34 protein-coding genes and 2 pseudogenes are annotated in these 48,454 nt (G+C 69.0%); 21 read left to right on the forward strand and 15 right to left on the reverse strand.

Going from position 1 to position 48,454, the window contains the following annotated elements:
* Positions 1–245 precede the first annotated feature (245 nt).
* From ACWCP2_RS16590 to ACWCP2_RS16635, 10 genes are all read left to right on the forward strand, one after another.
* Positions 246–515, forward strand: a complete 270-nt coding sequence (locus ACWCP2_RS16590; protein WP_450909290.1) for an acyl carrier protein — start codon at positions 246–248, stop codon at positions 513–515.
* Between the two features lie 11 nt (positions 516–526).
* Positions 527–1,327, forward strand: a complete 801-nt coding sequence (gene fabG / locus ACWCP2_RS16595) for a 3-oxoacyl-ACP reductase FabG (RefSeq protein ID WP_450909291.1) — start codon at positions 527–529, stop codon at positions 1,325–1,327.
* Between the two features lie 69 nt (positions 1,328–1,396).
* On the forward strand, positions 1,397–2,335 hold the full coding sequence (locus tag ACWCP2_RS16600) for an aromatase/cyclase (RefSeq protein WP_450909292.1): 939 nt from the start codon (positions 1,397–1,399) through the stop codon (positions 2,333–2,335).
* Between the two features lie 2 nt (positions 2,336–2,337).
* Positions 2,338–3,579, forward strand: a complete 1,242-nt coding sequence (locus tag ACWCP2_RS16605; protein WP_450909293.1) for an FAD-dependent monooxygenase — start codon at positions 2,338–2,340, stop codon at positions 3,577–3,579.
* On the forward strand, positions 3,576–4,343 hold the full coding sequence (locus ACWCP2_RS16610) for an SDR family NAD(P)-dependent oxidoreductase (RefSeq protein WP_450909294.1): 768 nt from the start codon (positions 3,576–3,578) through the stop codon (positions 4,341–4,343). The genes ACWCP2_RS16605 and ACWCP2_RS16610 overlap by 4 nt, the downstream gene beginning before the upstream one ends.
* Positions 4,340–5,401: an LLM class flavin-dependent oxidoreductase gene (locus ACWCP2_RS16615; RefSeq protein WP_450909295.1), complete on the forward strand. Its 1,062-nt coding sequence runs from the start codon at positions 4,340–4,342 to the stop codon at positions 5,399–5,401. The genes ACWCP2_RS16610 and ACWCP2_RS16615 overlap by 4 nt, the downstream gene beginning before the upstream one ends.
* The gene (locus ACWCP2_RS16620) at positions 5,398–6,639 is read left to right on the forward strand and encodes an MFS transporter (protein WP_450909296.1); all 1,242 of its coding nucleotides are present in this window, start codon (positions 5,398–5,400) and stop codon (positions 6,637–6,639) included. The genes ACWCP2_RS16615 and ACWCP2_RS16620 overlap by 4 nt, the downstream gene beginning before the upstream one ends.
* The gene (locus ACWCP2_RS16625; protein WP_450909297.1) at positions 6,636–7,262 is read left to right on the forward strand and encodes an NADPH-dependent FMN reductase; all 627 of its coding nucleotides are present in this window, start codon (positions 6,636–6,638) and stop codon (positions 7,260–7,262) included. The genes ACWCP2_RS16620 and ACWCP2_RS16625 overlap by 4 nt, the downstream gene beginning before the upstream one ends.
* Positions 7,252–7,980 (forward strand): antibiotic biosynthesis monooxygenase family protein, encoded by a 729-nt coding sequence (locus tag ACWCP2_RS16630; protein ID WP_450909298.1) that lies wholly within the window; start codon positions 7,252–7,254, stop codon positions 7,978–7,980. Before ACWCP2_RS16625 ends, ACWCP2_RS16630 begins: the two co-directional genes overlap by 11 nt.
* Positions 7,977–8,813: an SDR family oxidoreductase gene (locus ACWCP2_RS16635; RefSeq protein WP_450909299.1), complete on the forward strand. Its 837-nt coding sequence runs from the start codon at positions 7,977–7,979 to the stop codon at positions 8,811–8,813. The genes ACWCP2_RS16630 and ACWCP2_RS16635 overlap by 4 nt, the downstream gene beginning before the upstream one ends.
* Before the next feature lie 98 nt (positions 8,814–8,911).
* On the opposite strand, the gene ACWCP2_RS16640 is transcribed toward ACWCP2_RS16635, so the two are convergent.
* From ACWCP2_RS16640 to ACWCP2_RS16650, 3 genes are all read right to left on the reverse strand, one after another.
* Positions 8,912–10,147 (reverse strand): cytochrome P450, encoded by a 1,236-nt coding sequence (locus ACWCP2_RS16640; protein WP_450909300.1) that lies wholly within the window; start codon positions 10,145–10,147, stop codon positions 8,912–8,914.
* A gap of 127 nt (positions 10,148–10,274) precedes the next feature.
* Positions 10,275–11,015, reverse strand: coding sequence for a response regulator transcription factor (locus ACWCP2_RS16645; protein WP_450909301.1), 741 nt, complete (start codon positions 11,013–11,015; stop codon positions 10,275–10,277).
* A gap of 54 nt (positions 11,016–11,069) precedes the next feature.
* Complete coding sequence (locus tag ACWCP2_RS16650; protein WP_450909302.1) at positions 11,070–11,771, reverse strand: TetR/AcrR family transcriptional regulator; 702 nt, start codon at positions 11,769–11,771, stop codon at positions 11,070–11,072.
* Positions 11,772–11,907: 136 nt separating this feature from the next.
* Here ACWCP2_RS16650 and ACWCP2_RS16655 point away from each other — a divergent pair, with 136 nt between their 5' ends.
* From ACWCP2_RS16655 to ACWCP2_RS16665, 3 genes are all read left to right on the forward strand, one after another.
* Positions 11,908–13,380: a DHA2 family efflux MFS transporter permease subunit gene (locus ACWCP2_RS16655; RefSeq protein ID WP_450909303.1), complete on the forward strand. Its 1,473-nt coding sequence runs from the start codon at positions 11,908–11,910 to the stop codon at positions 13,378–13,380.
* Positions 13,377–14,207, forward strand: coding sequence for an SDR family NAD(P)-dependent oxidoreductase (locus ACWCP2_RS16660; protein ID WP_450909304.1), 831 nt, complete (start codon positions 13,377–13,379; stop codon positions 14,205–14,207). The genes ACWCP2_RS16655 and ACWCP2_RS16660 overlap by 4 nt, the downstream gene beginning before the upstream one ends.
* Positions 14,208–14,342: 135 nt before the next feature.
* The gene (locus ACWCP2_RS16665) at positions 14,343–15,029 is read left to right on the forward strand and encodes a hypothetical protein (protein WP_450909305.1); all 687 of its coding nucleotides are present in this window, start codon (positions 14,343–14,345) and stop codon (positions 15,027–15,029) included.
* Between the two features lie 528 nt (positions 15,030–15,557).
* Here ACWCP2_RS16665 and ACWCP2_RS16670 read toward each other — a convergent pair.
* Together ACWCP2_RS16670 and ACWCP2_RS16675 are read right to left on the reverse strand one after the other, a co-directional pair.
* Positions 15,558–16,646 carry a tyrosine-type recombinase/integrase gene (locus ACWCP2_RS16670; RefSeq protein ID WP_450909306.1) on the reverse strand — a complete coding sequence of 363 codons (1,089 nt, stop codon included), beginning with the start codon at positions 16,644–16,646 and terminating at the stop codon, positions 15,558–15,560.
* A 63-nt stretch (positions 16,647–16,709) separates the two neighbouring features.
* Entirely contained in the window at positions 16,710–17,051 is a 342-nt protein-coding gene (locus tag ACWCP2_RS16675) for a helix-turn-helix domain-containing protein (RefSeq protein ID WP_450909307.1), read from the reverse strand.
* Between the two features lie 645 nt (positions 17,052–17,696).
* On the opposite strand from ACWCP2_RS16675, the gene ACWCP2_RS16680 reads away from it, so the two are divergent.
* From ACWCP2_RS16680 to ACWCP2_RS16700, 5 genes are all read left to right on the forward strand, one after another.
* Positions 17,697–18,653, forward strand: a complete 957-nt coding sequence (locus ACWCP2_RS16680) for a serine/threonine protein kinase (RefSeq protein WP_450909308.1) — start codon at positions 17,697–17,699, stop codon at positions 18,651–18,653.
* Between the two features lie 268 nt (positions 18,654–18,921).
* Complete coding sequence (locus ACWCP2_RS16685) at positions 18,922–20,490, forward strand: TIGR02677 family protein (protein ID WP_450909309.1); 1,569 nt, start codon at positions 18,922–18,924, stop codon at positions 20,488–20,490.
* Positions 20,490–21,911, forward strand: coding sequence for a DUF2398 family protein (locus ACWCP2_RS16690; protein WP_450909310.1), 1,422 nt, complete (start codon positions 20,490–20,492; stop codon positions 21,909–21,911). Before ACWCP2_RS16685 ends, ACWCP2_RS16690 begins: the two co-directional genes overlap by 1 nt.
* Positions 21,908–26,227, forward strand: a complete 4,320-nt coding sequence (locus ACWCP2_RS16695; protein ID WP_450909311.1) for a TIGR02680 family protein — start codon at positions 21,908–21,910, stop codon at positions 26,225–26,227. The genes ACWCP2_RS16690 and ACWCP2_RS16695 overlap by 4 nt, the downstream gene beginning before the upstream one ends.
* Positions 26,224–27,495, forward strand: coding sequence for a TIGR02679 family protein (locus ACWCP2_RS16700; protein WP_450909312.1), 1,272 nt, complete (start codon positions 26,224–26,226; stop codon positions 27,493–27,495). The genes ACWCP2_RS16695 and ACWCP2_RS16700 overlap by 4 nt, the downstream gene beginning before the upstream one ends.
* A 53-nt stretch (positions 27,496–27,548) precedes the next feature.
* Here ACWCP2_RS16700 and ACWCP2_RS16705 read toward each other — a convergent pair whose 3' ends face one another.
* From ACWCP2_RS16705 to ACWCP2_RS16745, 9 genes are all read right to left on the reverse strand, one after another.
* Entirely contained in the window at positions 27,549–28,283 is a 735-nt protein-coding gene (locus tag ACWCP2_RS16705; protein WP_450909313.1) for a hypothetical protein, read from the reverse strand.
* Between the two features lie 158 nt (positions 28,284–28,441).
* Entirely contained in the window at positions 28,442–28,984 is a 543-nt protein-coding gene (locus ACWCP2_RS16710) for a hypothetical protein (protein ID WP_384127604.1), read from the reverse strand.
* A complete protein-coding gene (locus ACWCP2_RS16715; protein ID WP_450909314.1) occupies positions 28,981–30,087 on the reverse strand; it encodes a helix-turn-helix domain-containing protein in 1,107 nt (368 codons plus the stop codon). Before ACWCP2_RS16715 ends, ACWCP2_RS16710 begins: the two co-directional genes overlap by 4 nt.
* A gap of 211 nt (positions 30,088–30,298) precedes the next feature.
* Positions 30,299–31,039, reverse strand: a complete 741-nt coding sequence (gene drmC, locus ACWCP2_RS16720) for a DISARM system phospholipase D-like protein DrmC (RefSeq protein WP_450909315.1) — start codon at positions 31,037–31,039, stop codon at positions 30,299–30,301.
* Complete coding sequence (drmB, locus tag ACWCP2_RS16725; protein WP_450909316.1) at positions 31,032–33,059, reverse strand: DrmB family protein; 2,028 nt, start codon at positions 33,057–33,059, stop codon at positions 31,032–31,034. The genes drmC and drmB overlap by 8 nt, the downstream gene beginning before the upstream one ends.
* Positions 33,056–36,817: a DISARM system helicase DrmA gene (gene drmA, locus ACWCP2_RS16730; RefSeq protein ID WP_450909317.1), complete on the reverse strand. Its 3,762-nt coding sequence runs from the start codon at positions 36,815–36,817 to the stop codon at positions 33,056–33,058. Before drmA ends, drmB begins: the two co-directional genes overlap by 4 nt.
* Positions 36,814–40,857, reverse strand: a complete 4,044-nt coding sequence (locus tag ACWCP2_RS16735; RefSeq protein WP_450909318.1) for an Eco57I restriction-modification methylase domain-containing protein — start codon at positions 40,855–40,857, stop codon at positions 36,814–36,816. Before ACWCP2_RS16735 ends, drmA begins: the two co-directional genes overlap by 4 nt.
* Positions 40,854–44,057, reverse strand: a complete 3,204-nt coding sequence (drmD, locus tag ACWCP2_RS16740; protein WP_450909319.1) for a DISARM system SNF2-like helicase DrmD — start codon at positions 44,055–44,057, stop codon at positions 40,854–40,856. Before drmD ends, ACWCP2_RS16735 begins: the two co-directional genes overlap by 4 nt.
* A gap of 246 nt (positions 44,058–44,303) precedes the next feature.
* A complete protein-coding gene (locus tag ACWCP2_RS16745) occupies positions 44,304–45,107 on the reverse strand; it encodes a class I SAM-dependent methyltransferase (RefSeq protein WP_450909320.1) in 804 nt (267 codons plus the stop codon).
* Between the two features lie 371 nt (positions 45,108–45,478).
* On the opposite strand from ACWCP2_RS16745, the gene ACWCP2_RS16750 reads away from it, so the two are divergent.
* From ACWCP2_RS16750 to ACWCP2_RS16760, 3 genes and pseudogenes are all read left to right on the forward strand, one after another.
* Complete coding sequence (locus ACWCP2_RS16750; protein WP_450909321.1) at positions 45,479–46,219, forward strand: hypothetical protein; 741 nt, start codon at positions 45,479–45,481, stop codon at positions 46,217–46,219.
* 55 nt (positions 46,220–46,274) lie between these two features.
* A complete protein-coding gene (locus ACWCP2_RS16755; protein WP_450909322.1) occupies positions 46,275–47,204 on the forward strand; it encodes a restriction endonuclease in 930 nt (309 codons plus the stop codon).
* 195 nt (positions 47,205–47,399) lie between these two features.
* Positions 47,400–47,852 (forward strand): annotated as a pseudogene (locus ACWCP2_RS16760) (NUDIX hydrolase); the annotation flags it as partial.
* 118 nt (positions 47,853–47,970) lie between these two features.
* Here the strand turns inward: ACWCP2_RS16760 and ACWCP2_RS16765 are convergent.
* Positions 47,971–48,454 (reverse strand): annotated as a pseudogene (locus ACWCP2_RS16765) (tyrosine--tRNA ligase); the annotation flags it as partial.

Here is a 48,454-nt window from a genome sequence, read left to right on the forward strand (position 1 = left end):
CGCAATGCCCTGCACAAGGTCCCGCGCAACGCCCCGCACAAGGTCCCGCGCAACGCCCCACGCAATGCCCTGCACAAGGTCCCGCGCAACGCCCCGCACAAGGTCCCGCGCAACGCCCCACGCAATGCCCTGCACAAGGTCCCGCGCAACGCCCCACGCAATGCCCTGCACAAGGTCCCGCGCAACGCCCTGCGCAACACCCCACGCACCGCGCCCCACTCACCGTCCCACGAGAGGCAACCACCATGTCCACGAACCCCTTCACCCTCGACGACCTGCGCCGCGTGCTGCGCGAGGCGGCCGGCGCCGACGAGGGCGTCGACCTCGACGGCGACATCCGCGACGCCGAGTTCGACGCCCTCGGCTACGAGTCCCTGGCCCTCCTGGAGACCGCCGGGCGGATCGAACGCGAGTGGGGCATCACCCTCGACGACGACACCCTCGGCGAGGCCCGCACCCCGGGCGCGCTCGTCGACGCGGTCAACGCCCACCTGTCCGCCGCCCGCGCCGCCTGAGGGAGCCCGAGATGACCCAGCAGACCCCCACCCCCCGCGCGCCCCGCGTCGCCCTCGTCACCGGCGCCACCAGCGGCATCGGCCTCGCCGTTGCCCGGCTGCTCGCCGCCCAGGGCCACCGCGTCTTCATCGGCGCGCGCAACGCCGAGAACGTCACGGCCACCGTCAAGGAGCTGCGCTCCGAGGGCCTCGACGTCGACGGCGCCGTCCTCGACGTGCGCTCGGCCGACGAGGTCCGGGAGTTCGTGAGCGCCGCCGTGACCCGTTTCGGCCCCGTGGACGTCCTCGTCAACAACGCGGGCCGCAGCGGCGGCGGCGTCACCGCCGACCTCGCCGACGAGCTGTGGGACGACGTCATCGACACCAACCTCACGAGCGTCTTCCGCGTCACCCGCGAGGTCCTCAACGCCGGCGGTCTGCGCGCCAAGGACCGCGGCCGCATCATCAACATCGCCTCCACCGCAGGCAAGCAGGGCGTTGTCCTCGGCGCCCCCTACTCCGCCTCCAAGCACGGGGTCGTCGGCTTCACCAAGTCGCTCGGCAACGAACTCGCGCCGACCGGCATCACCGTCAACGCCGTCTGCCCCGGCTACGTGGAGACGCCGATGGCCCAGCGGGTCCGCCAGGGGTACGCCGCCGCCTACGACACCAGCGAGGACGCGATCCTCGAAAAGTTCCAGGCCAAGATCCCGCTCGGCCGCTACTCCACCCCCGAGGAGGTCGCCGGCCTCGTCGGCTACCTCGCCTCGGACACCGCCGCCTCGATCACCGCGCAAGCCCTCAACGTCTGCGGCGGCCTCGGCAACTTCTGACCCGCCCCCGTCGCCCCCGTCCCACCTCCGAGATCCCCTCTCCGATCACCAAACTCCCGGGAGTTCACCATGACCGTTCGTGAGGTCGAACACGAGATCACCGTGCGCGCCGCGGCCACCGAGGTGTACCGGCTGCTGGCCGAGGTGGAGAACTGGCCGCGCCTGTTCCCGCCGTCCGTCTACGTCGACCGCCTCGAGCAGAGCGGCGACGAGGAACGGATACGCATCTGGGCCACCGCCAACGGCGAGGCCAAGAACTGGACCTCCCGCCGGGTCCTCGACCCCGAGGCCCTGCGCATCCGCTTCTGGCAGGAGGTCTCTTCGCCGCCGATCGCCGAGATGACCGGCACCTGGATCCTGGAGCCGGCCGCCGACGGCGGGACACGGGTGCGGCTGCTGCACACCTACCGCGCCATCGACGACGACCCGGACTCGCTGACCTGGATCGACGAGGCCGTCGACCGCAACAGCCGGGCCGAACTGCCCGCCCTCAAGGAGAACCTGGAGCGGGCCTCGGGCGCGGACGAGCTGACCCTGTCCTTCGAGGACAGCGTCCGCGTCGAGGGCGCGGCCAAGGACGTCTTCGACTTCCTCAACGAGGCCGACCGGTGGACCGAGCGGCTCCCGCACGTCGCCTCCGTCGCGTTCACGGAGACCACGCCCGGTCTGCAGACCCTGCGGATGGAGACCCGTACCAAGGACGGCTCCACCCACACCACCGAATCGGTCCGGGTCGCCTTTCCCCACCACAAGATCGCCTACAAGCAGACCACGCTGCCCGCCCTGCTGGCACTGCACACCGGCTACTGGCAGCTCACCGAGGAGGCCGACGGCACCGCCACGGCCACCTCCCAGCACACCGTGATCCTCAACGCCGACGCCATCCCCGGGGTCCTGGGCCCCGGCGCCGGCGTCGCCGAGGCCCGCGTCTTCATCCGCGAGGCGCTCGGCGGGAACAGCCGCGCCACCCTCGGCCTGGCCAAGCGGTACGCGGAAGAGCGGCGCTGACCATGGCCTCCCTCCCCCGCTCCGCCGGGCCGTACCCGGGCCCGCCCGAACGGACCGACGTGATCGTGGTCGGTGCCGGGCCGGTGGGCCTGCTGCTCGCCGGCGACCTGCGCCGGGCCGGCGTACGCGTCACCGTCCTCGAGCAGCTCGCCGCGCCGTCCACCGAGTCCCGGGCCTCCACGCTGCACACCCGCACGATGGAACTCCTCTCCGAGCGGGGGCTGCTGGCCCGGCTCGGCCCGCTGCCGCCCGGCGGCCCCGGCCACTTCGGCGGTCTCCCGCTCGACCTGCGGGCCGCCGCGCCCGGGCATCCGTACGCCGGGCAGTTCAAGTGCCCGCAGCCGCGGCTGGAGGCGGCCCTGGGCGCCTGGGCGACGGGGCTCGGCGCCCAGGTGCGGCGCGGGCACGCGGTCACCGGGCTGCGCCAGTACGTGGACCGGGTCGTCGTCAGCGGCATCGAACTCGACTCCGGGCCGCGGCGGTTCGCCGCCTCGTACGTCGTCGGCTGCGACGGCGAGCGCAGCACCGTGCGCCAGCTGGCCGGCTTCGACTTCCCCGGTGACGATCCGACGCTGGAGATGCTCCGCGCGGACGTGGCGGGCATCGGGGTGCCCAACCGGCGCTTCGAGCGTCGGCCGGGCGGGCTGGCCACCGCCCACCGCTGGCCCGACGGCACCACCCGGATCATGGTGCACGTCCACGGCTCCGTCCCCGCGCCCCGGACCGGGCCGCCCTCGTTCGACGAGGTCGCCGACGCCTGGGCCAAGGTCACGGGCGAGTCCATCGGCCACGGCACCCCGCTCTGGCTGGACGCCTTCGACGACACCAGCCGGCAGGCCGCCCGTTACGTCAAGGGCCGGGTGGTCCTCGCGGGCGACGCGGCCCATGTGCAGATGCCCGTCGGCGGGCAGGCCCTCAACCTCGGCCTCCAGGACGCGGCGGCCCTCGGCCACCGGCTCGCCGCCCACCTCACCGCCCGCACGCCCGGCACGGGCCTGGAGGACTACGAACGGCTGCGCCACCGCATCGGCGCCCGCACCCTCACCGGCATCCGGGCCCAGTCCCGGCTGCTCCTGGGCGGGCCGGAGGTGGAGGGGCTGCGGAGCGTCATGGCCGAGCTGCTCCACCTCGACTCGGCGGCCGGCTACCTCGCCCGCATCATCAGCGGCGTCGACCACGAGCCCGACGCCGCCCCCACCACCCCTACCCCGACCACCGCCACCAGCAGAGGAGTTGCCGCATGACCCGGCTCACCGGCAAGACCGCGCTCGTCACCGGCTCCAGTCGCGGCATCGGCCGTGCCATCGCCGTCCGCCTGGCCCGCGAGGGCGCCCTCGTCGCCGTCCACTACGCGGGGAACGAGGCCGCCGCGGAGGAGACCCTGCGGCTCATCGAGAAGGACGGCGGACGCGGCTTCACCGTCCGGGCCGAGCTCGGCGTCCCCGGCGACGTCCACGCGCTCTTCCTCGGCCTGGAGGAGGCGCTGAAGGAACGCACCGGTACGACGGCGCTGGACATCGTCGTCAACAACGCCGGCGAGACCAGCCAGAGCGGCGTCGCCTTCGAGGACCTCACCCCGGAGCAGTTCGACCGCTTCTTCGCCGTCAACGCCCGCGCCCCGTACTTCCTCCTCCAGCGGGCGCTGCCGCAGATCCCCGAGGGCGGGCGCGTCATCAACATCTCGTCCGGGCTCACCCGGGTCGCCAACCCCGACCAGGTCGCGTACGCGATGACGAAGGGCGCGATCGAGCAGCTGACCCTGCACCTGGCCCGGCAGCTCGCCCCGCGCGGCATCACGATCAACAGCGTCGCGCCGGGCATCACCGACAACGGCAGCGCCGTCTTCGACATCCCCGAGGCGGTCGAGCAGATGGCGGCGCTCTCCGCCTTCCACCGGGTCGGCGAGGCCGGCGACGTCGCCGACGTCGTCACCTTCCTCGCCACCGACGAGGCCCGCTGGATCACCGGGTCCTTCGTCGACGCCAGCGGCGGGACCCTCCTCGGATGACGCCGCCGACCCCGCCCGCACCGGAGGAACAGCACACCGTGGACGTCGGACTCCTCTTCGACCTGCGCAACCCCGACGCGTGGCACCGCCCCTGGGCCGACCACTACGCGCAGACCCTGGAGCTGTGCGAGGAGGCCGACCGGCGCGGTGCCGGCGGGCTCTGGTTCACCGAGCACCACCTCTTCGAGGACGGCTACCTCCCGCAGCCCCTGACCTTCGCCGCCGCGGTCGCGGCCCGGACCCGCCGGGCCAGGATCGGCACCTCCGTCGTGCTGCCGGCGCTGCACCACCCGGTGGACCTCGCCGAACAGGCCGCCCTGGTCGACCTGATCAGCGGCGGACGCCTCGAACTCGGCCTCGGGGCCGGCTACCGGCGGCCCGAATACGCGCTGTACGACGCCGAGTTCGGGCGCCGCTTCCAGCACACCGAGCGGAACATCGCCGAGATCCTGCGGCTGTGGCGGGAGCGGGAGATCACCCCGGCCCCGATCCAGGACCCGCCGCCGGTCTGGGGCGGCTTCTACGGGCCGCGCGGCGCCCGCATCGCCGGACGGCTCGGCCTCGGCCTGCTCCACATCAACCCCACCGTCCACGAGCACTACCTGAAGGGGCTGGAGGAGGGCGGGCACCCGCCGGAGACGGCCCGCGTCTCCGATCTGCTGCCGATCATCCTCTCCAGCGACCCGGAGGCGGCCTGGGAGCGGGTCGGCCCGCACCTGCTGCACCAGGTCAACTCCTATCGGCAGGGCGCCCTCCAGGGCACCGGCCTCGACGGCCCGCCGCCACTGACCCTGAAGGACCTGCGCGACCCGGACGCCACGGACACCCGGGGCATCCTCGACATCCTCACCCCCGAGGACGCCGCCGCCCGGATCGGGGAGCTCACGGCGGGGCTGCCGGTACGCCACCTCATCTTCTGGGCGAGCATCGCGGGCATGCCCGACGACCTGGTCGCCGAGAACATCGAGCTGATCACGGAAAAGCTGCCCCCGCTGCTCGCCGCCGCCCCGGCCACCGGCAGCGTCACCGGCAGCGCCCCTTCCCCCGGCTCCCGGTGAGCGGCGGCGCCACGGCGAAGGCCACCGGGACTCCCCCGGCGCGGGACGGCTGGGACGTCCGGCACCGGGCGATCCTCCTGGTGCTGTCCGCCAACATGATCCTCGACGCCATCGAGGTCTCGGTCGTCCTGGTGGCCCTTCCCGACATCCGGGCGGACCTCGGTCTGTCGGCGCTGGGCGTGCAGTGGCTGATGAGCGGCTTCGCGCTGGGGTTCGCCGCCGCCCTGCTCACCGGCGCGCGACTGGTGGCGCGGCTCGGCACGCGCAGGGTGTACCTGGCGGCGATGCTCGGCTTCGCCGTGGCGTCCGTGGCGGGCGGCCTGCTCGACGATCCGGCCCTGCTCGTCGCCACCCGGGTCGTGAAGGGGGTGTGCGCGGCGCTGACCGCCCCGGCGGGGCTCGCCATCATCGCCACCGCGTTCCCGGAGGGCCCCGTCAGGCAGCGCGCGGTGTCCGTGTACTCCCTGTGCGGGGCGGCCGGGTTCACGGCGGGGCTGCTGCTGTCGGGGGCCCTGCTGGCGGCCGACTGGCACTGGACCCTGGCGTTCCCGGCGCCGCTGGCGCTGCTCGTACTGGTGCCGGCGCTGCGGGTGCTGCCGCGCGACGGGGGTCCCGGCGCGCCCGTCCGGCCCTCCCCGTCGGCGCTGCGGCTGCTGCGCGACGGCACCCTGCTGCGTACGGCGTTGGGGGCGGCGACGCTCAACGGCACCTATCAGAGCGTGCTCCTCCTCGTGACCCTGCACGGCCAGGAGCGGCTGGGCTGGTCCCCGTGGCTCAACGCGCTGGCGCTGCTGCCCGCCTGCGTACCGCTCGCGGTGACGGTGCCGTTCGCCGCGCGCACGACGGCCCGCTGGGACCCCGGGCGGCTGATCGCGCTCGGCGCCACCGCGCCGCTCGCCGGGTACGCCCTGCTCCTGGTCCGGCCCGGTCTCTCCCCGTACGCCACCGGGGTCCTCCCGGCGCTCCTGCTCGTGGGCGCGGGCTTCGTCCTGTCCTTCGCCGCCCTCAACATGCGGGCCACGTCGGCCGGCCCGGCCTCGGACCGGCCGGCGGTCGTCCGCGCCTACCAGGCCGCCGTGCAGCTCGGCGCCGTGGTGCTGCTGCCCGCGACCGGCGCGCTCGTCGCCACCGGGCACGGCGGGCGGCCCGCCTTCGCCCTGCTGACCGCCGCCGCCGCCGTCGGCCTGGCGGCGGCCCTGCCCCCGCTCCTCCCCTCCTCCCGAAAGGCCCGCCCGTGACCACCCCGCACACCCCCGGCTCCCCCGACGCCCCCGGCTCCCCGCTCACCGTGGCCGTCATCACGGCCAGCGTCCGCGACGGGCGGCTCGGACCCGCCGTCGCCGACTGGTTCACCACCCGGGCCCGGGCCCGGCCCGGCCTGACCGTCGAGACCGTCGACCTGCGGGACGTACCGCTGCCGCTGACACTGCCCGCGCCGGGCCAGGAGCCGCCGGCCGACACGGCCGCCGTCCGCGACGCGCTGCGCTCCGTACTGGAACGGGCGGACGCCTTCGTGGTGGTGACGCCCGAGTACAACCACAGCTTTCCGGCCTCGCTGAAGAACGTCCTCGACTGGTTCCTCACCGAATGGGCGGCCAGGCCCGTCGGCTTCGTCTCCTACGGGGGCCTGGCGGGCGGGCTGCGCGCCGTGGAGCAGCTGCGGCAGGTCTTCGCCGAACTCCACGCCGTGACGGTGCGCGAGACGGTCAGCTTCCACACGGCGTGGGAGCGGCTCGACGCCGACGGGCGGATCCTCGACGACAAGGCGGCGGACGCGGCGGCGGTCACCCTGCTCGACCAGCTCGCCTGGTGGGGGCGCGCGCTGCGGACGGCCCGGACGGAGCACCCCTATGGGACGTGACGCGCCGCCCACCCCCGCCGGCCCCGGCCCCGGCCCCCGTCACGAGGTGGCGCCGGACCTGAATCCCGATCTGGACCGCCCGGACGCGCACGCGGTGTTCGTCACGCAGTGGTACGTGGCGGGGCGCGCGGAGGGCACCCGGCTGCTCGACGAGATCGCCGGGCAGTGGCGTACCGCCGCCCCGCCGGAGGGTCTGATCGCCTTCCACGCCTACCTGAGCACCGACGACGACACGGTCCTCACCTATGTGCAGGCACGGGACCCGGACGCGTACCGGCCCTTCGTCCGGGCGCTGCGCGGGGCCGCCCGCGCGGAGCCGGTCGAGTACCGGCTGCGCCGCGGCGTCACCCTCGCGGACTCGGCGGGGCCGCCGGGGTGCGCGGTGGTGGCGAGCTTCGACGTGGACGGCGCCGAGCGGCAGGACCGGATCATCGAGTCCATCGTGGGCGCGCTCGACGACGCCCCCGCCGAGCAGCTCCGGGGCATGCTCAGCGCCCACTTCCACACCAGCGCCGACGGCAGCCGCGTCCTCAACTACGCACGGTGGACGAGCGACGAGGCCCACGAGGCGTTCCTGGCGGGCGCCGCCCGCCGGGCCACCCTGCGGGCGACCGGGGCCACCCCCGGCGTCCGGCCCATCGGCTTCAAGCGGTACCACCCGCACCACGCCATCGACCTCGGCCGGTCCCGTACCGGCCATGACGGGAGCACCCCATGACCTTTCTGGTGACCGGAGTACGCGGGCGGGTGGGCGCAGCCGTGCTGCGCCGGCTGCGCGCGGCCGACGTGAAGGCGCGGGCCGCGAGCGCCGACCCGCAGGCGGCGGGAGCGGTGCCCGGGGAGCCGCCGGTCCGCCTGGACCTGGGCGATCCGGAGAGCTTCGCCCCCGCGCTCGACGGGATACGGAAGGTCTTCCTGTACGCGCGTCCCGACACCGCGGAGCGGTTCGCGCGGGAGGCCGCCGCCGCAGGCGTCGAGCACGTCGTCCTCTTCTCGTCGCTGGCGATCGACGAGGACGGCGCCGAGCACAGCCCCGTCGCCGAGCTGCACCGGGGCGTGGAGGACGCGCTGCGGGCCTCGGGGCTCGACTGGACGTTCCTGCGGGCGGGGGCGCTGGCGTCCAACGCGCTCCAGTGGGCCGGTCCGATCCGCGCGGGGCGGGGTCTGCGGGTCGCCTACCCGGAGACGTACAGCGAGCCCGTCCACGAGGACGATGTCGCCGAGGTCGGTGTCCGGGCGCTGCTCGACGATGCGCATCGCGGGCAGGTGCTGCGGATCACCGGGCCCGAGTCCCTGTCGGCGCGGCAGCAGGCGGAGCTCATCGCGGCGGCCTCCGGGGTGCCCGTCCCGGTGGCGCGCGTCGAACGCGCCGAGCACCGGGACCTGTTGACGGCGGCGCTGCCGGGGCCGATCGCGGACTTCCTGCTGGACTTCCAGCACAAGCGGGACGGCCGGCCGGGGACGCCGCTGCCCGACGCGGAGCGGGTCCTCGGCCGGGGCGCGGCGCCGTTCGCGCAGTGGGCCCGGGAGCACGCGGCGGCGTTCCGCTGACGGCCGGGCCGGCGCCGGCGGGTCCGGCGCCGGCCCTCCACCGCGACGGCGCGGCCCCCCTCGTGCGGGAGGGGAGCCGCGCTGTCGGCCGTCGCGGGTCACCAAGTGACGGGCAGTTCCTTCACTCCGCGCATCACGCGGTTGCTCTGCCACACGACCTCGTCCACCGGGACGGCCAGGCGCAGTCCGGGGAGCCTGCGCACCAGCGTGGCGACGGCGGTGCCCAGCTCGAGGCGGGCGAGCGGGGCGGCGGGGCAGTGGTGGGCGCCGTGGCCGAAGGCGAGGTGCGGGTTGTGGGCGCGGGTGAAGTCGATCTCCTCGGGCCGCTCGAAGACCGACTCGTCCCGGTTGGCGGAGTCGTTCTGGGCGACGACGGAGTCCCCGGCGCGGATCAGCTCGCCGCCGATCTCGACGTCCTCGACGGCGATGCGGGAGAAGGGGGCGACGCTCGTCGCGAGCGGGGTGACGCGCAGCAGCTCCTCGACGGCGCCGGGCACGAGGTCCGGGTTCTCGACGAGGCTGTCCCAGAGGGCGGGCCTCGACAGCAGGGTGTAGAGGAAGTTGCCGGTCTGGTTGGCGGTGGTCTCGTGGCCGGCGGTGAGCAGGTCGACGGCGAAGATGGCCAGTTCGGCCTCGGTGAGCTGGTCGCGGCCCTCGCGCGCGGTGACCAGCCGGCTGAGGAGGTCGTCGCCCGGCGCGGCGATGCGCCGGGCTATCAGGTCGCGCAGGTACGCGTCGAGACCGGCGCGCGCGGCCTGGATGCCGGTGGGGTCGGCCACGGTGAGGGCCATCATCGTGTCGGTCCAGGCCCGGAAGGCGGCCCGGTCCTCCTCGGGGACGCCGAAGGTCTCGCAGATCACGGTGATGCCCATGGGCCAGGCGAGTCCGCCCGCCAGGTCGGCGGGCCGCCCCGTGGCCTCCAGGTCGTCGACGAGGCCCTCGACGATGGCCTGGACCCTGGGGCGTACGGCCTCGACCTGGCGCACGCTGAACGCCTTGGCGGCGAGGCGGCGCAGGCGGGTGTGTTCCGGCGGGTCCATGCTGAGCAGCGACTCGGGGTGCTGGATGAGCGGGCTGGAGCGGGGCACGTCCTTGCCGACGGTCGCGGCCCGGCTGAGCCGCGGGTCGGCGAGCGCCGCGCGCACGTCGTCGTAACGGGTCACCAGCCAGGCGTCACCGCCGTGCGGCATGGTGACCCGGCTGACGGGCTCCTCCTTCCGCAGCCGGGCATAGACCGGGTCGAGGTCGAGGCGCCGCGAGGTGAATTCGGAGGCGAGGTAAGGGCAGGAGGAAGGCTGGGAAAGGTCCTGCGAAGGGGAATGGGCGGACGTCATGGTTCCGTCTCCGTCGCTGAATTGAGCGGGCACTGACCTTTCGACTCTAGGCGGAATCGCCCAGGGCGATCGTCAGGAGATCGACCACTTCTTCACAATTCACTGTCAAGCCGTCGGAGCGCAGGGCCTATTCGCCGCCGAGCCGGAATCCGACGCCGCGCACCGTACGGATCCAGGCGCTGCCACCGAGCTTGCTGCGCAGGGAGCTGACGTGGGTGTCGACGGTACGGCTGGCGCGGGCGCCGATCTCGTCGCCGCGCGGGTCCCCCCATATCTCCTTCATGAGCTGTTGCCGGCTGACGACTTTCCCGGAGTTCTGCGCGAGGTAATAGAGGAGGTCGAATTCCTTGCGCGTGAGATCCACGAGGCGCCCGCGCACCAGGACCTCGCGCGATTCCGCGTCGACCCGGAGAGCTCCTATGGAGACCACGGTGAGCGATTCCCGTACGAGTTCCCGCGGGCGGGTGCGGCGGGTGACGGCCTCGATCCGGGCGACCAGTTCGCGGAATTCGTAGGGCTTGTCGAGGCAGTCGTCGGCGCCGGCCCAGAGGCCGAGCACCCGGTCCAGTTCGGTGCCGCTGTCGGTGAACGCGATGACCGGGACCTGGCTGTGGGCGCGGATGCGCCGGCACAGCTCCAGTCCGTCGATGTCCGGCAGGTCCAGATCGAGCAGGACGAGGTCCGCCTCCTGGTGCAGGGTGAGGGCTTCGGCTCCGGTCGGGGCACAGGTCACGTCGTGTCCGAGTCGCTCCAACCGGGCGGCAGGAGAGCCGGATCCGTCCGCCGGTGTCCCCACGACCAGGACGCGCACGCTGCCTACCCTTCCCAATGCCGTCATCTCTTGATCATTCATCAGATCCGACGCCATGGCAGGGCGCGGGTGTCGTCTTAAAGAAGCGTTCACCCGCGTTCACAAACAGGTTCAGGCCACGGGGCCGTACGCCGCCAGGAAAGTGCGGACCGCGGCGCCGCCCACGGCGTGGAGTTCGGCCTCGGGGACCCGGCGGGTGCCGAGGCGCGAGCGGGACTCCATGGGTCCGGTCAGGAGGGCGAGGAGTTGTTCGGCCGCCTCGGCGGGGTCGCACGGGCGGAGGTGTCCGGCGAGGGAGAGGCGGGCGAGCCGGTCGGCGAGGGACTGCTTGAGCCGGCTCGCGCCCCGCCCCCAGACCACGTCGAGCAGGTCGGGGAACTGGGCGACCTCGGCGTACAGCAGCCGGCGCAGCGACCAGGAGCGTTCGTCGCAACATCGCAGGAGGAGCTGGTGCACGACGCCGCCGAGGGTCTCGCGCAACTCGTCGGGCCCGAAGGGGGTTTCGCCACCGGCCTCGTCATCCTCCGCGGTCAACTGCTCGATGACGGCGAGGTTTTCGGCCATGACGGTGTCGGCGGCCGCCTCCAGGGCGCCGCGGAACACGTTCTCCTTGTCGCCGAGGTGGTTGTAGACGGTGTGCTTGGCGACACCCGCCACCTCGGCGATCTCCTCCATGCACGCACGGGCGTAGCCGCGATGGGCGAACACGGTGAACGCGGCGCCGAGGATGGCCTCGCGCTTGTCGATGCGGCCGCGGGACGCACCCCGCCGGGCGGCCGCCGGCACCTTCGTCGCTGCACTGGTTCCGGTCACCGCGCCATCGTACCGCTCCGACCCAACTAGTGCACTGGGTAGTGCAATTGAGCGCACATCCGGTTGCAGTCGCACCAGCCATCCCTTTAAAGTGCACCAACCAGTGCAGTTTGCTCGAGCTCCGGAAGAGAGAGCCATGGCACACACATCCGACGGACGTCTCGATCCCGTCCTGCGGCGGCTGATCGGCGTCATCCTGCTCGGCGGGATCATGGGGATCCTCGACAGCTCGATGATCGCCGCCGCCGCCGACACCCTGGCCCGGGAGTTCAACACCTCCTTAGCCACGATCAGTTGGGTGTCCACCAGCTATCTGCTGGCCCTGACCGTCTCCATCCCCGTCACCATCTGGGCCGTCGACCGCTTCGGCGGCCGCCGCCTGTGGCTCGTCGGCCTCGTCGTCTTCCTCGCCGGCTCGATCGGCTCGGGCCTCGCCTGGGACGCACCGAGCCTCATCGTCTTCCGCGTCGTGCAGGGCCTGGGCGCGGGACTGCTCGACCCGCTGATGCTCACCCTGCTCGCCCGCGCCTCGGGCCCCGAGCGGGCCGGCCGCGTCATGGGCCTCATGGGCGTCGTCGGCTCCAGCGGTCCCGTACTCGGCCCGGTCGTCGGCGGCCTCATCCTCCAGGGCCTCTCCTGGCGCTGGATGTTCCTGGTCAACATCCCGATCGGGATCGTCGCGCTGATCCTCGCGCTGCGGACCATCCGGAAGGACGCGCCGGAGCCCGGGACCCAGGTCGCGCGCCTCGACATCACGGGCCTCGCCCTGATCGTCCCCGGTGTCGCCGCCGGCGTCCTCGCCCTCTCGCAGGCCGCCGAGCGCGCGGCCTTCGCCGCGTGGCAGGTGCTCGTCCCGCTCGCCGCGGCGGTCCTGTTCCTCGGCGGCTACGCGGTGCACGCGCTCGGCGCACGGCGCACGGCTCCCCTGATCGACCTGCGCCTGTTCACCCGCCGCAGCTTCTCGGCCAGCGTCGCGGTGGGCTCGCTGGTCGGACTCGCGACCTTCGCCTTCCTCTTCGCGCTGCCCCTCTACTACCAGCAGGCGCGCGGGCACGGCACGTTCGCGTCGGCCCTGCTGCTCGCCCCGCTCGGCGTCGGGTCCGCCCTCTCGATGCCCCTCACCGGGCGGCTCTCCGACCGGCTCGGCTCCCGTCCCCTAGTACTGGGCGGCGCCGGCGTCGCCGCGCTCAGCGCCCTGGCGTTCACCCGGGCGGGCGCGCAGACCCCCGAGGTGCTGACGGCCCTGGCCGCGTTCACCCTGGGCCTCGGGCTCGGCGCGGTCGGCGCCCCGACGATCGCCTCCCTCTACCGGACCCTGCCGTCCGCGCTGGTCCCGCAGGGCAGCTCCGTCCTTTACATGCTCAACCAGCTGGGTGCCTCGGTCGGCATCGCGACCGTCGCCCTCGTGGTGCAGACCGCCGGCGACGGCGACGCCGTCCTCGGCTTCCGCGCCGCCGCCTGGACCGTGACGATCGCCCTCCTCGTCACCCTGGCCGCGGCGACCCAGCTCCCGGGACGACCGGAACCAGCGGATCCCGCAGACGGAACCGATACGGCCGACACCACGAAGGCCGAGCCCGCCGCCGCCACCCAGGGAGGCGACCAGTGAGGACTCTCGTCATCGCGGGCGGTACGGACGGCATCGGCAAGGCCCTCGCCGAACGCCACCTCGACCGGGGCGACACCGTTCTCGTCATCGGCCGCGACCCCGCCAAGGGCCGTACGTACCTGGAGCAGGCCAGGGCTCGCGGCGCCGGCGACCGGGCCCGCTTCATCACCGCCGACCTCAGCCTGCTCGCGGACACCACCGCCGCGATCGAGGAGATCACCGCCCGGGCACCGGCCGTCGACGCCCTGATTCTCTGCGCCCGCCACTACCGCTTCCGCCGCACCGTGACGCCGGAGGGGTACGAGGAGAACTTCGCCCTCTTCTACCTCAGTCGCTACCTCCTCGGCCACGGTCTGGTCCCGGCGCTGAGCAAGGCCGAGCGGCCCGTCGTCGTCAACGTCGCCGGCCCGGGCGCACCCCTCGAAACGGTCCGCTGGGACGACCTGGAGCTCCGCACCGGCTACCACGGCGGCGCGGCGCTCGGCCACGGCGGCAAGCTCAACGACCTCCTCGCCGTCTCCTTCGCCGACCGGTACGCCGCCACCACGGGCATCCGGTACGTCCTCATCCACCCGGGCGTCACCGCGACCGGCTTCTCCGGCGAGTACGACGCCGACACGCTCCAACACATCCGGTCCATGCAGCAGCACGCGAAACCCGTGTCGGCCGCCCTCCCCCCGATCGTCGACGCCCTCGACGACCCGCCCGCCGAACCCCTCAGCGCCTTCGTCGAGGGCCGGCGCCTCCGGGTCGACACCCGCGACTTCGACCGCGCGGCCGCACACCGCCTGGAGGACATCACGAAGCAGCTCCTGCACAGAAGTTGACGCACCCACGAATCCGGCGAAGGACCTGGAGAAGATCTGACGAAGACCTGAAACGACGGCTCTTGGGCAGCCCGTAAGGGGCACGGAGACTGGATCCCGTCCGCCTGCCCCTCCCTTCCGCCCAGGAGGCTCCCCGTGCCGCACCCGCAGAACCCCACCACCGCCCGGCCGGTCCTCGACAGCCCGGAGAGCGCCGTCGCGCTCGTCACCACCGTGCCCGTCGAGGCCCCCGGCCTGGGATTGGCCACGGCCGAGGCGGCGGCACGCCTCGGGGCCGACCCGCAGGCATGGCCCCGGGGCCTGAGGTCGTTCACCGTCTACCTCGACAACACCGGCGACACGGTCCTCACGTACACCCAATGGGAGTCGGAACAGTCCCTCAAGGAGGCCCTGTCCGCCCCCGCCTCCACCTGGCCCGCCGACCTCGCCGCCGTAGCCGGTGCGGGCGCAGGCACGCCGACGGCCACCCCCTTCCGCCACTACCGCACGGTCCAGGGCACCGCCCCGGCCGACCCCCAGGCCCTCCCCGAGTCGTTCCCGGTCGCGTTCTTCGACACGGCGGACGAGACGGCGGCCCGTGAGTGGCTCGACGGCCTGCTGGCGGCGGAGGAAACCTCGGAAGGCACGGACCGCGCCTACCCCGGCGCGCTGGCCGCGCACCTGCACATCAGCCTGGACGGAACGCGGGTCCTCAGCTTCTCCGAGTGGCTCACGGAAGAGCAGGCAGCGGCCCACATCGAGGCGGTATGGGAGGCCGTCCTGAAGCAATTCGGAGGCACGGGCACCCTGTACCGCCACATCGGCACGTACCTGAAGCCGTAACCCACCCTCCGCGCGCGACCGCCCGCGCTTGCGGGTCAGGCGTCGTCGCGGACCGGCTCCAGGATCGCGACGCACTCCACGTGGTGCGTCATCGTTAACATGTAGCGAGGAGTCCAACCTACAAACATGCAGGTCAGGCGGGGTTTCCCGCTGCCTGAATGATCTTTCAGGCGTCGTGAGCGTCAAACGAGCGTCAAACCCAGCGAGCTCCGATCCGCGCGCTTAGGCTCTGCGGAGAGCTCCCACATACCCACGGGCATCCCTCGAGACCAAGGTCTGACGCATGAATCCGCCGGCTGGTCATCAGTCAGTCGCATGCCGCGTCTCCCATTTTGGCCGCCCACTCGTGATTCGTCCAGCAGGGGTCGGATCCCGCGGCACACAATCTCAGGGAAGCACGCCGCCGCCCCTCCCCCTACGCCCGCCCGTTCCCCATCCGGACGCCCCAGGGCCCGCCGAGGAAGGCGGAGGGAAACGCCGGCCGCATGAACGACTGCGCCCTGTCCGTTTCGGACAGGGCGCAGTCGTTCATGCGGCGATGATCAGCGGGGCCTCCAGGCGCTCCCAAGCCCCGAGGACAGCCTTATGGGCGTCCGGCTGAAGGTGAGCGTAGCGCTGAGTGGTTTGGAAGCTCTCGTGGCCGAGGAGGTGCTGAACCTCGTACAGGGAGACTCCCTTCTGCACGAGCCACGACGCGCAGGTGTGGCGCATGGAGTGCGGCGGGTAATGCGGGACGGGCCGTTGCTCGCCGTCCAAGTCGAAGAAGGAGGCCTCGCCCACCGCTGGCCACCAGGTCTGCCTCCTCCAGTTACCGTCATCGAGACGACGCCCGGCACGACCCTTGGTGGTGGTGGTGAAGACGAGCGCGTCCCGCTCAAGCCGATGGGTTTGGCGTTCGAGCGCCTCCAGGACATGGCCCGGAAGGGGCACTTCCCGGCGACTCTTCGAGCTCTTTGGGTACTCCTTGATCCCGCTCTTGGTGTTGACCTCCACCACGAACAGGCGGGAGCGGCGCCGGTCGATGCGATGGCTGTGCAGGCCCGCGAGTTCACCCCAGCGTAGACCCGTATAGAAGCCCAACAAGCACATGGTCCGCCATGGGGCGGAGAGTTCGTCCAGGACGCTCTGCGCCTGGTCGAGCGTGAACCATTGCGGGGGCTTGACCGCGATGGTGGGCAGGTCGATGCTGCGGCAGGGACTCACCGGAAGCACGTCGTCGTCCACGGCTGCGCGCACGATGGAGGACATCAGGTTGTACGCGCGCCTGATCGCAGAGGCCCCCACCTCCTTGTCCACCAACACACGGATCCAGGTCTGGACATCCATACGCATGATGTCCCCCATCTCCCAGCCAGCCCAGTGCGGCAGAACGTGGTTCTTGATGCTGGATGCATCGCCGCGCAGCGTGTGCGGCTCCGCGACCCGCGCGCTCCACCATCTGTCGTGCCACTCACTGAAGGAGATCTCGCCCGCGCGAGGGTTTCGCAGGGTTCCGCGAGCGAATTGGGCCTCCTGGTCCAGGCCCCATTTCCGAGCCTGGGTTTTCAGCGGAAACGATTCACTGAACCGATCTCCAGCCCGATTGCGGACAGTCGCCTGCCAGTTACCGGTTGCCAATCTGCGCAGGTACAGAACTGTTCCTTACTTCGGAGATGAAAAGGCCACTGAAACGGGGCAGGGCTAGCGGCGAGCCGCCGCAGAAGCCACCATTCGGCTGCTGATGAACTCGTCAAGGCCAGCAACAGGGACGCGTACACGAGACCTCCCCGTGCCGGTACGCAGGTCGACGACGGACAGGTCCCCAGCGGCAATGAATCGGTATACCGTGCGTCGGTCGACATCCAGGGCGGCTGCGACAGCAGGAATAGAGAGCAAGCGTGAGCACACAGGGAGCTCCTTAGGACATCGAGGCGCCAAACACCAGGGCGAGGGACAACTGATCCGTCCGCACAGCTCCACCGCCAAGCACAGCCGCTGCGAACAGATCCAATGATCCGGAGAATCCGTGATTTCCGAATTCACGGATCGGGTGATAGAAGCCCTGCACCACCGATTGCTGGCGGGCCTCGCCGAACTACCCCCGCTCGGGCTCGACCTCGAGTGGTAGGTCAGGCCTGCGCGCTGCGGTGCCTCTTGCCCATCTCAGCCGCGTACGACTTGGTGGACGACCTCCCGCTCCACTCCCCACAGTCGCAGGCAGCCAGGTACCGAACCAGGCCGGCGCACCCTGCAGCCAGCGGGGTTCCCCCTCTCGTGTGCTCGTGCGTCAGCGGGCACACCGTTCCATCCTCGTGCAATCCGGTGACCTTGATCTTGTGTCGTGTCATGAAACTCCCCGTCAGAACAGCCGGAAGACCTGACGCATCCAGGATGCAAATATCCCCTGACCTGCGGCTTTAAGTCAGGTCAGTACGTTGACATGCGTACCGGTGCGATCTCCACTCGTTGGGCCCAGTAGCCGTCTGCCACCAGCGAACTGGGCCGGGAGGATTGCCTGCCGATGGCCGCTACGCCATTCGCGACCCAATCAGTGGCCTGCCAGGATGCGCGCCCGGCGGACCCCGTGCTCCGAATCAGCCGAGGCGGTCAGATCGAGAATGACGTGGACGTCGACCAGGCTCGACGGGCCTGAGGGGCTACAAGCTGTGCCCGGGTCTAAGCCCGAAGGTGCTCGACAAGAGGGCCAACGTCTTCAAGTGGCTGGAGCAGCAGAAGATCCATCAGCAGCGCTCGCCAGCCATACCCGGCATCGCCCCGAAACCACTGCACGCCCGCGCACCGACTGACACCATTCGGAAAATGACGACGCACCCGTTCCAGGACGTGACGCACGCGCCGGCGCTTGAGCCTCTGCTCAAACAGCTGGGCCCCGTGTTCCAGAGATTCGACGATCAAGACTCCGGCTGCACCTCATACGGATTGCTGGCCACTGGACGGCGCTGGTTCGTGAAGACCGCATCAACACCTGAAGCCGCCTCGTCATTGCACCGGGCACTGTCGGTTCACCGCGCCATCTCGCATTCGGCCATCGCGCCCTTGGTCCACTCCTTCTCCACGGCCCTCGGCCCCGTGCTCGTCTATCCCTGGACAAGCGGTGAGGTTCTCTACCATCCGACCCGGTCACGGCACGGCGGACGAGCCACTCTTGGTAGTCCCCTGGCAAGGTTCAGGGCTCAGCCACTCACCTGGATCAATACCGCCCTGGAGACTCTGCTCAGCGCGCACTTGGCTGTCGAGGATGCCGGATACGTGGCCGTGGACTTCTACGACGGATGCATGCTCTATGACTTCGACCAGCGCAACATGATGCTCTGCGATCTGGACGAGTACCGCCCCGGCCCCTTCATGCTGGAGGCGGACCGGCTCCCCGGCTCCACCCGCTATATGGCGCCCGAGGAGTTCGTTCGGGGCTCGCTCATCGACATCAGGACCACCGTGTTCAACCTCGGCCGGGCGCTACGCCTCCTTCTCGATGCCGGCGACGAGGAGAGCCAGTGGCGCGGAACCCCCGCCCAGCTGGCTGTCATCGCGAAGGCGACCGCATCGGAGCCGGAGAAGCGGCTGCCCTCCGTACGCTCCCTCGCCGACGCCTGGCATGCAGCAGCGGAGCAACGAATCGGCTGACGCTCCGACGAACAGGCGGCCGTGGCGCCAGTCGATGCGATGTTCCTGCAGGTCCGCATATTGTCCCCGCCGAAGCCCGGCATAGAAGGCGAGCAGCACCATCGCCTGCCATGGCTGGTCGAGCTCGTCGAGGATGGCTTGCACCTGCTCGACTGTGAACCGCTCTGGCGGCTTAACTGCCTCCCGAAACAAATCGATGCGCCAAGTCGATTGTCAGTGGCCTCTGTCAGGGTATGCGCCATCTACAGCGAAGCGAGGGGCGGTATTGGTGTTCCAGCGCGATGGCTCAGGGGTCGCCGAGTCATTTGATCTTGATTCATTAACGGTGAGCGACCGTCTACGTCTGTTCAACTTCACTCAGCGCGATGAGCCTGTGGCGTATCTGTGGGTGCTGCGGGCCATGAACGTGCTGCGGGCCGTACACCAGCCGCAGGTGCACCCCGACGACGTGGCGAACGCGCTGAAGGAGCTCGCGACAGCGCACGACGAGGTGCCTTCCGCCGCGGACTTGAACCTGCGGGCCATGCTCGACAACCTCTCCTCGGACACCGAACAGGTCCTCTACCGGGTGGAGGACCCGTTGCGGTGCGGCAATCTGGCCGCCTACCGGAATCGGCAGTCGGTCTACCAGTTCACGGAGATCGGGTACCGCGTCTATTGCGCGGTGGAAGAGGTCATCGGCTCCCGGCTGCAGGACGCGAACCTGTCGCGGCTGGTCTTCGCCGACATCCTGGCTGACTTCAAGGCTCTGGCGACAGCGAACCGGGAGGGAGACCGGGACGAGGTGTATCGCAAGCTCGCCCGTCTCGACAGCGTGCTGGAAGACATGACGCAGAGAGCGGCGCGCTTCTATCTGACGCTGAACGACGTGGCGCGTACGACGGATGTCTCTCCGGAGACGTTCCTGCGCTACAAGCACGCGCTGCTGGCGCACATGAGTGAGTTCACGGCGGAGCTGGAGCGTTACGCGCCCCGGCTGGCGGAGGCTGTGTACGAGGTGGAAGACAGTGGGGTGGAGACCCTGCTGGAGCGGGCCGCTGCGGTGGATGAGCGGCCGATGATGCGGCCGGCCGCGCGGCTTGAGGATTGGCGTCGGCGCTGGATGGGGTTGCGTCAGTGGTTCTTGGCCGAAGGCACTGGGGAAACCAGGGCCGCTCAGTTGCAGGGGGCGACGCGTTCGGCCATCTCGGGAGTCATTGCTCTGCTGCGGCAGGTGACGGAGTCGCGTCGAGGCGGGGTGAGCCGGACTACCCAGTTGCGGCATCTCGCCGCCTGGGCGGCGGGTGCGCCGGATGAGCAGGCAGCGAACGCCCTGGTGTCGGCTGCCTTCGACCTGCGCTCGGTACGGCATCTGTCGGGTGCGCATGACGATGATGACCAGATCTCTCCGCGGGCGACGTGGTGGGATGCCCCCGGGGTGGAGGTCAGCATCAGCCTGTTCCGGCATGGCAAGCGGCCGGCACCGGGCGGCCCGCAGCCGGTCCGTACCCTTCGTGGCGCTCATGCCCGCCTGCGCGAGCAGCAGCTGGCGGATCGGGCTGCGGACCGGGAGGCGGCCACGGATCTCCTGGACCTTGGGGCCCATGATCGGGTGCTGAACGCGGCGGAGACCCGTGCCGTGCTCAAGCTGCTGACCCGTGCCCTTCAGGCCCGGACGGTCGTCGCGGGCCGGCTGCGTTCGGGTACTGGCAGCAGCGACGTCCTGACGCTGCGCCTGGTGCCGGACGAGCGTGGCAGCCGGCTTCGGACCGAGACCGGCACGTTGCACCTGCCCGGCTTCGCCTTGGAGATCAAGCCTCATGGTGCGATGCGCCGTCGTCGAACGGAGACGTCCTGATGGCCGCCCATCGCGTAGCCGCCTCCGTGGAGACTGCTGACCTGGGCTCGTACCAGCAAGCGGCCCGGCTCATGCTGCTGCACGGTTTCGTCACCGAGAACTACCCGCGGGCCAAGGCTCTGGGGCTGGTGCTGCAGTGGGCCGACGAGCTGGCCAAGGATTTCCGGAACCTGTTCGGCTACTCCTTGCAGACCAGTGCCCGTCACGCACGGCTGCTGCGGCGGCTGGATGCCTTCGATGACAGCCAGGCGTTCCTCACAGTGAAGAGCAAGAGACCGTTCGACCGGCGGCGACTGGCCTACCTCTGTCTCGTCCTGGCGTGTCTGCATCGGTCACGGGTCGAGATCAACCTCGCCGATCTGGTGAAGCTCCTCGCGCCGTCCGCCAACGCGATCGAGCACCTGGGCTTCGATGCGACCGCACCGGGCCACAAGGATGCGGTCGTGGATGTGATGGACTGGCTTGTCGACCGGGGTGCGCTGCGGATCTCCGATGGCTCGATGGAGGACTGGGCCCGTGACCACGACCGCGGGGACGCACTGTTCGACATCGACCACAACACCTGCGCGGCGCTCTTCCGGCCGAGCAAGCCCCTGCAGCACCTGGCCAGCGCCGCTGGGCTGCTGGACACACCGACGGCTGGCACCGGCCGGGACCCCCGTCGGCGGCTCGCTGCCCAGCGAGCCCGTCGGCTGCTGATCGAGTACCCGGTGGTCTACTTCGGCGACACCGACACGGAGACAGCGGCAGCGCTGCGCCAGCCCACCCTGGCCGAGGACCTCACACGGCTGACCGGGTTGCCTGTCGAGCGCCGGGCTGAGGGGGTCATGCTCGTCGACACCACAGGGCACTTCACCGACAAGCGGTTCCCTGGCCGCGGCGGAGCGGTCAACCGCACCGCCGGGCTGATCCTCGCGAAGGTCGCGGACCTGCGGGAAGACCCCGACCGAGCGAGCAGCCTGCGGTTCCTGCTGCCGCCCGACCCGGGGGAGGAACACGCCGACCTGCTGAGCCGCATCGACCTGGCCCTCCCCCAGGCCGGCACGCTCGAAGCCCTGGCCCACGGCCCCCACACGGACGCCGGCCACGACACGGACGACACCGATCCGGCCGCCCCGGAGCATGAGAGGCAGGCGGGCCTGCCTTTTGTAGAACACAGCGCCCTGGAGCAGATGATCACCGAACTCTATGAAGAGTTCGGCGCTTCCTCCTTCACCAACAAGTGGCAGGCCGATCCCGGCGGGCTGCTCGCAGAGGCGGTCGCGCTCCTGGCGGACCTGCGCCTTGTCCACATCGTCCCCGGCGGGGTCCTGGTTCGGCCCGCGGCTGGCCGCTACCGCAACATCACCGCCGTCCTGCCCCGCCCCGCGCATGACGGCCAGTTCGCTCTCGACTTCCCCCTTGAGGAAACCTCTCGATGACTCTCATCCCCCACTCCCGCACCGCTGACCAGCCGGAGGTTCGCTTCAAGCCCACGCGCGCCGGGGTCATCGGCCTGTGGGACTACACCGACGAGGAGTTCGTCTTCGCCGACGGCCGCCTGGTCCTGCGAGGACACAACGGTTCTGGCAAGACCAAGGCCCTTGAGGTTCTGTTCCCTCTGGTCCTGGACGGTGTCCTCGACGCTCGGCGCCTTGATCCGTTCAGCGGCGAGGAGCGGACCATGAAGTCGAACCTCCTCTACAAGGGGCAGGAGTCCGCATACGGCTATGTATGGATGGAGTTCGCCCGTACCGGACCCGACGGCGAGGTCCTCGAGGCCGTAACCGTGGGGCTTGGCATGCGGGTGACCAAGCCCATGTCCACGCCTGCCCGCTTCTTCTTCGTCACCGACGGCCGAGTCGGCATCGACTTCGGCCTGCTGGACGCCGCCTCACGCCCGCTGCGGGAGAACGCCTTCAAGACGCTGCTGGGCGAAGGAGCCACCTACGCTACAGCGGAGGCGTATCGCGAGGCTGTCGACGACCGGCTGTTCGGTCTGGGCCGCGAGCGCTACAACCAGCTGGTCAACCTGCTGCTCCAGCTGCGGCGCCCATTGCTGGCCAAGGACCTCGACCCGGTCAAGGTGTCCGACACCCTCACCGCCGGACTGCGTCCCGTAGACGATGGCCTGGTCCTGCAGGCCGCCCGCGACTTCGAGAACCTCGCCGAGATCCAAGCGCTCCTCAACGCCCTCACGGGGGCCGATGCCGCGGTCCGGGACTTCCTGCGTGAATACACCAGTTACCTGCGCGCCCATGCCCGTGACCGTGTCGACCACGTCACCGGGCGCATCCAGGACACGGCCGCCCAGTGCGAGACGATCTTGGAAGCGGCGGGCGGCCACCGCACCGCCGAGCGGCAGCTGACTGCCTCACAGCAGGAGCGGGATACCGCCGAACGCCAGTGCAACGAGATCGGCGCTCGCCTGGTCGAGTACCAGGACCACGACGCCATCAAGAAGCAGGACGGGCTCAGGGAACTGCGCGAGCGCGTACGCACCGAGCGCGCGGGCATCGCCGACGGTGAACGCCACCTCAACCGGGCTCAGGAGAACTTGGCCACACTCAAGCAGGAGGCGGAACGCGCCCTCCAGCGGCACGATGACCTGCGCAAGGCGGCCTCCCGGCACACCCACAGCCTCATGGACACGGCACGCCGCTGTGGCATCCTGCACGACGACGACGCGCTGGATCTCGGCGCTGAGCTGGATTCGCAGGTCGCCGGTCGGGTCGCCGCCCGTCGCAGCGAACTGAAGGACGTACGCGCCCACCTCACCGCGTCCGACGCCGCCGCGAAGGACCAGGAGCGCGAGCAAGAGCACTGTGACACGGCGAACGGTGAACTGACCGAGGCCGAGCGGCAGTCCGCCGCAGCAGCAAAGAAGCTCGACCTCGCCCGCGCCACGGCCTGCCAGGAGCTGGACGCGTTCGTCGGCCGCTGGAGCGGCAGCGACGACACCGCCGTCTTGCTCTCCGCGGACGGTGACGTGCTGCGCGCGGCCATCGGCGCCGTGGGGGAAGCCGAGGCGGCCCCGCTGCCGGAGGTCTTCCGTTCCCTCACCGACCAGCGCCGCACCGGCGCCCTGACCCGCGTCCAGACCCTGAAGCGGCAGCACGGCGACACCGCGGACACTCTGCGAGCCAGGCGGGACGAGCGCAACACCGTCGCGGCGGAGGGTGATGACGCGCCGCCGCCCAGTGACCTGCGCCCGGCCAGCCGCGACGGGCGGCCCGGCGCTCCGCTGTGGCAACTCGTGCGATTAGCTGATCACGTCCCCGACGACCAAGCAGCCGCAGTGGAGGGCGCACTGTACGCGGCCGGCCTGCTCACCGCCTGGCTGCACCCCGACCCCGCGCTCACCGACCAGGCACTGCACGACAAGGTCGCCGACGCCTTCCTCCGCCCGCTGCCTCCCGCACAGCGGCCCACCGGCCGCACCCTGGCCGATGTACTGATCGTCGAAGACCAGAAGCACGTCAGCTCCGCTGCCATCCGGGCTGTCCTGGCATCCATCGCCGTAACCGACGACGCACCGGCAGCGGACGAGGAGCTGTCTGCTCCCTCGGTGACCACGGGTTCACACTTCCGCCTCGGCATCCAGGCCGGTGCGCATCCCAAGGCCCGGCCGGAGTACATCGGGGCCACCGCGCGGGCCTCCCGCCGGCGCGAACGGCTGCGCCGCCTCGACGAATCCATCGCCGCCCTGGAAGCTCAGCTCGCCGGCATCGGGGAACACCAGCGGTACGCGGAAGAAGCCTTTGACGACTTCGACCGCGCCAGGCGTGAGCTCCCCCGCACCCAGGCGATCACCGAAGCGGTAGGCGAAGTGGCAGTGATGTCGGAGAAGGTCGCCGGAGCCCGCCGCCGCCTTACCGAAGCACGCAAGCGACTCGACGGAGCGATCGCCCGGGCCCATGAGAAGAACCGGCAGCTTCGGCATGCCGCCACGGCCGCGCGTCTGCCCACCCGGCGTGAAGAACTGGACAATGTTGCCCAGACCATCGACGACTTCGCCGACGCCGGCACGGCGCTCTCCACCTGCCGTCAGCAGGCCGATGCAGCCGAGCGCGACATCTCCAGCCGCAAGGGGATCATCGAAGCCCAGACCGAGTCCTGCACGGACCAGGCCGAGGCGCTGCAAGCACGCAAGGACGATTTCTCGGTTCAGGACGAACGCCTGCGCACCCAGGAGGCGACGCTCGAAGCACCCCTGCAGAAGATCCTGCAGCAGATCGCGGAATCCCAGGAGCAGCTCGCCGATGCACGCAAGACTTTCGACCGTGCGAAGAAGGACGCCGAAGAACAGCGGGACCGGCTTCTGAAAGCCGCCCATGCCCTGGAGTTCGGCCGCACAGCACTGGCCACGGCCGTATCCGAGCAGGTGCGCACCACGCTCACCCTTGAGCCGTACGCCCGGCCCGACCTGCTGGGCCTACTCGAAGCAACCGCGGACACCGCTTGGCTGCCGCACGACATGTGGCCGAGTCCCGAGCAGGCAGTCCAGGCACTCATGAACAGCCTCACTTCGCCCGATACCACCCTCACGGGCACAGAGGCCGCCCGAACCGTCGTCCCCGACTCCGTCGCCTCCCTGATCAGCGCGCTCGACGAGGCGACCCGCGGTCGCGCGATCACCGCGAGCCTCCTGAAGACCGTCACGACAAAGATCTCCAGCGCCATCACCACGCTGGAGACGGCCCTGGTGGAATCCGATCAGGGCTACCTCTTTGAGTGGGAGCCGGTCGGCGACATCATCCTGGCCCGAGTCACCGACAGCGAAGGACCGGCACCGGTAGCGGACTTCGCGCGACGCCTGGCCGAACAACTCGCCGATCAGAGCGTGCTGCTGGAAGACAAGGAACGCACCGTCCTGGAAGACGGACTCCTGACCGGGCTGGCCCAGCAAATCCACGACCGCACCATCGCCGCCCGCGACCTGGTCAAGAGCATGGACGCCGACACGCGATCCAGGCCGATGTCCTCCGGTACCACGGTGGGCATCAACTGGGTCGTCTCCGACGCGCTCACCGACTCCCAGCAGACCGTCAACAGGCTTCTCGACAAAGACGCCTCCGGACTCGGTCCCGTCGGCCTGGCCGAACTGCGATCCCACCTGCGCAACCAGATCCGAGCCAAAGCCGCTGCCGACGCGAAGAAGACTTACCAGCAAGTGATCACAGAGGTTCTGGACTACCGCGCCTGGCGCAAGTTCGAGCTGCGCCTGTTCCGGCCGGGCGGAAGCGAAGAGGAAAGGAGGAAGGGGGAACTCCTCACCAAGGCCAAGCACAGCGTGATGTCGGGCGGTGAGAAGTCCGCCTCCATCCACCTGCCGCTCTTCGCAGCTGCCCACGCCCAGTACAGCTCCGCTTACCACACCTGCCCGCGGCTGATCGCCCTGGACGAGGCATTCGCCGGCATCGACGAGGAGTACCGTCCCGATCTTCTTACCCTTACCGCCAAGTTCGACCTCGACCTCTTCATGACCGGCCATGACCTCTGGATCACCTACCCCGGTGTGCCGCAGATCTCGCACTACGACATGAAGCACGACGAGGCATCCCACACCGTCTCCGCCATGCTGCTCGTCTGGGACGGCGAACAGATCCTCGATGACCTTGAATACCCCGGATCCAACGATCTGGCCGCTGAACTCCTCGGCTTCACCCCCCGCCGCCACGTCCCTGCGCAGGCAGGACTGCTCGCCGACCTCTCCGACGAGGAGTCGGCGAACGACGACGCCGAGGAATCAGAATGACCACGTCAGCAGAGGCATACGAGCGCTACCGCGGCCCCGAGTTCCGCCGCCTCCTGGCCGCTGCCCGGCGCTCTCTCGAACGCAACGGCGGCGAGATCACAGGCTCCATCGGCCTGACCAACCCGACCACGGCCGAACGCAACGTCGTCGTCGGCATCACCGGCGCCTACCGCTCGGCTGATGTCCGCCGTCTCACCATCCCCCTCGCGGCATTGGAGGAGAGCGTACGCAACGTCACGGGCGGGTCGCTCCGCAGTGTCCTGGAACGGATCGGCCCCGAACTGCGCTTCCGCGCTGATGAGAGGACCACGCTCGATCAGGCCCGGCAGGAACTCCGTGCTGAGGCCGAGACCAGCCCACTACACGCCGCCCACTCCTGGTACCGGGAATGGCTGGTCGGTCTCGCATCCGACGGCACGATCACCGGGCTGATCAACAAGAATGACGCCCCCATCCTCAGCCAGGCCATCCACGTACTGGAGTACCTCCACAGCAGGCCCAGCGACTTGCCTCCGGTCATGCTGCCTGCCTTGGCCGACGCCACCACTGGAGACACCAAGGCCCTCAACCCCGGCCGAGGCGCTCTCCCCACCCTGGTCCTGCGAGCGCTTGCCACAGCACGCGGAATCCCACTCGAATCAGGAGCTGAGGCCCGTCGGGAGCTGTGGGACACCTTCGACGTCATCGTCGATGACCTCGCCAGCCGCGTCCTCGTCCTCAACCTCCCCGCGACCGGCCAAGGACTGGGCCAGTGGCTCACCGACGCCGCCCTCTACGGCACCCCCTTCCACATCACCCTCCACCAGCTCATCACCCTGCCCATCGCCATAAACCTGCCGACGGTGTACATCTGCGAGAACCCGGCCGTCCTCCGCCGCGCCGCCGGCGAACTCGGCAAGAGCAGTCCGCCGCTGATCTGTGCCGAGGGCCGCCCTTCCACCGCCTTCCATCGGCTCGCTCGCCTGATCACCGACGCCGGTGGCACCCTGCACTACCACGGAGACTTCGACTGGCCCGGTATCGAAATGACGAATCAGCTCCGCACCCGCTACCAGGCCAAGCCCTGGCGAATGAGCGCAGCGGACTACCTCAGCGGGGTTCGCTCCGACAGCGATCACGTCCAGCTCGGAGGCAAGCCTCAAGGCACCCCCTGGGACCAAGAACTCGCCAAGGTCATGGAAAGGGAGAACCGTGCCGTCTACGAGGAAGCAGTCACCGACACGCTCCTGGCCGATTGGTCCCCTAGCGTCTCGGAGGAAATCCACTGAGCAACTCCGCAGCTCGGGGTAGCTGAAGACAGGGGGCGGTTGACACACGCGGGCTACAGGTCGGAACTCGACGGAGGCCCTGCTGCCTCCTCGGCCGATTTGGCGTCGAGGATCAGGAAGCTCACATCGTGCTGCTGCAGACCTCGGGCAACTCTGCGCAGGACCACCCACGGGTCAACGGTGGCCGGGATGCGGTGGGTGGCCAGTACGGAGTCGTAGCAGAAGCCGGCCTGTTCAAGGATCGCCACAATGGAGTCGTCGTACAGACCGTCGGCAATCCATCCGTGTTCGGGATGTTCGCCGAAGAGGATCACCGGGCCAGAGTCGTCGGCGTCCTCCTCAGACTTCTGCCCTGCGGGGTCCGGCTCGGCCGCCCGGGATACGCCGACGTCTGTGTAGCCCACGAAGCCGTCTGGTCCTACTGGCCGAGCGGCGAAGCCAAGCCAGTGCGCTGGGCTCTCCGCGGTGGGGTCCTGTTCTGCGAGCGCGGCCGCAGTCAGCACACGCCGCAGGACCCCTGGTCCGCCGTCGCCGAGGCCAGCCTTGCCTGCCGCGTACGTGAGCAGCTGGTTGAACCCCTCCGTGCCGTACCCTTCGAACCACTGGTCCAGGGTGAGTTCGCCGCCGAAATTTGCGCGATAGTCATCCCTGTCGCGCCTCTGGACGGCAGCGATCACCTCCACCGCGTGCTGGATCGCGGCTGGGGAAACCCCATTTCGTTCAGCCTCCGCGCGCAGCTGCTCCTCGCGGGCGGACTGGTCCACAGCTGTCTCCTCGGTGTCGTGCATGTCCCGAAGCATGACTCATTGTGGCCCGGGACTGTGTACAGCCTGACATGGGTGGCCCCGGGTAGATACGGCCCTGGGGCCAGCGTCAGGGTGTGGTCATCTCAACGGCCGACCGGGCCGCCGCCCGGCCTCCCCGCGGTCTCCTACGGTTGCCGGGTCTATGCCAGTGCGGCGGCAGACTGGGGCATCCGGGGGTGGCGGCCCTCGTCCCGCATCCGCTGCATAAGCCCGAAGCCGTCCTGGGCCGTGATCAAGCCAGCCTTGACAGCCCACTTCACCACATCACGGGTCTCTGCGGTGTGGATGTCCTCCCTGCGGGCGTAGTCCAGGGACTCGCGGTCATCGGATATCCAGCAGGACTCGGCGAACTCGGCCCAGTTCTTGATGATATGGCAGGTCTGGGCCTCGCCGAGGTGCTGCGAAGGGCGATTGGCCGCGCCGCCGAACACGGCGGTGCGGATGCTGAGGATTCGGTCTGTGTCCTCGCGGTTCCCGATTGGGATCGGGTCCCCCAGCCAGCCCTGCCAGCTGAGATCCTGCAAGGCGGGCAGCAGCCGTGCGGACCTGCGGGCCTCCCTCGCCACAGCCTCGGTCCATCTGCCCCGCCCGTCGAGGACCTTGCTCAGGAGGTCAAGGCGTTCGACCGCGGCGAAGTTGCACAGGACGGTGTTGTCGGGGAACAGGAACGGGTACTCGCTCATGCGACACCGTCGTCTTCCTGGTCCGGGTTGAGCTCGGTCCTGAGCTCGTCCACGTCGACGCCGAGCAGTGTGGCGTAGGGGCGCAGTGTCGCCTTGCCAGCCTCGTAGGCGGCGCGTGTGTCGCGTACGAGCAGCCCGGGTAGCCGGGGCTGTTGCGAGAGGGTGGCGCGCTGTTCGAACTGTTCACTACGGCCGACGACGCGTGCGGCTTCGCCGGCTGTCATCCGCTTGTAGTGGTCGCGTGTGCCGGCGTCGATCAATCGGAGTTGCTCGAGGCGATACGCGAGGGTTTCGGGGCTGACCATGAGGTCGCAGGAAAGGGCTGCGTAGCTTTCGCGGGTAAGGCCGGCGGCTTTGATGGCTTCGCGCACGGTGCCCTCAGGCATCAGGAGGGCGGAGGCGAAGGCGTTGGCGCGCTGCTCGCTGGGATCGCGCCTCTGAGCGGGTGCGAAGAGGTCCCGGTCGAGGTGTACGTCCTGGTTGTCGTCGGCGAGGAGGTGTCCGAGTTCGTGGGCGAGGGTGAAGCGCTGACGTGCCGGATTGGAGGTGGTGGCCAGGACGATGAGCTTGGCGTCCTGCGTCGTGGCGGTGAGGCCGTCGAAGCCGTCACCGAGCTGGACGACGGCTACATCGGCGCCGAAGGTCTCCTCGATCAGCTCCGCCAGGTTGTCGGCGGTAACCGCATGGCCTTGGCGCGCTATTTCCTTGAGGGCTGCTTGTGCCAGTGCTTGTCCCTGGGCCGTGTAACTGCTGGTGGCATGTGCTGTCGCGGTGACAGGTCGCCAGGGCTGTGGGTAGCCTAGCGTGACCAGGTCCGTGCGCCGGGCGGTGTAATCCCGGGCCGCGTTGAGGGCCTCGCCGGCCTCGCCGGTGGTCGTCCTTGCCGCCACGGCCAGCGGGGGTTCGGCCCCGGTGAGCAGCCAGTCCAAGGAGACGTCGCACTCCTCGGCAATGTACGCGAGGTCGACGACGGAGAACTCGCTCGCGCCGCTCAGTGATTCGGCGAGTTGCGCGGCGTCGAGATCGACCTGCTCGGCGAAGTCGTGGAGGCTCAAGCCTGACTGCTCCATCAGGCTTTGGACGCGATTGGAGATGCTGGACACCGGTGGACAGTAGCCCGATGCCTGCACCGTCCACAAGGCGAGTCGAGGGCTGGTGCGCAGGTCGGCGCCCGATCCCGTCGGAACGGCGTGCGATGCCGGGCGGGGATCGTGGACGGATATCGGCCAAGGTGATCGCCGTCGGTTCACGGCGGCGGGCGGGTGGTGCGGGTCGGCCGTATGGCCGTTGTGCCCTGCGCCGCGTGGGCTTGGTCTACCGGCTTGCTACCCGTTCGTACAGGGTTCCGGCCACGTCGCGTAGTTCCCGCTCGACGGTTTCGGTGAGGTTCGGGTTGTCGATGAGGACGCCGAACTCGATGTTGTTGTTCTCCGCGCTCCACGAGAAGTTGGCGCTGGTCACCAGGAGGAGGTGGTGGTCGATGGCAAGGAACTTGGCGTGGTTGCGGACGTACGTTCCATCAAAGTCCTGGGTTCGCCACACTTCTGCCGGTTTCAGATGCTCGGCCACTTCGGCGCTCGTGGGCGAGCGGTGCTGCCCGCTGCCGCCTGCGGCCCGGGTGTCCATGTAGACGCGTACGGAGACTCCGGGGCGCTGTGCCGCTCTGTGGAGGGCGGTCCACAGGCCTGAGGTCTTCTGGAAATTGAAGGTGGAGCAGGTCACTGAGTGGCGTGCGTTGTCCACCAGGTGGGGCACGGAGGTGGTGAGCGGGCCGCTCTGGACCAGGTGTCCGGGCATGGTCCACAGCGGGGTGAGCATCGTGGGCAGCGCACGTGCTCCCTCCACGGCGCGCAGGAGGGGGATGAGTTGCCGTGGCGTTCCGGAGCCTGTGGCGACCGTGTCCAGGAGGGTGCGTACTTCTGTCCGGTGGCCGGAGGCGATCACTTTCAGTGCGGTGGTGAGTGTGTCGCCGTCGGTGAGTCGGTCGGCTATGCCTTTGGCTTCGCTCATGGTGAGAAGCTGGCCGAGGCGGCGGGCGGCTTCGGCTTCACTCATGGGCTGAGAAGTACCCGAGGTTGCTCCCGGGCAGGTCGGTGAGGAAGCGGCGGTCGAGGAATCGGTTTGCCCGCTCGCAGGAGGTTTCCGAGGCCATGACGCAGCAGTGGCAGGCGGCGCCGTGGAGGAAGTCCTCGGGAGTCCGCGGTGTGCGGGTGGAGCAGACGGGGTCGGAGGAGCATCGGCGTGCTTTGCGGAGGGCGCCGGCGACGACTCGTTGGAGGCGGGTGGGTTCGCTGAGCTGGACCAGTCCGCCGAGGGTGCCGTCGCTGTCGGAGGCGGTGGTGCAGATAAGGAGTCCGGCCGCGGGTTCGCGTCCTTCGGCGGCGGGCCAGGCGTAGAGGCGTTCGCTGAGGCTGGCGGCGGAGTATCCGCAGGTGAGGGCGAGTTCACGGATGAGGATGTGGGCGAAGGTGTGGACGAGCCAGTAGCGCGGTGGCTTGAGCCGACTGTCGGCGGGGACGTGGACGGCCGTCTCGGAGAAGCGTCGCTCGAAGTTCCTCTGGTGGGCTTCGCGGTGGGCCTGCCAGAGGCTGGTGTCCCCGATACGTTTCTCCCAGGCCGCGACGCGGTCTTCGTCGAGCTGTAGGAAGATGCCTTCTCCGCGGTCTTCGGTTGCCACCGTCCAGGTCGGGCGGGGCGTACGCGTCAGAGGTGCCAGTCGGCGCGGGAGGTCTCCGACACGGTCCATGTCGTCGATCCTCGTGAAGCCGACGAGCGCGTTGACCTTGCGGAGTTTCTCAACAGCCAGGACACGGGTGACTTCCGGCTGGAGCTGCTCGCCTCGCTGCCGTGTGGCCAGGGTGAGCCCGCTCTTGAGGTCTTCGACCCGCTTGCCGTCGATATCCGGCAGCAGGTAGCGCCATTCGGGAACCAGCAGGTCGACGGGGTCCCAGTCTCGGAGTTCCTCCTCCAGCTCCTCCGGTGTGGCCTGGGGGGCTGATGCTGTTTCCAGGATCGCTTGCAGCTCGTGCTCGGACAGTGCGGTGACGTCCACCCGGCCCTCCAGCAGGTCTCGGATCATGTCGAGGTGCTGGCGGTACTTGCCGAGCTTGTCGCCGAGCGTGATACGGATCCGGTCGGCGAGGTCGTCGGCTTCCTCCTTCTGGGATTCCGGCATGACGATGATCGACTGGGTGGCCGGGAACCACAGGTTGGAGGCGCCGACCAGCATCAGTCGGGTGTCCTTCCCGCAGCCTCCCGGTTCGAATGCGTCCAGGTGGGGGTGGCGGCCCCGGCACCTGGGCAGCTTGTCTTTCCCGGCCTCGCCCTGGGCCTCGTTCATGGGCCTCTGCATATCGCAGGACGCACACTTGATCATGGCCGAGGCGCCCTTGCCGGCGGTCCGGTCGACCATCTTCAGCGCCGGCATCTCTGCCTTGGTACACGGCTGCCCGTGGTGCACCCACAGCTCGTACGGGAACTCGTCCAGGTGCCCGTCGGCGCACGCCAGGAGATACCGGGCAGGGATCGCGGTACGGCGCATCGCCTTACGGCTGGGGTTCCCGGACCGACCAGTGCACTTGGCGTGCTCGAAACCGGCCAGGTCCGTCCTGAACGGGTGGGTGTTCTTGTAGTCGAACTGGGAGAGCATCCCGAGCATGTCGCAGCCCGTGCACCGCAGCCACTGCGGGAAAACGCGCGCCGGCACACCAAGGTCGTTGCCCTCGGCCGAGCGGCTGTTCTTCTTCGGCTGCCACGGGTGCGGCCTCAGCTGGACATCGGGCGAGCGCAGCATCTTGCGGACGGCATCCCGCAGCCGCGGGGCGTGGATCGTCGGCGGCAGCGAGTCGCGTCGGCGCCAGATCTGCTCCCAGTCGTCCAGGCCGGTGGGCATGACCGTGAACTGCGGCAGGTCCATGATCGACCCGGGGCCATAGGTGTAGAGCAGGGAGGACGGGCGGGCGGAGCCGACCTTGGCACGGTTGTGCTTGGCCTGCTTCCCCGCTTCCTCCTCCAGGTCGCCGAGCGGGTCGACGGCCTTCGTCGCGTCGTAGACGAAGCGCGTCTCCTCGGTCATGACTTCTTCTCCTCCGGCATCACCCACTGGGGTGCGTTGACGGGCGCGATATACACCAGTCGTTCCTTGATCGGGCTCACCAGGAGGTTGATCTCCGGCTGCACTTCACGCATCGAGTTGGCCACGATGAACGGCGGCGCGTCCCGCGTGTCGAGGCCCGCCTTGGCGTTCTCCGCGCTCATCATCAGCGCGTCGTGCCGAGTGTCGTCCACGACCCTCTCGTACACCAGCGACTTACGGTGCTCCACCAGGTGCTTGCGCCGCTGCCCCCACTGGTCGAGCCGGTTCTTCAAACGCAGCCGGGCCCGTTCGGCCGCGTCCTCGTCCCCAGCCCGTTCGATCCGGGACACGAGCGCCTTGATGAGCTCATCAGCGAACTGCTGCTCGGCCTCGATACGGCCCGCACCACCCTCCGGCGACAGCCCCTGACCGTGGCCGGCCTTTGCCGCCTGCAGGACCCTGGCCGCACTCACCAGCACACCGTCCAGACCCCGCTCAAGGGAGGTCACCGAGAATGGGGTGACCGACAGGGCTTCGACCTGCGCGTAGAACGTCTCGTGGTAGTGCCGGAACTGCTCGAAGTGTGCGAGGTCACGAGGCCGCGCCCAGTTCCCCAGCGCGAGGACCAGGCCCGGCCGGTCCGCGTCCCGGCCGACGCGGGAGGACGCCTGGATGTACTCGGCCGTGTTCTTCGGCTGACCGACCACGAGCATCAGACCGAGGCGGGTCACGTCGACACCCACCTGCAGCATGGAGGTGGCCAGCACCACGTCGTACGGGTTGACCTCGCGGGTGGGTTCCGGCTTCTTCGCCTCCCGCAGCGCGCGCCGACTTCGCTTGCCCGCGGTGGAGTCGAAGGCGGGGTCGAACGACATCGCCATCCGGTCCAAGGTCGCGGTGATCTCGGCGCTGGCCACACGCGAGGTCAGCTCGGCGACATTCAGCGAACCGAATTCGGTACCAGTGCGGCGGGGCAGTTTCGACCAAGGCCGGCCCTTCGCCAGCGCGGTCTGGATGTCATCGCTCATGTACCGGGCCATGCCCGCCAGCTCACGGGTGGCACTGAAGTAGCCGACCAGACTCATATAGGGATCGGCCACACTGCCGGAGCGGTCGAGGAGCAGCTGCCCGCCGGCCATGAGGACCTCGGCAACCCTGATCTCAGCCGTGGTCAAGCGCACTCCGGTCGTACTGATCCCGACATACCGACGCCCCGGGTTCTCCTCGGAAACAGGGAGCTCCTTGGAGAAGAAGGTGTTCCCGGCGTCCAGTACCTGCGGCGGGAAGATGGTGACATCCCGCCCGTACAGCGCACGGACCTGCTCGAAGGCGTTGCGTGCGGTGGCGGTGGAGGCGACGAGCAATGGACGCACCGGGCGCCCGTCCTTCGTCCGCCAGTCGGTCATCACATCGATGGCTACCTCGAACAGGCCAACCGTGGTTCCGAGAGCTCCCGTGATCAGGTGGAGTTCATCCTGGATGACGAGATCCGGGGGCCGCAGCCGAGTGACTGGATGCACTGGGGCGGCCGGGTAGCCATCCTTCTTGGGGTGCTTGCTGCCGTCCTTGATGTCGCACTGCTGATAATCAGGGTGGACAAACCCGTGCCGCTCGCAGCGCCGCGAGACATGCCCGAAGAGTGAGGCTGCCTCGCCCTCCCGCGCCAGACGGGCGAACTTGTCCACGGTGGCGATGACGAACGCCGGCGCGAGCCGGTAGATCTCCTCATCCACTGTGAGGACCGGCAGCCCGTCAGGGACCTCGCCGCCATCAGCGAACGGACACTCGGCCAGCTCGTCACCGCAGTACACGTACACCCGGCGCAGCGCCGGCTCCGTCCGCACGTCCCGCGCCTCGACCCGGGTACCGCACCACGGGCAACGCTGGATCTGCAGCACCGTCAACCGATAACCGCGACCCCCATGGGCCTTCTGCAACTGCTCGGCGGCCTCGTCGTACCGCTTCGGGCTCACATCGGTACCGACCCACAGCCCGATCCGGAACGGCTCCTCTCCCCAAGTCGCGACATCATCGCGTCGCGCCATCTCCGCCGCGCACACCAGCGTGGTGGCACGCTGGAACTGCTGGGCGGTGAGCAGGCGCAGCGTGTACCGCATGAGGACGGCGACCCCGGACCGCCCGTCCAGCGGCCCGTCGAAGGCGTCCACGACGCCCTGGCGGCGCCGGATCGCGAACGTGTAGGCGGCCAGACCGAGATACGCCTCGGTCTTGCCGCCGCCGGTCGGGAAGAACAGCAGCTGCGCCTTGGCCAGCTCCCCCGACCGCTTCTCAGCCGCCGCATCGGACAGCAGCGGCAACTGCATGAGCACGAAGGCCAGCTGGAAGGTACGCCACGAATGCGCCCGGGCCCCCTTCTCTGCGAGGATCGCCCCGCGGGCCGCCTCGATGCTCTCCTCGGGCGCGCTCGCCCGCCGCTCCGCGACCTGCGACTGCACACGCTGATCGGCCATCACCCGGTTCATGAACCGGAAGCAGCGCAACGCCTCCTCGTCCCCGAGGAGGAACGCCAGACCGTCCGCGAGCTGCTGCTGCACCCGGCTCGCCTCGCGCACCGCCTCCAGCCCCTCCGCCCGCAGGTGCTCCGGCAGGGCCTCGGCCCGCTGCTCCTCTCCGTCCAGCCAGGCCGCATAACCCGCGATGATCGGCTCAAGCCCGGTGCGCAGCTCGTCGGCTGATGCCCCCTGGAGCTTGCGCATGTCCAGCAGGGCCGCCCCGATCTCCTCCGCAGCCGTCTGCGGCGTCTCACTCACCGGCAGCCACGTGGTCCAGACCTCACTCGCCCTGCGCGCCCCCTCGGCCACCTGCCAGTCCACCGAACAGGTCCGACCGTGAGCGAACTCCAAACGGTTGCGGTACTGAAGCCGCAGCCGACGCAGCTCGTCCTCCTGCTCCACGCGCGTATCGAGAAGTACGTCGTTGACTGGCAGGAACACCTCTGCCCCACCAGCCGACACCGACACCTTGGTCTGGTACAGCCACGCCTCCACCGGGATCTTGCGCGGGGTCTCCCGGTCGTTGCACAACACCACCTCTATCAGGCGGCAGCCACGCTCGACATCGTCGTAACGATCCACCCGGAGCACGACCTTGTCCTTCAGGGGGATCTCGGTCGTACGGGACTGCTTGAGATCGGCGATCTTGATCGTCTTAGGGATGGAGTGCGGGGTGCGCTGGAACCGGCGGAAGGGAAGAGCAGGAACGTCGTCCTGGTTCCCGGCCGCTTCCGTGCCCTCGCCGCGCTTCTCCTGCACCGGCTCGTACGTGCCCCACGAGGCGGTCACCGTGATCTCGTCCAGATCATCAGGGACCTGGCATCGGAGCCCCATCGACGCCGGGATCATCAGCCCACGCTTCTGGGGCTGGTCCTCGACGTCGTCCTCCTCCGAACTGGCACTGCTGTCGTCAACGGCGGTCAGCGGCACACCCCGGCTCTCGTCGGCGTCCACCGCATCGCCAACGTCGCTCGCCGCATCGTCCGAGCCCGCCTCGCCCAGGTCGTCGCGGCCGGCGGTGAGCCGAACGGGCGCGATCCGGCCGACCAGGTAGGCCGAGTCGGGGACACCTTCGAGGATCTCGTCCGGGCCGTTGGTCGGGCCCAGGAGTTCACGCTCCAGGATGTCGACCAGGTTCTCGCGGGCCGTCCAGGAACGGCCGTCGGGGTCGAGGGCGAGTCGGTACGGCGGGGTCTGGGGAACGCCGGCTGCAGGTTGGGCGCTGTTGCTCTGGGGGGTGGTCACTCGTCTCCCTCCTCTTCCTCGGTGGCTTCATTGTTGCCGGTGGGACTGACAACGCCTTGCGAGGCGGCACGCCGATGGTTCTCTTCGAGGAGGCGGTCAAGAATCTCCACCCGGGCGGCGGGGCTCACCGTCCAGCGCTGCATCTGGCGGTAGGTGTAGAAACCGTGGTCCAGGGGGATGTCGTCCCAGCCGTAGGCGGCCATGACAGCTCGATCGAGCTGGACGTGGATCTCACGGAGGCGGCCTACATCGGGGTCGGCGGAGTCGGAGATGCCTGGGTCGTTGACCAGGTTGTAGAGCTTCGTGAGGCCAAGACTTCGGCGGACCATGATCTCGCGGCGGCTGACGTCGAGGTCGCGGCCGATGTCGATGAGCTCGTCAGCCTGTCGGGGCCGAGGGAAAGTGCCGAAGACGTCCGAAGGTGAGTAGTTGACGTCGGTTCGCATCGTGGAGCCGTACTTGATCGCCCACATCTGGTGGAGGCTCGACGAGAGTGCGGCCTGGTGAGCGTACGAGTCCGTCGCGAATACAGCCAGCTTATGGCTAAATACCAGCTCAGTCGGCACGCGCACGGGCATTACGGTCTTACTCACAAGTGCAATGGTCAACACTTCGTCGAACTCGGCAATTGCTTTCCGCATTGCAGGTCGACTTCTTCCGAATTGCCACCAATTACCCTTGTGGGTGTTTCCCTTCTTGGTGCGCTCCGGCTTCACCCGTTCCAGTGCCCGCCCATACGGCAGCTCGTATCCCTTCGCGACTTCCTCCGGCATGTCGTTGAAGTCAATTACCCATCGTGAAGGTGAGCTGTCTGGGCGAGAGTTCAAGTCCTCGCCATTGAGGTATGGGAAGAGAACGTCCTTGTTCCGCTGGTCGGCCGCGATCCACGCAGCGGCTTCATCGGGATCCAGCACAAAGCCCATGCCTAGAACAGTGCAACCTTGGAACGCGATCCCGTCGTTCTTTGCCAACCGCATCGGATGCCCATCAGCTCGACCTCCAGGTTCAAGTAGCGTGGAGATCCGCTTAGCCACAATGTCGTTCTCGACCTCCGCGACGATCCGAGGCACCTCTGAGTCCAATTTGGTTCGGCTGCCCCAGACCGCTGCGTACTCCAGGTTGGCACTGGCAGCGGGCCATGACCGGCTTTGGATCGCGCGAGTGATAGTGAAGCCGCTGGCGGCCAACTGATCGAGGCCAACGCTTCGGGTATCGCCTTGGGCGACCGTGTTCGTCGCAATGAGCCCAAGTCCGCCACGCCGCGACAGCAGCCCGTACGCACGGAGGAAGAAGTACGCCACCAGATCCGCACTCCCCCTTCTCCCGCCCGCGAGTGTGTTGACGAACCAGTCGCGGACGTTGGTCCCCATCGCGCTGGTGAGCTTCTGTCCGCCCAGGAATGGCGGGTTGCCGATCACCGCGTCGAAACCGCCCCGCTCCATCACGTCCGGCACGGCCAGGATCCAGTGCAGTGGCTTCCATCGGGCGTAGTCCGTCGTCACAGTCGGAGTGAGCCCGGCCTCCTCGATGCTGTCGAGCATCGTCCGATCTTGGTCCGCCTCATCGCCCCCGGCGGGGTATGCGTTTTCCACCGCGATACGCAGATTCTCGTAGGCCGCCTTCAGCGGCTTCCCAGGCTTCCCGCCCCAGTGGAGCCCGGCCGCGATCACCCCGTCCGCGACATCGGCAAGCTGCGCGGTCAGTTCCTGGTACCTGCGCCACTGACGCCGCTTGGTGGCGGCCGAGCGCTGTGGGTCGCTGTCGTCGACCTCGGTGGCGAGCTGCCGACGTAGGCGGGTGGCCTGGTTGAGGATGTCATCGACATCGAGGGCGAAGACGCTGAGCTGGTTGCCAGCCGCGGCGGGGTCGATATGGAGGCGGCGTAGCTGGTCGGCGTCGGTCAGGCCAAGCAGGGCGTTGCCGTGCAGCACCTTGTCGTCGACGAAGGAGAAGGGCAACTTGGGGTCGAGGGAGACCAGCCACAGTGACAGCTTGCACATTTCCACGGCCATGCCGTTGATGTCGGCGCCGTACAGGCAGGTCGCGACGACGGTCCTTATGGCGTGGACGAGCAGGTCGTGGGGCGTCCTTCCATACGCCACGCCGTCGCGCTGCCATGCCTCGACGAGACGGTCGGCGAGGTAGCGGGCGGCGGCGACGAGGAAGGCGCCCGAGCCGCAGGCGATGTCGGCAATCCGCAGTTCGAGGATCTGGTCGGAGTCGAGCGGCCGCCATGCGTCCTGGTTTGCGGTCTGGTGCGGGCCGGGTGCGTAGACGAGGGGTTCGAGCGCGTACCGGACAACTTCCTCAGCCAGCGAGCGCGGCGTGTAATGCGCGCCCGCCGAGGCCCGCGAGGGGGTCTCGACCAGCAGGACGCCGCCGGGTTCAACGACGAGTGGGCGGCCTCGCAGGTCGCGGCGAATGATACCGATGAACGGGCGCAGCCGTTCCCGTAGTTCAGGGTCGTCGGTGACGTCGCGCAGGGCGATCTCGGTGTCGTCGAGGGTCTCGCCCTCCTTTAGCGCCTTGGCGAGGGCGGCCTTGCTGGACGGCTTCGCCGCCGGCTGTTTCTGCTTGATCCACGCGAGGATCGCATCGGTCAGTGCGGCTTCGGTGCGCTTGGCCTGGCTGAGTTCCTCGAGGGTGGCGAGGGGAATCTCGGGTTCGGAGCCCGCGCTGCCGATGAGGCCAACGACGATCTCTTCGGCGGGCTCACAGGAGTAGCCGAGGAGGCCCTCGTAGATGTAGCCGATCTGTTCAACGTCGATGTCGCGGAAGGAGATCCGGCGGGCCCCGCCGGGCAGCTGGGCGATCTGGACGGCGCGCAGGACTTCGAGCATGACGCGGTCACTGACCGTAATGGCCAAGGTGTCCTGGGAGTCGCACGCGATGAGGAAGGGGAAGCGTGCTGGGTCGAAGAGGGAGCCGCCATACTCGGGCAGACGCAGGTCTTCAAAGGTCGCGCCCCGGTAGAGGGCCTGGGAGGTGGCGAGAAGTCGGTGCCAGGTCAGGAAGGTGGCATCGAGTGACTGTTCGCCCTCCTCCTTCTCCCGTGCGTCGAGGAGGTCGAGTTCGTCGCTGATGCCATAGCCCATTGCGAAGAGGCGGCTTTGCGGCAGCAGGCCGCGTTCTTCGGCGAACAGGAGGAAGACGACGCGCATCATGACAGTGACGGCGGCCTCGTAGACCTCGCCGCGCTGCTCGGGCAACGGGTCAGGCTCACCGCGGCGCCGCGTCTCCAAGGCGCCTTCAGACAAGGCTTGGACGGTGAGTTCGACGGCGCGGCGAACCTGGGTGCCGAGGGCTTCGGTGATCTTCTCGGCGGCGGTGACGGACTCGCCGAACAGCTCGGTCAGCCGCTCCTGCAGTTTGCCGCCGATCAGCCGGCGGCGCTGGAGGAGTTCGATGAAGGCGTTGCGGGTTGGGGGCTCTTCGATCCAGGTCTGGGCGTCGACAATGCCGGAGGCGACCATGGTCTGCGGGCGGGCGCTGACAATCGCCCACCAGCGGCCGTCGGTGACTACGCCGATAGGGCTGCCCGATGCGCGCAGCAGCTCTTCCATTCGGTCGATGGGGCCGGCTGACCAGCCGTCCGTGAGGGGGTCACGCAGGGAGTCGACCGGGTCGGTGACGAAGACCAGGGCACCGACGGTGTCACCGTGGATAAGAGCACCGTCGGCGCGCACGGTGACGACGTAGTCGGGCGAGTGGACCTCGGCAGCGGCCGGGGCGGGAACGACATACGCGGCACCCCAGCGCAGGCCCTGGCGCAGGACAACATCGACCCAGGTATCGCGGGCCTCGCGGTAGAGATCGAGAGCGGCTTCGTCGCCGGGATGCTCGTCCCAGTTCTCCCACGCCTTCTCGAAGGCGGGCTTGGCATCCTTGATGGCGTCGAGCGCCCGGGCGTCGGGCTGGGGGATGCCCTGGGGCCAGACGCGTTCCAGAGCAGGGACAGCAAGGAACGGGCCGTCAGCATCGACCAGTTCGAGCCAGGCGCGATGCAGGTCGGCGGCGGTCGGGGCGTACTTGCGGCTCATGCCGTAACCATTCCGTTCTTCGCGTCTTCCGGGGTCAGGGCGAACACGACTGCGGCGGCCGACACGTAGGGCCTGATATCGCTGTAGCGCTCCCGGATCGACGCGATCTCGCGCTCTTCCTCGTCGCCCAGGCTCTCCAGGCGTTCGTTCATGTGGTTCAGATCGCGGCGGCGCTGTTTCTGCTGGTCGTCGGTGAACAGCAGCTCTTCCTCGGCGCGGATGGCTTGCTCCAGGCGGTCACGTGACTCGCGCAGATTGATCCGGAACGCGCCGAAGATCTCATAGGCGCGGGCGATGTCGGAGTCTCGGCGCTTGGTGAGTGCCTCGGTAACCTTTTCCTGTCGGCTGGCGCTTTTGCGTTCCATCGCGGTCAGCAGGCGGCTGCGCAACCGGGCCCCGTCGTCGTTCCACTGTTCGGCAAGGTGGGCCCGTACTCCATCGTCTGCGCGGAGCAGCTGTTCGGAGTCGAGTGTCTCGTCGAGGACCTGCTCGACCTTTGCCTCCGCGAGTGCCTGACCGCGCAGGCGGACGCCGGTGAGGAAGACCTCCTCGTGGAGGCGTAGCCCGCCGCGTCCGACCAGGACGAGCCGGGAGACGGCGGCGACACACGACTGGGGAAGGTCAGGGGCGATGACGGCGGTGACCCGGTGGACCGGGGAGTCCGTGCTGAACAGTGCGGAGCGCAGGGTGCGGGTGGCCCGCTGCATGAGGGCGTGCCCAAGGTGGATGTGGACGAGGTCGGTGCGCTGCTGGGCGGCCTGGTCGTCAAAGGTGATGGGACGCGGCACGCCCGGTTCAAGACGGGTGTCCAGGCCACGCAGCGCCGACTGCCAGGAGCGGCTGAGGTTGGGGACCTCGAAGACCTGTGCCTCGGTGCGGTCGTCGCCGATCTCGACGAGCGGGGGCTGAGCGGTCAAGGTGAGAGCGGTGTCCACGACGCGACGCGCGTTGGCGGGCGTAAGGTGCATGGCCGCCTTGGCCTCGCCGTACGTGTCTGACAGCTGGGTCAGCTTGCGGTTCAGCTCGATACCGCCGGCCAGCACGCGGGTGATCACCTCGTTGGCGTCGTCCGGCGCTGTCAGCCGTGCCTTGCGCGTCGTACGGGTGGGAGCGAAGTGCTCCTGCACCTCGGCGTCGATGACCTGGTTGACCTTGCCGAGGTCCTCGGTGGCCTGCCCGACCTTCGTCGCAATGATCCCCATGAATTTCATGTCCGCGTCGTACGTCGTGGAGTCGGAGTCGGGTACGAAGTGGAAGATCTCGGGGTTCTTCGTCTGCCCGTACCGGTCGATCCGGCCGATGCGCTGCTCCAGGCGGGACGGGTTGAAGGGGATGTCGAAATTGACCAGGCGGTGGCAATGGGTCTGCAGGTCGATGCCCTCGCCTGCGGAGTCAGTGGCGAGCAGGACCCGGACCGGGTGCTTGTCGGGGCTCTCGGTGAACCGCGCGCGGATCTTCTCCCGCTCCTCGGTGGGGGTCGAGCCCTGGATGACCTCCAGTACGTCGTTGTAGCCGCGCTGGCGCAAGATGCCAGCGATCCAGTCGAGGGTGGCCGCGTACTCGGTGAAGACCACGACCCGTTGATTGGTCCATTGGCGGCCATCGGGGCGGCAGACGCGGCCCAGGAAGGACAGCAGTTCTTCCAGCCGGGAGTCAGGCTTGTGTTCATACCCCCGCCCCCACTCCACGAGTGAGGCGATCTCGCTGCTGGTGGCCGCGACCAGGGGGTCCGAACCCTTCGAGTGTCGCAACGCAGTGAACTCGGGGTGCTCGGCCGCACCCTCTTCTTCGTCCGACTGGGCGCTGCCCAAAACTTCCGTGTAGTACTCGTACTCGTCATCCACCCGCAGCTGCCGGTCGCCGCCGTCCGCACCCTCGTAGAGCTCAAGCGTACGGGCGAACGACCATGGGCTGGACAGAAAACGCTTCTTCAGCAGCATCGCGACGATGTCGCCGCCCGATCCCTTGCCATTCGCGCGGGCACTCTCCGTCAGCAGCCGCTCCAGCCGCTCGAACTGCCGCTGTTCCTCCTCCGAAGGCGTGAACTGCAAGGTCCCCAGCTTCCGGGCCTTGAACCCCTTCTCCGGCAGATCACTCTTCAGCCACCGCACCATCACTTCCCTCAGCGCCCGCTCATCGATGCTCGCGCCACGCGTGAACCGGCGGCCGTCGATCATCTCCAGGAGAGCGGTGAACGACTCCGAGTAGCCGTTGTGCGGCGTCGCGCTCAAGAACAGCCGGTGCTCGCAGGCCTCCGCCAGCTTCTTCGTCGCCGTGGTCCGCTTGCTGTCCACCGCATAGCCGCGCTGGCCCGGTGCCGTCGTCGGGCTCGCCGGCGCCACATGGTGCGCCTCATCGACCACCAGCGCATCGAACGCGTACCGCCTGGCCGTCCCCGAGCTGCGTACATCGGCCAGCACGTCGCGCAGCAGACGCTGCGCCCGAAGCGACGGCAGCCACGCCATGCTCACGATCACGCGGGGGAAGAGCCGGAACGGGTTGGCGTTCAGCCCGTGGCTCCGTCGCACCTTCGCCATCAGCTCGCTGTTGACGATGACGAAGTCGAGGCCGAACTTCTCCCGCATCTCGTCCTGCCACTTCAACGACAGGCTCGGCGGGCAGACAATGACCACGGACCGCGCACGGTGCCGCAGGAGCAGCTCCTGAATAACGAGGCCGGCCTCGATGGTCTTGCCCAGGCCGACGTCGTCCGCGAGCAGCAGGTTCGTACGCGACGACTGCAGAGCCCGCCGCAGGGGCTCCAGCTGGTACGCCTCCACATTCGCGCCGCTCCGGAAAGGAGCCTGGTAGGAATCGGCGTCCGCGGAAGTGACCGCGCCCCATCGGACCGCGTCCACGAACGCGGCGAGCGTATTCGGGTCGTCGAACGCCTCAGCCCTCACGGTCTCGGGGAGACCCTGGTTCGGGGCGACGGTGTGCCCCACCTCCAGCTCCCAGACGACAGTCAGCTCCTGACCAAGACGGTCCTCGTCCAGCGACTGCAGACTCACGACGTGCGCGAGGCCCGGAACCCCCTCATCGGCGGGACTCCGCGGCAGACCCTGCCGGCGGACATCCGATACCGCCCAGGTAGAGCCCCGGACCTTCACCACCTGCCCCGGTTCAGGAATAGGCGGCAGCGCCGCAGTCCGCTCGGTGCCGCCACCTGCGCCGTGCGGATACTCCGTAGCAGTCGCCACCTGACGAGACTCCTTCATCGATGCGTCACACCCAGACTCGCGATCATCCCGCCGATGCTCTGCGCCATTGCGAGATCACTTGGGAAGGGAAGATCGCCGACGCACCAGTATCCCCGACCGGGGGGTACGACCGCTTGCACTCCCTCAGATCGCCCGCCGTGACAAGTGGAGGGGTTCTGTACCACCCGCGACCCTGTAACGACCGCGCCCCTACTCGGACGGGGACTCGCCTACAAGCCCCGGATCTCAGGCTGTACCAACCACGAGAACGTGCGCCGAGGCGTCAACGAGTACGCCGTGCTCGTCCGCCAAGCGGGCCGTCGCAATAGCGTCCGCAAGGAGCACTCCAGCCGCCTCCTCGTCCGCGAAGCGGCCAGCGGCGACGACGTACGCCCACCCGGGGCCCTCGATTCCGTGCACGCTCACACCCGTGAGCCCAGCCTCGATGGCCTCCTGGGCAAGCTCATCCGCGGTGTGGAAATGAATCACCGTGAACCCCCTGCTGCCGTCGTAGGAGCCCGTGCCGATGACCTGCGCGACCTCACCGGCCATCAGCTCTGGGGTGAGGCCCGCGCTGACGGTGTAGTCCTGCATCAGGGAGTAGCGGGAGATCCCCGCGGCTGCCACCAGGCCGCCTGGTACCGCGACCCGGCGGGCCTCCCGAAGGGCCTTGAGCCGATCCATGCGGTCTGCCAGGTGATACAGCGGGCCCAAGAGCAAGACAGCCTCAAAGCAGTGGGACGGGAGGGCGAGATCGCGGGCGTCGCCGATCTCGGCCGAACACCCAGGCGCGTAGGCACGTGCCTGCTCCACATGCTTGGGGACAGGGTCTACGAGCAACACCTCATAGCCGTCCTTGGTGAGCCAGCGGGCGTGAGTCCCCGGCCCTCCGCCCACGTCCAGCACACGGGCAGGCGACGGAGGCAGGTGACGACGCACCAGCTCACGGGTCCTCTCGAACTCCAGACGGCCCACTGCGGTGACGTGCAGCCGGGACGCCTCGTCGTACTCGGTGTAAAACTCGGTGATCCGTGCATCGACGCGCTTCATGCACTGCGAGAGTAGGGCCCAGCAAAGCGGATATCCGACCGCGGCAGGGCCGGCGCAGGGGCAGAAGATCCAGTTGGCTCTACGGAATGCCCGGGGTGCAACCGGCATCCGTGCTACTAGCCGGACGCATCGCGGTGACCTCTCCGGAGCGACGGCCGGCACCGCTTCTCTCCGCCGAGGCGGAGATGCACCTAAGGCCGACGATGTCGCTGACTGCTCCGCCTCAGCGGAGATGCACCAAACCACCTGCGCCATCACGGAGGATCAGAGCCACACTCCGGCGGGGCTTTTTCATGTCCGCGGGCAAGCCTCGGACATGTGGACGAGTTCCTCCCTACTCCCCTCGTCCCGCTGTGTGGTTGGGTTCGTCCATGGGTGCTGAGATCATCGAGATAGACCTCCCCGTCGAGTGGCCGGACGACCTGGCCACGTACGTGAAGGCCGCGGCCGATGCCGTGGGAGCCATCGCTACGTATGCCGAGCTGTGCGAGGACGGCGAGCTCGGCGACTTGGAAATCGGGCTGCGCGAGCTGCTCGCTGGCCGCCTGCTCCGCACTTTCCACGCGACGCGGCTGCTCGACTACGAGGTGGACGACGTCAAGGCCGACGGGCTCCGCCGCCTGACCCCTCAGCTGCTCCACGACCGCCAGGACAAAGCGCTCGCCTCCGGCGTGATCACGGTCGACGAACGCGACGCGCTGCGCGAGTCCAGCGTCTTCAAGGCGGAGAGGTTGGCGCGGTTCCGCCTGAACAAGGTCTGCGTCGTGGGGAACCGGCAGCCTCTGCACGACCGCCCGATCGGCGACCAGTTCAGCTTCTGGGGTGGTGAGGCCCAGTACAACGGCGCGGGTTGGAAGGAGCTCGCCAGCGACCGGGTGAAGAAGCTGGGGCGGCCGACGCTGGTCGTCGCCCTGCTGGAGGCATCGGACCCCACGGTGGCGATCCTGTCGTACCGCGAGCTGATCTATCCCTTCGTAGGCCGCTTCATGGACCTGCCGGAGGTTGGCTGCCAGATCGACTACGAGGCCGACGTCCCGGGCGACCGGATCGAAGTCGTTTGGCAGCCTGGGGACGCTGACTACGACCAGTTCCCGCGCCTCCCCCAAGGCTGATGTCGGTGCCGTGGTCTACGCTCCTCGCGGTTATGCCAGCCTGGGGAGGGATCTCTTGTACACCACGAAGCCCGTGAGCTTCAGTAATGCGCCTGCGGTCAACAGCCTGTACGGGCTGGAGGAAGCCCTATCCACGCTGCGCTACAAGACGCGAACCGTCCTCGGCGGATTATCGGAATACGAGATGACTGCGTGGTACCTGCCAGCCGAACTCAGCCCAGACGCACGCCGTCGCGACCTCTCGCTCATCCGGGCAGTGCAGGGACAGGACCGTCAGCTCCTGAGCATCGTCGAGGACGTGCGTAGAGGTCTGCGCCAGATCCTCGCCAATGACCCTGCCTCCCGGCGCAGACGTGACTGGGCTGCTCGACTCGAACAGTGTCTCGTCAATGAGCGTCCGGCTTGCCCGAGCTGGGACAGCATGGACATCAATCCCATCAAAGCTAGTCTGTTTGATCTTGAGGTCGAGCACTCCAAGGTCGTGCGCCAACGGTACGAGCAGCTAGTCGACTACGCCACGAAGGTCGTCGGGCTCCTCGACGACCTGCTCAAAGCTGGCATCTTCACAGAACTGGCGGCCCTTCCGATGGACAGGATCGACGAGCTCCACCACTCCGACTTCGAGCAGTACATCGCCGACCTGCTGGACCGCGACGGTTATCGGATTGTGCGGAGTGGTGGCGGGGCCGGCGATCAGGGCGCGGACGTTCTCGCGTTGGACGAGTTCGGCAGGTACCTGATGGTGCAGTGCAAGCACTTCACCGGCGGGAACGGCTCGGTCGGCCAGCCAGTCATGCAGCACCTGTACGGCGGGGCGACGGCGACGCACCCGTCCACCCTGGCGATCGTCGTGACGAATGGCCGGATCAGGGGCGGGGCGAAGGTATGGGCCGAGGAGAACGACAAGGTCCGTCTCGTGGGCCGTGACGCCCTCAAGCGGTGGGCCGAGGACGGGGAGACCCTCGCCGAGGTCATCGCCCGGTAGGCGCCCTGAGGGGCTGTCAGACCCGGCTGCGACGATGCCCGTATGAGCGAAGAGACCTGGGTCGAGGGTGGGTGTGAGCACCCTGACTGCCGCAACCGCTTCACCGTCCTCGCCTCCCGCATCGGTCTCGGTCTCGGTCACGGACGGTTCTGCTCGAACAGCCTCTCCCATCGGCAACCGAAGGGATAACAAGCGGTGTCGATCACCAAACGCAGCGCCAGGGCCATCCTGTTGCACGGCGACGAGCTCGTCCTGATGAAGCGGACCAAGCCGGGGCGGGAGCCGTACTGGGTGACGGTCGGAGGCGGCGTCGAGGACGAGGATGCGAGCATCGAGGACGCCCTGCACCGGGAGGTGTTCGAGGAGCTCGGCGGCGAGCTGAGCAGGGCCGAGCTGGTTCATCTGATCACCGACTCGATGGAGGGTGGTGTAGGTGTCCAGCACATCTTCGCGGCGCGTCTGGAGCGGATAGACATCGAGGTTCGTACGGGCACGGAGTTCGACAGGCCCGAGCGGGGCGGCTATGAGGTCGTGCGGGTTCCGTTCACCGCGGAGGCGATCCGGCAGCTCAAGCTGATGCCGCCGGAGCTGGCAGAGTTCGCCGCTGGCAACGTCGAGGCCATCACGGCCGTGCTCGACACCCAGATTGTTTCCACCCGCCGGCACTCAGACAGCGCTTCGTCCCACCGAATTAATCGGTGGGACGAAGCAAGGCCTTCAGCCGCCGACAGCATCACTCCTCGGTGACGCGTCGCCTGGCCTGATGTCAGGCATTGATGCGGGCGATCTTGCGGCCCGCCTTGAGGTAAAGCTCAGCGCCATCGGCCGCGCCAGCCTCGGTCAGGACCGCGGCCAGTGTCTGCTGGACAGCGGCCTCGGCGAGCGGTGTGGCGTGCTGTTCGCCGTCGGCCTCGGTGATCAGGCGGAGTCCGTTCTGCTGGGCAATGCGACGGACTGCCGAGAGACTGGAGGCGAAGTCGAGCGTCTGGATGAGCAGGACGCCCAGGGAAGTCTCGGCGTGTTCCTTGAGGGAGACGACCGGAAGGTTCTGCGTGTCGCCGAAGGAGCGCTTGGAGAAGCGGGCCGTGAACTCGGCGCGGGCAGCCTGGGCTGCGTCCAGGCCGTGGAGGGCAGCCACTACTTCGCCGGCGAGAATGCGCTTGACCGCCATGGGGTGTGCGGTGCCCTCGGCCAGGCGCTTGGTGATCACCTGGATCTCTTCGTCCGTCCACTCGGTGAGCAGCTTCAGG

The organism is Streptomyces sp. NPDC002104 (assembly GCF_053593795.1).

Coding starts and splice junctions, on each gene's coding strand:
- ACWCP2_RS16590 (WP_450909290.1), top strand. CDS start 246: ATGTCCACGAACCCCTTCACCCTCGACGACCTGCGCCGCGTGCTGCGC.
- fabG (WP_450909291.1), top strand. CDS start 527: ATGACCCAGCAGACCCCCACCCCCCGCGCGCCCCGCGTCGCCCTCGTC.
- ACWCP2_RS16600 (WP_450909292.1), top strand. CDS start 1,397: ATGACCGTTCGTGAGGTCGAACACGAGATCACCGTGCGCGCCGCGGCC.
- ACWCP2_RS16605 (WP_450909293.1), top strand. CDS start 2,338: ATGGCCTCCCTCCCCCGCTCCGCCGGGCCGTACCCGGGCCCGCCCGAA.
- ACWCP2_RS16610 (WP_450909294.1), top strand. CDS start 3,576: ATGACCCGGCTCACCGGCAAGACCGCGCTCGTCACCGGCTCCAGTCGC.
- ACWCP2_RS16615 (WP_450909295.1), top strand. CDS start 4,340: ATGACGCCGCCGACCCCGCCCGCACCGGAGGAACAGCACACCGTGGAC.
- ACWCP2_RS16630 (WP_450909298.1), top strand. CDS start 7,252: ATGGGACGTGACGCGCCGCCCACCCCCGCCGGCCCCGGCCCCGGCCCC.
- ACWCP2_RS16635 (WP_450909299.1), top strand. CDS start 7,977: ATGACCTTTCTGGTGACCGGAGTACGCGGGCGGGTGGGCGCAGCCGTG.
- ACWCP2_RS16640 (WP_450909300.1), bottom strand. CDS start 10,147: ATGACGTCCGCCCATTCCCCTTCGCAGGACCTTTCCCAGCCTTCCTCC.
- ACWCP2_RS16645 (WP_450909301.1), bottom strand. CDS start 11,015: ATGGCGTCGGATCTGATGAATGATCAAGAGATGACGGCATTGGGAAGG.
- ACWCP2_RS16655 (WP_450909303.1), top strand. CDS start 11,908: ATGGCACACACATCCGACGGACGTCTCGATCCCGTCCTGCGGCGGCTG.
- ACWCP2_RS16690 (WP_450909310.1), top strand. CDS start 20,490: ATGGCCGCCCATCGCGTAGCCGCCTCCGTGGAGACTGCTGACCTGGGC.
- ACWCP2_RS16695 (WP_450909311.1), top strand. CDS start 21,908: ATGACTCTCATCCCCCACTCCCGCACCGCTGACCAGCCGGAGGTTCGC.
- ACWCP2_RS16700 (WP_450909312.1), top strand. CDS start 26,224: ATGACCACGTCAGCAGAGGCATACGAGCGCTACCGCGGCCCCGAGTTC.
- ACWCP2_RS16705 (WP_450909313.1), bottom strand. CDS start 28,283: ATGCACGACACCGAGGAGACAGCTGTGGACCAGTCCGCCCGCGAGGAG.
- ACWCP2_RS16710 (WP_384127604.1), bottom strand. CDS start 28,984: ATGAGCGAGTACCCGTTCCTGTTCCCCGACAACACCGTCCTGTGCAAC.
- drmC (WP_450909315.1), bottom strand. CDS start 31,039: ATGAGTGAAGCCGAAGCCGCCCGCCGCCTCGGCCAGCTTCTCACCATG.
- drmB (WP_450909316.1), bottom strand. CDS start 33,059: ATGACCGAGGAGACGCGCTTCGTCTACGACGCGACGAAGGCCGTCGAC.
- ACWCP2_RS16735 (WP_450909318.1), bottom strand. CDS start 40,857: ATGAGCCGCAAGTACGCCCCGACCGCCGCCGACCTGCATCGCGCCTGG.
- ACWCP2_RS16745 (WP_450909320.1), bottom strand. CDS start 45,107: ATGAAGCGCGTCGATGCACGGATCACCGAGTTTTACACCGAGTACGAC.
- ACWCP2_RS16750 (WP_450909321.1), top strand. CDS start 45,479: ATGGGTGCTGAGATCATCGAGATAGACCTCCCCGTCGAGTGGCCGGAC.